This is a genomic window from Sphingomonas segetis (assembly GCF_009720245.1).
Classification (GTDB): Bacteria; Pseudomonadota; Alphaproteobacteria; order Sphingomonadales; family Sphingomonadaceae; genus Sphingomicrobium; species Sphingomicrobium segetis.
In genome coordinates this window covers 1-47,210 of sequence record NZ_WJSQ01000003.1, presented here as the reverse complement: position 1 = coordinate 47,210, position 47,210 = coordinate 1, and the positions used below count along the sequence as shown (strand labels likewise).

The window sequence follows — 47,210 nt, the reverse complement described above, 5'->3', positions numbered from 1 at the left end:
CGACGAAGGCGGGGGAGGCCGCGGCAGGTGCCGCCGCCGGAGCCAACACCGGGGCGGAGGGCGGCAGGGGCTGGCCGACGCTGGCGATGTCCTCGGGATGGACGATCGGCGGGCATTCCGCGGCGACCGCCGGGTCCATGTTCCAGCGCCGGAACTTGGTGCTGTCGACGTGGAACCGGAGGTAGGCGTAGAAGCCCAGCCCGGCGCTGTAGGCGGCGCCGTGTTCGGTATGGACGCCGCACAGCCTGCGCATCAGTGTTACGCGGTCGATCGGGCGCAGCGGCACCATGTCGATCGCGGAATCGAGCTTGTGCGCGCTTTCGGGGGCGCCGCCGGCGCATTTGTTGAGCACCGGGTTGCGGTATACCGACACCGCCTCGACCGGTCCGATCGCGGGAACCACATAATCGCGCACGTAGCGCAGCGTCTGCACCATGTGCGGCCATTCCGCGGCCGGGGGCACCTCGAACGGTTGCTGGCCGCAATCCGACCACGATGTCGCGGTGCGCAGCAGCTGCCACGTGGGAAGCACGCCCCCGACCTGATTAGCTTCGAGATAATCGTTGAACGCCTTGACCTGCCCCGCGCGCCACGGCGCCGCGAGATACCAGGAACGATAACCCGGCTCGTCCTGCCCGGCGGTGATATAGGGTGCCGCGGGGTTCCAGACGGCAGGTACCGCAGGCGCTTGCGCGACCGGCGCAGTGACTTGCGTGGGCTGCGCCGCAATCCCGGCAGCCATGAACAGGGCGATCAGCTTCATCGGCAAAATCATACTCGCATGCCGCGGCTTGAAAAGCGCTGAACGCCGCGCGACATCGCATCGATGACTCAGCCCATCGAAGTCGACCTGCCCCACAAGCTCGGCAAGGACGAGGCGCGGCGCCGCATCGCGAACAACATCCACAAGCTCCAGGAGCATATTCCCGGCGGCGCTCAGGTGCAGACCGGCTGGACCGGCGATCAGCTCAACCTCGACGTCGCGGCGATGGGTCAGTCGGTGACCGCGACGATCGACGTGATGGACGACAAGGTCCGCCTGAAAGTGCTGCTCCCGCCGATGCTCGGCATGTTCGCCGGCCTGATCCAGGGCGCGCTTCAGAAGCGGGGCGGCGTGCTTCTGGAGGATCACAGCAAGTAACTCGTCATTGCGAGGAGTGCAGCGACGAAGCAATCCAGTTCCCGCCACTGGATTGCTTCGCTACGCTCGCAATGACGGCACAGCGGGAGAGATCATGCGCCATTTCGCCATAGTCGGTTCGGGTCCGGCGGGCTTCTACACCGCCGAGGCGCTGGAGAAGGCCTTTGGCGGGGCCGCGCGCATCGACCTCCTCGACCGCTATCCCGTCCCCTACGGCCTGATCCGCTTCGGCGTCGCCCCCGACCACCAGTCGCTCAAGGCCGTCAGCAAGCGCTACGACAAGGTGGCCGAAAGCGATGGAGTCGACTTCATCGGCAATGTGACCGTCGGCCGCGACCTGTCGATCGCCGAGCTCCTCGATCTCTATGATGCCGTGATCCTCGCCACTGGCGCGCCGCACGACCGCAAGCTCGGCGTTCCGGGCGAAGACCTTCCCGGCGTGGTCGGCTCGGCCGAGTTCGTCGGCTGGTACAATGGCCATCCCGAGTTCGCCGACCTCGACCCGCCGTTCGGCGGCAGCCACGCGGTCGTCGTCGGCAACGGTAATGTCGCGCTCGACTGCGCGCGCATCCTCTCCAAGACGCGCCACGAGTTCGAAGGATCGGACATCGTCGGCCACGCGCTCGATGCGCTCGACACATCGGCAATCCGCACCATCACCATCCTCGGTCGCCGCGGCCCGCACCAGATCGCCATGACTCCCAAGGAGCTCGGCGAGCTTGGCCACCTCGAGGAGGCGGTGCCGGTCGTCGATGCCGCCGACTTCCCGCCCGTCGAAGCGGACGACGCCCTCGACCCGGGGCTGCGCAAGTCCGTGACCCTGCTGCGCGGCTTCGCCGACCTGCGGCAGGACAAGGCCAAGCACATGGTCTTCGACTTCTTCGCCAAGCCGCTTCGGGTCGAAGGTGACGGAAGGGTCGAGCGCGTAATCGTCGAACGCACCGAACTCGACGACAAGGGCGGCGCGCGCGGCACCGGCGAGACCTATCAGGTGCCGGCTTCGCTGGTGATCACCGCGATCGGCTATTCGACCTCTCCGATCCCCGACGTGCCGTTCGAAAGCGGCAAGTTCGTCAACCAGCGAGGCCGTATCTCGGATCGGCTCTACGCCGTCGGCTGGGCTCGCCGCGGCCCCAGCGGCACCATCGGTACCAACCGCCCCGATGGGTATGAAGTCGCCGACCTGATCGCGGCGGCAATGCCGGCCGGAAGCGGTGGCGAGCGGGAAGGCGCTACAGGCCTCAAGCGCCTCCTCGAGACGCGCGGCATGATGCCAACCGATTACGACGACTGGCGCAAGATCGAAGAGACGGAAATCGCCCGCGCGCGCCCCGGCAGCCCGCGCGAGAAGTTCGTGCGGCACGAGGACTGGCTGCGAACGCTCGGGCGCTAGGCGGCAACAATGGTCGGGGAGAGAGGATTCGAACCTCCGGCCCCTGCCTCCCGAAGGCGTTTCCCCTCGCTGTCGCGTGATAGCGAACGGCGGTTTCCCTTCGGAGGTTGCTGCGGTCAGATGGTGAACACTTGCACTGATTTTCGGGAACAAGGTTCAAGGTGAACCTCGACCCCTGTCTATTTGGAGGGTTGGTAGCTCAGTTGGTAGAGCAACTGACTTTTAATCAGAGGGCCGCAGGTTCGAACCCTGCCCGACCCACCAATGGCTAGCAAGTTTCGCACTCGCAAGCAGCGCCACCGCGCGAAGGCTGTTTTGAAGCACGGCAAGACAGCCGTTCGGAAGCACATGCGGAAAAGCGGTCGAACTGGCGGCATTTGGAAGAAGCGGACCCACGGTAAGCACGCCGCGCAAGGGATCGAAGCCCGTAGGGCCACGACCGCGCAGCAGGGCGTGGTTCACGAGAGCCCGGTTCCGAAGGAATGCGCCCAGAACCAGTCAAAGGAGCCCACCCCATGACGATGAAGGAACTTGCCGAGCGGGTGCTGTTGCCATGCCCATTCTGCGGAAGCGATGGAGAACTTTTCGTGCGGGGGTTCACAGACGACAGGGCCGATGCCGGAAATGCCTACATCGGCTGCGATACATGCGGAGTCGAGCAGCCATATAAGCGCTCGCCAACCGAAGCCGTCGCCGCGTGGAATACCCGCGCATCCCAGGAGACCACACGATGAGCGCCGATAGTGACATGGTGGCACCGTGTCCATTTTGCGGGTCGGAGGACGTGGGGTTTACCGACCCGCCCGCGCCGTGGTTCGTGCAGTGCCGTTCATGCCTAACCGAAGGTCCGTCAGCCCACGGCGACGATAGCAAGCGCGGTGCCGCTCGGGCATGGAACACCCGCGCCGCCCTTGATGCCTCAGGGATCGGGGAGCTGGTAGTTCAGGCGGAAACCTACCGCCAAATGCATGAGGACGCCGTAGAGCTTGGCTATTCGTCGATCCTCGAAGCTCTCGAAGATTTGGAGCGGATGAAGAACGACGCAGCCCTCTCCCGCGCTCGCGCTACTCAGGAGACTAATAGTGAGTGAACGACAGGATATGGGCGCGTCCGCTGTCGCGGAAACCGGCTCTCACGCTTCGCGCCACGCCGCCTCTGGCGTCGATGGCCCTTTGGGTTTCGATCCGGCGCGCATTGAGGCTTTACTACGATCGCTCCTGCGCGGTCTGTTTTCATCACTCACGATCAGCTTCAACGATGACCACGCTTGCAACTATATGACCGCCCAGCAATGGGCGCACGACGGCGACTACCCCGCCGAAGATTGGGTTTCTGAGGCTGAGCGCGATAAGGCGCTGGCGACCAACAGCGTGTGGAGTATCCAATGGTATCCCGACACGCCGGTCGGCTTCTGCCGCCTGCACGCTTCATCGCTCGATGCGCTGGTTGGCGCGATAGCGATGGAAGCCCGACAGGGGCGGGACGCCGAAGAGCGGCCCGATCCGAAGGACGACAGCGCGGGCCGGAACGGCATCGCCCAACCTCCATCGGGAGACTCCTAACATGACTGAACGATCCGAAGATGCGCTGAAGCCTTGCGACAGCGGGATGAGCGGCGAGACAGTAGCGCGTGCCGAAATGGTCTGGACGAACTTGCCGACGCGGGTGCCATGGACTTCGCTCGCCACGCACGAAAAAGCGCTCGTTTGCCACACGGTCGCCGCTCTCGAAGCGGGATGCGCTGGACTGGTGGCGGAGAATGCGCGGCAAGCCTCGCTTCTGAAACAGGCGCTCGAAGCGATCGACAGCCGGCGGTCCGAACCGTTGTTCATCATGCGCGACGCAATTCGGAACCACCTAGAGGACCGCACCGCCCTTCGAGGCGACCGAGAGCAGGGAGAGGAATGATGAAAAGGCGTTCACTCGCGGGTCACAGCGAAGATTGCGAATGCCCGCTATGTAGTATGTCGGAAGATGATGCGCGGCGTCGCTGCCGTATTTGCGGCAACGAATATCAGGCGCACGATATTCTCGGTCACTGCCCCCGTCCGCGTTTCATGGAGGCATAACCATGCCTGACAAAGAGCAATCCCCGAGCGTGACGGAGCTGAAGGAGAAGCGATGATGAGTATTCCCCAGGCGCGGCTCGCGGGACTTGTGCCTGACAGAGAGCGGCCCCCGAGCGTGACAGAGCTGCCGACACTGGAAGAGGTTCACGCTTTCCTGCTCGGCACCGGATCAATCGACGGCAAATGGTTCGGCGAAGGAGATTCTGGCCGGCCCTATTGGTGGCGCAAGTTTCTTCGCGAGGCGATTGCATCTCGGGAAAGATGAGGAGCTGGTGGAGCGGATCAAGCGCAAAGTTGTCAATGCGCGCGGCGTTGAGGTGAATGAGGACACTCCCGAGGAGGAACGAGATCGTCTGTATGTTGTTCGGCGTTCCCGCCAGCGGCGGTGACGGCCCCTCCGGGCTAAACGCAATGCAGTTTGAACGACGCAAATAGCCCGCGCAGCCCTCAGTGGGAAGGACAGTCCTGATGCCCCATGACAAATTATCGCGAGAGAGGGTGCTGGACGAAAGCACCGCGCTTGGCCGTCTCACGATCTTCGCCAATGAGACGAACAGCTACATGATCCGAGCGGAGCAGCTACGGCCAGATGTGCGCGAATTGCTCGCCGCCCTCCGCAATCCCGAAGCTGACGATGATCGCGCTAACCCCTCTTGGCCCTCCGCCCCATCTGCCACAGTATAAGCCCTATCTCTTCCGCTTGTTCAGGAGATAGCCGGCTTCTTCGTGAGCCGCTTGTGGACATACATAGAGGATGTGATTCCCGCCGCCCCGCTTAGCCCATAGGTGAGCGCCGCGCTCCAGCTCAAATCGCGGAACAGCGCGCCCCAAAGCGTCGTCTGCATCATGGCTATCAGGAAGCTCCCGCCGGCAGCCAGCGCGAAGTTCCCGTGGTTCACACAACGGCTCTGAAAGCCGAGCAGAAACACGCTGGCATAACCGGCTCCGAAGATCAGAGCTAGGTGCATCACGCGGCTAGGCGATTGACGATCAGCGCGGCGTAACCGGCGATGTCCCGCCAGCTATCGTCATATTCGGGATCGCCCTTCAGGATGCGCGAAACCTTGGTCGCGATCATCTCCAGCGCACTTTTGCTGTCGTCGGGCAGCGCTTCCCAATTCGGACTATCCTGCATTGCCCTCTTGATGTTCTGCTCGATCCGCCCCTGGTCGGCGAAGCTGCCGTAGCGAGAGCCGCGCTCGTTCAAGGTGGCCTGAATGTCGCTCACAGGTTTCTCCAGCGGCGTGAAGGTCAGCATTTCGATTGGATCGCCCGAAAGCGGGTGCGGGTTAGGCCACCACGCCGCTTGACCGACACCCGCAAACATGGCACTGCGTAGCATGATTTCAGGCCGCTTGCAACATGTCCGGTGAGGCGTTCGTCCGCCAGACTTCGCCGAAAGCCTTATGATAGGTCACGGCTGTTGCTGACCGGAGGGAATGCCACCCCCCGCGCGCCGCGTAAGCGTCACGGGCTGCCAATGTCGGATGCTGGAGAACGATCATCCCGGAGTGCTCTTTCTCCTCCAGGTGGTGACGGTGGCCGGTGTGGCAGTAACGCTTCGTCGTTCGACCCCATTGCGGAGCGAACTGAGCCGCGAACAGCAACGGCAGTTGATCGTTCTTTTTCAGGTGGCCGTGGTGAAAGCAGAGCAGCGTCTTGCCCCACTCCACAGCGTAATATGGAAGCGGCGACTGATCGACCGTAACCCGAGGCTCTTTCTCATAGAGGGCTGCGAACATCTGACGCAGCCACACCGATGAAGCGAGATCGTGGTTGCCTTCCGCGAGAATCACATGAACGCGGGAGTGCTTTGCGAGCGCCATATCGACCACTCGCCGCAAAATGCGGATCGCGACCTGAACAACCTTGTCGAACCGGCTGTCTGCGTCGAGCAAATGACCCGATGTTGGGGTGACTGCGCTCAAGCCATCGAAGTGCAGGAAGTCGCCGAGCTGGTTGACAACGGCTAGCTCAGAGGCCGGCGAGGTCTGAATCATATGAAGGAAGCAGCCGAGCAGCGTTTCTTCGGCGATCGTCAAATCCCAATCGTCGCCGCCTTCCTGTTTCCAGGCGAGTGCGCCGACATGGCAGTCCGTCAGGGTGTAGACGGTCGCCAAGAGCGCCTCAGATGCGCGGGGCGCTTGCGAGGGGGGAACTCGGGGAAGCTCGGCGGCGAGCGCTTCAAAGGCGGCGCGGCGGGCTTCCTCTTCCCGCTCCCGGTCTAGGCTTTCGCGCTCCCACTGAAGAACCTGCTCGCCGGTCTGTAGATTGGTGAGGGTGGTTCGCCCGGTGACGATGAACGGGCTTCGGATTTCCCGGTATGATGGCCAGCCCTTTAGCGTGCTGGCGGCGATGCCGAGTTCGTCGGCGGTGCGCTGGGCGTTGCGCCCGTTGCGCTCATATACCGGCTTGAGCTGTTCGGCTGAAAGCACATGAAGTCCCCCGCTCGCGCCCTATTGAGGCGCAGCTTCCGTATTCGCACATTCAGGGCATGGACTGACCCGATAGGTGTGCGGGTCTTGTTCGCCCCATCCCTTGCAGCGCTTGCAGTGGCCTGTGAGCAACGCGCACAGTTCCGGCCATGAGACGTGCGGGAACAGGCCGCGCAGCTTCATCTCGGCCAACGCCTTGAGCTCATCGGCATGGGGCAGTTGAAGCTCGGCGAAGATGTTCACTTCGGACTGCTCTCGACGCAGCCGGCGAGAATGGTCAAAAGGCCGTCGCTATAGGCGCGAACTCTAATCAGACTTCCCGCGAGGATTTGCGTGTCGCGGTCGGCTTGGCCGGTGAGTGACCCGTGAACCTTGGGCGGCTGTTGCGCCTTGAGCTGCTCGTATTGAGCGCGGGTCAGGCAGTAAGTTTGCACGAACCGCGTGTGAGCGCAGCCGGTTAGGGCGAGAGCGGCCGCGAGAACAATTCCTGCAGGCTTCAAATTGGCGCAAATCCGCGCTTTTTTCAGGTTTTCCCCCGGCCGCGGAAGCGTGTTTTCTGCAGGCATCCTCATAGCGCAATCCGCTTGTTATTGGCAGCTTTTTGTGGTAGCGCAGTAGTTGGTTGCGGCGGTTCTGAGGAACGCGCTTCGAGTGAGCCGAATACGTGTCCCGCTGGCGGCGAAGCTTCACGAGCGGCGGGCGTCTCAAAGTCGGTGCCGCAACCACTCACAGGTCCGCGCCCCTTACCCCGCTCGGCGTAACCCCGTGGCACTGTTCCGGTAGAGGCTGTGTCTCTACCTCTTTCGCTTTCCCGTCCGCGTCATGGATGGTGCGCGTGACCACCTTGATCCGCTCTTGCGTCTCGACCTTCTGTTCGTTCCGCTTTGACGAGATCGCCTCAAGCTGCGCGTGCACCGTGTCATATTGCCGGTGCCATGCATCGCGGTCGTGGCGTGCGTCGGCGAGCTGAAAGCGCTGCAATACAAGTATGGCGCAGAGCCCGATACAGACGAGCTGCCAGAAGCTCCGGTGCGATAACCAGGTGAGCGCGGCTGAACCTGCTCGCCCCGCCAGAAGCCAGAGCGCGCTAAGCAATGTCCGCCCCGCAAGCGCTTGTGTCCTTTAATTCCCTCGAAAGGCTGATCGGCGTCCCCGGCACATAGGCATTGACCGTGCCGACAACCTCGCCGGCCTCGTTCATCACAGGCCCGCCGCTCATTCCCGGAATGAAATCGTTGGGGCCGATCAGGACGCGCTTGCCATCAGGGGCCTTGGCATAGGTCGCATAAACCGCGAGCGCGGTCTGCCACGGTGCGCCCCCCGCATGGCCGACCGCCCAATACCATTGCCCCGGAACGAAGCCGTGACAGTTGATCCTGAACCCGTTGGGAGCGCCGGTTGCCGTGTCGAGGCGGGAGAAGTCGTTCACCCCGTCCTGCTCGGTCACGGTGATCGGTGCGCCGTCGATCCTGCAATTGTGCATCGCGGTTACATGTGCGACACTGATCCAGTGGTTTGCCCCGGCCCGGAACGCTGTGCCCCGCCCTTCCGCGCAATCGACCCGGTGCACCATCGGATACTGGACGAACGAGATAGGTGAATAGACAGGTTGCGGCGCGGCCAATGCCAGCGCGAGGATTCCACTACGCAGCATTGCCGTCCCCTTCTGCCGAAAGCTCGGCTCCGTCTTTTCCCGCTCGAACTGAGAACCGCCCCACCGGCCCGCCGACAGCCATCGCAATCGTGACCGCTATTGAGCCGAGCACGGCCCCGCCCATCGCGCTCCACAAAGCGATGAGACGCAGCTTGGCGAGTTCAGGAGGCCAGTTGCCCCACACGATCAGGGAGCCGGCGGCGATTGCGGCGATGCCGTAACAAACCCCGGCCCCGATCATCCACCGCCCGAAATAGCGGCGCTCGCTCTCCGCGAAGGTGGAGGGCGGGATCAATGCACCAGCTCCAGCCGGTTTGCCGCCCAGCCATAAAGAAACTGCTCTTGGTTATGGTCGCGCTCGCAAATCTCCAGGTAGCGCACCGCCTGCTGGCCGTTGACGAGCTTGAGAAGAACCTGCTCCCCGGCGTCCCCGCGCTGCTGCTTGTATGCGTCCAAAGCCGACAGCGTGAGATGCCCGATCTGGCCGTCCTCGATCATGTCGGGATAGCCCGAGGCCCCACGGTTAAGGCCGTTCAATGCCCTTTGCAGGAACCGCGTTGCGACCTTCGGCCCCATGTTGACGCCGCAGTCGAACAGCTTTTCGGCGAGCCTCTGGTAGCGAAGGCTCACATCGTAGAACTTGGGATCGATCCAGTATTGCTGGCGATAGATTTCCAGCGCCTTGTCGCGGGTGAGCAGGCGCATATCCCCGGTGTAGCCAAAGGCTTTCGCGGTCTGCTGCGTAATGCCGAAATTGGTGGGGCCGCCCTTGTCGTAGGGAGAATTAACATAGCCCCCCTCGCGCTTCAGGAGTGCGTCGAGCATGTCGTCAACGGCGCTCACAGCGCCCCCCGGCCTTGGCGTGTAGGCGCGTGGAGCCAGAAGCGCGCCGATCCACCCCATTCACGCGAGCCTCCGCAGCACGCTTGCAATCTTTTCGGGGATCGGCTCGGCAATCGCCTCGTTCCACACGCGCTCGGCATTGCGGAGCGCTTCGACTGCGAGCGGGAACTGCGGTGAGTAACGCTCCTGAAACCGGAGCACGGCATCGCGGATTGCCTCTTCGCGGCTCATCGCGAAGGCCCGTATCTGAGGCGGTCGTGGATGCGGATTGCGCCGAGCGTAATCGAGATCAGGCCGGCAAGGATTGTCACCGCCAAGGCGATGCCCTGCCAGAAACTGATCCCGGCGATTACGGCAAAAGCCGCCGCCCCCGTATCAAGGATGCGATGGTCATGCACGCAACTTCCCCCCGCTCATGGTTATGGTTCCACTTCGCGGATCGGAGTGGTATGAAGGGCGCGATGACTTCCCTTGAGATATTCCTGAGCACCGCTTTGGCAGCGGCTATCCAGGGCGGTTACAAGCTCGTCACCGGCAAAGACCTGATCCCCGCTAACCCCAATGGACCGCTCTACAAGTGGTTCGGGAAATCTAGTCATGGGGCTTCGCCAAAGCCGCCTGAGCGCCTACCGCGCCCGTAACCCTGCCAGCCTTGCCGAGCGCCTTGCCGACCGCCTGAGCTGCCGGCCCGCGCCCCGTGATGCTTCCGACAAGCGCCCGTTGGCCCGCCTTGGTATAGGCAAGCGCGATCAGCCCGCCGAGCGTCAGGCCAGTGCCGGTATATCCGCTTCCCGCGCCCGCTCCGGTTCCGGCTCCGATGGCGAGCGCCGGGAGCACAAGCCGCCCCGCCGTGCCGCTGTCGGGAACCTTGCTCGGCAAGACTTCCTGCATGTTGCGCTGGAAATCGTGGAACTCGCTCTTGCCGGCCGCAGCCGCGTGCCGCCCGCCATATTTGATCGTGTTCGCCTTGTCGGCGGTGCCGAGCTGCGCGGACGTGAACAGCGCGTTGCCGTCCTGTGACGTGTTCTTGGCGGCAAGGACCGCATTCTCCAGCGTCGAGACGCGCTTGAACGCCTTTTTGGCCGCGTCATAATCGGCGATGGTTCCGGGGTGCTGGCGCTGGAAAATGCCCTCGACCGCATCGATCATCTTATCGACGGCATCGCCGATGCGCTTCTGAGCCGGGTGCTTCTGTGAATAGTAGGAGGACTTGATGCCCTCCAGCTCTTGAAGAAGCGGCTGAACGTCCTCGCCGCGAACGCTGAGCGTGGCGGGATCGACATAATCGTTGATCGCGGAGTCCACGAGGTTCTGAACGTCAGGTGCGACGCTCGGTGGGAGCTTCTGGATCGCCCGCTGCGCCTGCGTCGCTTCCGCGATGAACGGATGATCGACCGACGCGACCTTGCCGCCCAACGCTTTCTGGAACGCCTGCCCGACTTGCGCCTGTGCGTCCGCGACAGCCTCTTCGCCGAACTTGCCGCCGGCATTGCCCTTGATCGGCTCAAGCGCGCGGTCGAACGCGCGGCTGTTCATCTTCTGCAATCCCTCGATTCGGCGAGCGTTGATCGCATCGCCGACGATGGGGATTCCGCTCAGACGGTCCTCGGCGCTCTTCAGGGCCTTGCCCGCCGTTCCCGACTGACTAAGCGCCTGCCCGATGGTGAGCGGCACTTCTTCCTTTGCGACCGCGTTGATCGTCGGCGAAGTCACCCCCCTGGCGAGTGCGCCGGGAACCTTCAGCAAGGCTTGGCCGGCGAGACTTCCGCCAGCCCCGACGAGTGCTCCGTTGAGGATATTCGCTGCCGTGCTTTGGTCGCCCGTCGCGCCACCGGCGGCTCCACCGTAAGCGCTGTCGGCAAGAGCGCCTCTCAGAAGCCCCGGTGCCATGCCGAGCTTGCCAAGGACGCTTTCGAGGCCAAGGGCAGCGGTCGCGCCGCCGGCAAGCGTTCCCGCAAGAGAGGCGTTGGGGTGCTGCTGTTCCGCAACGCCAAGTGCGCGGTTGATCTCGTCCGTCTTGCCGGTAAGCGGCCCGACCAATCCAGCGGTCGCCGCGTTGCCGGCTTCCATGATCGCCGCGCCGGGAGCGCTCTGGGCGATGTCGTTCGCAACCTGCTCGCCAGCGGAAAGCGGAACGTCTGTCGTGTAGAATGTCGGATCGACACCGAACTTCGCGCCGGGGTGCTTTTGCCGATACGCCAAAGCCTGATCGACCCAAGCGCGGAACTTCGGATCGGTGCGGAGCTTGGGAGACGCGCGAACCGCAAAGCCAAGGATCGTGTTGCGATCCGCTCCCTTGCTCATCAGGGAGGCAATCTTGTTGCCAAGCTCCTGCTGTTTGGGATCGATGACAGCGCGGGTTTGACCGGCAGACGGGGTGAGCGTCGGTCCCTGCTCGCCGTCGCCACCGCGTGCGATCGGGTTCGGATCGATGGCCGGTTTTGCATCGGGAAGCGGGGCAATCCCGTATTCCTTTTGCACTTCCGGATCGGTCGGGTTCTTGCCCTCGCCAATCGCCTTCAGCGCCTTCGCGTGGCGCTCGACAATATCGAGGCTCGTCTTGAGTTCGTCGGCGCTCATGTCGGGGCTGAGAGACGCGATGGAGTTGGCGAGCCGCTCGCCTTCCTGCTCGGTCAGCGACCCCATTCCAGATGCGCCGGTCTTGCTTTGCTCGCGCAGCGCCTGGAGCTTTTCGAGAATGGACGCGCCCTTGATGCCCTCAAGCGCGCCGAGGAAGTCCTTGCGCGGCGTGCCGGGGAAATGACCGGCGAGCGAGCCGAGAACGCCCGTCGCAAAGCCCGTGTCGATCTGCTTGCGGGCGCGAGTGACGTTGGTAAGCCATTCGTCGAGGCCGAGGCCCTTGATCGACTGCGCCAGCGCCGGATCGGTTTCGGGTGTCTTTGCGAGGTCACGCCGCAGCTTCTCGACTTCAAGCTCGTCCTTGGCCGCCTGTGCCGGGGTTTGCGGCGTCGGCTGCCTGGGCTTTTCGGGCAACGGCTCGATTGTCATTCCCGTAGGGGGAGTGAGGTCGATCCGGTCGCTGTCGGGGACGGTGAACGGGCCGGCCATTACTGGAGCCTCGCAAGGACTTCGTTGGCGTAGGCGCGGGTCAGCGGCCCCCACTGCGAGCGGTCAGGCCCGCCGTGGTAGTAATGCAGCGCGTCAGTGATGTTGCCGGTCCTTTCCAGCCCTTCGCGGAGATAGGCTGAGGCCAACGCCCGCTGGTATTTCAGAGCGCCGGGATCGTTCGAGCGCAGCATGTCGGGCCGAAACGGCAAGCCCAGCTTGGTCGCCATTTCCTTCGCGGTTCCCGGCATGAGCTGCGTCGAGCCCAATGCGCCTTTCGGGCTCACGGCGGTTCCGTTGCCGTGGCTTTCCTGCTGGATCACAGCGTCCATCAGACTATCAAAAGCCATGCGACGGGGTTGAAGCCGTCGCACCTCCCTTGATGCCGATGTTGCCCTGCGAATCCCGGTAGCGCGTGCCGGCGGGAAGCGCGTTATACTCTTCCTCGGTGTTGACCACGGGAACCGACTGAGCCGGGGTTGCGCCGACCGAAGGCGGTTTCAGCAGATAGCCCGCCGGGGAATTGCGGCCGTAGTAAAGCTCCAATGCCTGCGGAGAGTGTGGATCGATACCGAGCGCCTGCAATTCACGAACGAAGTTGGGCTCTGCGGCCCCGTCCTTGGTGAGATGCCCGCGAATGATCGCCTTGCCCTCGTCGGAAGCGGGATCAATGCCAGCCGCCGTCATCTCACGGATGATGTCGGGAGCCTGCGCGGCTTCCGGGTGCTTCATCTTGTAGAGCGCGAGACCGGCTTGCGGGTCTTGCTGGAAAATGGATGCGAGGATCGCGTCGGTGTTGCCGAGATAGTTGGCGACGGCCCCGCCCATCTCGCGAGCCTTGAGCTTGTTGGCGTAAGCCGGCTCGCCGCCGTTCGCGACAAGCAGCGCATCGCCAATGCGGCCGAGAATGTTGCCGAGCCCGCCGCGCCGCTGTGGAGATTGCTGCTGCGCTATCTGGACAGGCGCGGCCTGCTGCATCGCCTCGCCGATGACGCTGCGAATTTGCCCGAGCTGTGCGTTGCGCGCGAGTGCGTCCGCAATCCCGCTTCCATCGGGAACGTTCGGCGCTTCGGGTTGAAACGCAGAGAATGCGTCCGAAAGCGAGAACATCTAGCGGATGCTCTGAAGCATGGCCTGAATGAACTCGCCGAAGGTTCGCGGGCGCTGCTGAATGCCGTAATTGGGATCGAACTGCTGTGCCTGGGGAGGCGGGGGAGCCTGGTTCATCGCCTGCTGGAGAGCAGAGCCGACATTGCCCATCGTGCTGCCGTCAGAAGGCGTCGGTGCGCCGCCCGCCTGCATTGCGGTTCCGAGGCTGCTGAAGATATCGCCCATTACATGAACCTCGCGACTTGAGCTGGATCGGGCTCGACGTTGAGAAGCGCGGGGATGATCGTCTGATACCCCTCGATTTCGGGGCCGAGCGCCCAAGGCTGGTATTCGGCGACTTCATCCGCCATCGGGCCAGCGTGACGGCCTTCGGGAAGTCCGTGCCCTTCAACATAACCGAAGGCGTAAATCGGGAGCCCATCGGGAAGCGTCGCCACCCGTTCCACGTTCGTCTTGAGGCGGCGGTCGCACGCCATCAGCGCGCCGAGGAACTTGCCGAAGTTGCCGGTCTCGCTGTCGCTCTTGCCCGAACCCTTCGAGTATTGGCCGGCGTCGGAAATGAGGCCGCCCGCGCCGAGGTCGAGCTTGGCGAGGTCAGACAGATGCCCGAGATAATCGTTGAGGTAAGTGGACGCGAGCCCCTCGCGAAACTTCTCCATCCCCTTCATCGCCGCGCCGGAACGCGACAATCCTAGAGAAGCGTAGCGGTTGGTGAGCCCGTCGAGCCCCTGGTTCAGAAGGAAGTCGCCGCCGCCCTTGTCGTAAAAGGACTGGAGCGGATCGTCGGTGCCGAGACCGAGGATATTGCCGAGGCTTCCGGTAACGTCGCCGAACTGTCCCGACGAACTGCCGAAATCCTGTGTGATCTGCGGATAAGCGAGGTTGCCGCTTTCGCTCTTTTGCTTCGAGCTGGAACCGCCGAAAATCTTGTGGAAGATGTCGCCCAAGGGTCGCTCCGAATGCCAACGGTGGAGCGCTCAGAAGCCTCGGGCGAGGCGAGCGAATATCTGCTTATGCCACAGACTTGAGGGCAGGAAGGTTAGTGAAACGCAGCTCGCTCAGCGTCACTTTCCCGATGGGTCGGATTGCCTCTCCGGTGACGGTGAATCCCAACAGCTTCGCGAACATCAGCGCGGCGGGTTTCGTTTCCGGTGTTTCCCCTCGGATCAGCTCGGCCCCGTAATCATGGAACATCGCGTCAAGCATTGCCCGCCCGTGCGCCAGTGCCGTTCTTCCTCGCGTCGCAAACCAGCTATGACCCATGTAGATATTCGGCCCGAGATGGTCGAACATGCTCAGGTCGGGACCGATGCGTAATGCGATGTTGCGCGGATCGCTAAGCCAGTGTGTCGCTGAGAAAGGCTTGTCACGCCATTCCTTCGGGACATTTGCCGCTAGGAGCGATGCAAGCTCTATCGGCTCAGTGACCCTAAGCGGCGTCACCCTGTAGCGCTTCCAGCCGTGCGATTTCCGCTTTGACCGCTTCGACATTGGCCTTGAAGCCCGCCTTGGGCGTGCCGTCGCGGTTGGTGCGCGTGGCGAGCTTCGTCCGAATGTCTGCAAGACGGGCAGCGGTCTCTTCCGGTGTTTGCGGGTCGAAATGGCTCATTCCGGCACGGTAGCACGGCGATGAAGTGATTTAGGTTCGCGCTTATGCCTTTGCAGCAGCATTAAATTGTCGTTAGGCTCGCTCGGCGTTCTGGAGTTGGGGGCAGAGTGAAGCACGAACCGATCGTCAGCGCACCGCCGGTTCGTGCGTTCTGGCTGCCGTGGGTTGTGTTGGCACTCGGCGCTCCGGCACTCTTCCTGCTTCCCATCACCCACGATGCTATCTGGCAGATATGGCTAGGGCGACAGATGCTTGGCGGTGCCGAGCTTTACCTCGATATCATCGAGGTCAATCCGCCGCTGTGGTTCTGGATAGCCGAGCCGCTCGCCGCGCTTGGGGCAGACCCGCGCCTGACCGTCATCGGCTTCTTCATTGCGACGATGGCTGTCTCTCTGTTCCTGACCCCGCCACGGTTCAGGCTGCCAGCCGCCGCCGTTATACTTCTGGTCCCGCTCCATGACTTCGGCCAGCGCGAGCACTTCACCCTTCTTGCCACCATCCCGTATGTTTTCGCTGTCGCCACGCGCGCCCGCCGCGAAACTCCGCGCTTCCCGGTCCTGGTTGGACTGCTCGCCGCACTCGGCATCTGCCTCAAGCCGCACTTCCTGCTCGTGCCGCTCGCGCTGGAGCTGCTCGTCCACCGTGGCGGCCACGTCCGCGCTGAGACCGTGACGCTGGCCCTTGGCGGGCTGGCCTATGCCGCCGCCATCCCAATCTTCGCACCCGCCTACTTCATGGTCGCGCTACCGATCGTCATGCGCTTCTACGGCGCATTCGGGCAGGCCCATCCGAACTATATCATGCTCGCCGCCGCCTTCGTCCTTGCCGCTGCCGGCGCGTGGGGCGGACGGCGAAAGGGATCAATCGAGACGCGGGCGCTCGTGCTCGCCTCGCTCGCGTTCGTCCCTGCCGTGCTGATCCAGGACAAGGGCTTTGCCTATCATTCCTTGCCGGCGCGCGGGTTGCTTGCCTTGGCCGCCATCGTCGAACTCGTGCGCCTTCGGGACTCTCCCTGGGCGGACGGGCTGCTCGTCGGCACGGTGGTCCTCTGCTGCTGGCCGTTCGGCTTCTATGTGAACCCGTGGCGCGCGGAAGCCGAGTTCCACTTCGCCGGCATCCCTCGCGGTTCGTCGGTGATCGTCCTCGCTTCCAACCCATCGGCGGCATGGCCGATGGTCGAGGAGCATGGCTTTCGATGGGGCTTGCACCAGTTCTCCACCTGGCAGGTCAATGCCGTCATCAGGAACCCCGCGCTTCTTCCTGATGCCCGCCGGATCGTCGCACCCGATCTGGCGAAGCGGCCTGACCTGCTGATCGTCGATCATCGCCCCGTCCTCGGCTCCACGGCCGCCGCTCTTATGCCGCCGGGGTATCTCCGTTGCTACGGCTTGTGGCGTCAGAGCACCCGTCTCCGCTCCTACAGGAGAGTCTGCTGACCATGCCCAAGTCCTTTGTCCCCCGTCAGGAGCATGTCGGCTCACGCTTCTTCAAGGGCTACGTCCTCGGCGTGATCCTGAGCATCCCCCTATGGGCGGTGATTATCTGGATTGCCTTTCATTAGCCGCTGCATTTCTTGCAGTCTCGATATCAAATGAACGGGTTATCAATTACATACGTCCGTAAAGGCTGACATCGCATTCGTGGACGGCGTCCACCGTTCCGAATGGGTGTTCAAGCAACTCTCGACATTGCTCCCGACGATGAAACCGGGCGGATATATCCTGTTCGACGACATCAATTTCTCGGATGACATGGAGCGATGCTGGCAAGCGATCGCAGAGCGCTTTCCTCGGCGCGCCGTCATCGAGCGCCGCGTCGGACTCATCCGGACGACCGCTACCTTCTGACCAGGCAATAAATCTTCCCTCCGGCACCGCCGATCGTGCCGTCGCCGGAGGAGTAAACCCGCACCGCGTTGATGGGTGAGGTTGACCCGACGAAGATGCGATGGTTGGCGCAAGACGTGATGTTAAGCCCCGCCTTCAGGCTGCCGTTCACATTGGCCGCCTGGATCATGGCCGCGCCCGTCCTGGCCGCCGTCGCCCCTGGTGTGAAGAATTCGAGCATCGCCGAGCTGTTGGATTCGACACCGGCAGTGGTCGGGATCACATAGTTGCCGGAAGTGCTGAAGAACGACGCCCCGTCGTCCACGCTGACGCGGGCAGCCACCTGCCCTGACACCGATTGAGTCACGTTGCGGACGATCAGCAGGATGTCTTGGGCGCCCCCGAGCCCCGTGAAGTCGATATTCGTCTTGTTGCCGTCGATCGACTGGTCCCACGAGCCGGCGAGCTCCCAACCGCTCCCCCCTCCCGCCGTATCCCATGCCGGGTCAGCCCCGGCGCCTAGCGTCTTGAGGAACTGTCCGCTGGTCCCCGCCGCAAGCCTCTGCCACCCCGCTGCTCCGCGAAACAGAAGATCACCCCGAGCGGCCGAGCCGATCAGGTCGAGCGCCTGTGAAAGCGTCAGCTCCTCGATTGCGCCGGCCGTCGATTCCTTGTTACCGAGCAGCCGTTGTGCCGCCGCTGTGAGGCCGCTTGTCGTCACCGTTCCAGGCTGTATCGCGCCATCGGCAAGATCGTCCGTCACCCCTTTTTCATTCAGGAGCTGCTGGATCATCTGCTGGAAAAACGGCGTCGGGTTGCCGGTCTCGGGATCGACAATCGGGACGTTGTGATGAAGCGGCGAAAGTTGCGTGCTAGCCATCGCCAAGCTCGCAATCGAATCCGTCAATGCGACGGCAATATCCAGTTGAAATTATCTCGAATATCCGCCCCGGCGCGGTCATCAGCCCAAGCCCATACCAGCGGAACAGCGTTGATGTGCCGGTCGCTTCCGCCGTGACCGAACCGTGGTTCACATAGCTCGCGCCGCCGTCATCGCTCGTCCTCAAGCTGATCGTCGTTCCCGCAGCCGAGGGCTCGGCTTCACTCACCGCAAGCTCGGCCATGTAGCAGGGGCGAGCCTGTCGCATCCTTACCGTCACCTGCCCCGTCACCTGCGAAGTGATTGGCGTATCGCCATTGTCGAGCCGCCCCGTGGGGTCGAACTTCCACACGATCCCGCTTTCGGTATCGCAGCCGAGGTTGTAGCCCTCCCAATCCACGGCATCGTTGACGCGGAGATATGCCTGGTCAGGCGACTTCCACCGCGTCCATTGCCCGGTGAGGCGGTCAACGACGATGGTGCCGGCGCTCCCGAGCTGGAGGCCGTAGAACACATGATCGTCTTGCAGCAAAGGCCATGCTCTCAGGTCCATGCGGTCACGATTGCTCCTGACCAGGGCATAGGCGACGACCTGATGCACATAGACCGGAAGTCCGGTCGAGGTTTCGCCAGCCGAGACGGCGAGCACGGGCGCTTGCGATAGGCGCGCTTCCGCCGCCGGCTGGGCGGCCAGCGCATAAACGACCGCCTGGGTCAGTCGGGCGTCGGTCACGGCACAACCTCACACACTCCGCGTCATACGCAGCCACGCCGCGTTTAGACTGTCGCGCGTCCATCGCGCCGATGAATTGGGGTCAACGTCAACAGTGTCGCGCCAGTAGGTCGGCGCTACCGTGATGGGCCGCTCGTCGGCATCAGTCGTGGCGGCAACGGACTTCATGCCCGCCTTGGTGAACGCCGCGCCGGAATCCGACTTGCTCAGCCTTTGGTGGATGCCGAGCCCGCGAATGTATGTGATCTCTTCCGGCAAGTCCTCAAGGTCGAACTCGGAAAGGTCGGCGGCGGCCGAAGAGGAGATGTAATCGGCATCGTCTGGCGAAGGTTCGTCGATCAGCGCGTAGCCGCTTGTCCCGGTCGATTTTGCCCAATCGGCTTCCGCTGTGTCGCCATTGGGAAACAGCGGCCACACTTGAAGTTCGCCGATATAGTTGGTGGGCTTCGACCCATCCATTTGCGGGCAGAAATCGGTATCGACCGCGCTGTCCCCGGTGAAATCGTAAAGAATATAATCGTCGAAGTAGAACGTCCCCGAGGTCGCGCTCGAAGAACTGTAGATGAACGTCGAATCGCTTAGCACAGGGTCGGCGTTGTAAAGCGTGTCCAATCCCGTCTGCTCGACCCTGTGAACTCCATTGACGGCAATGCGGATGAAGCCTGCGGTGTCGCTGTAGCCGATCTGGATTTCGATGTGGTTCCATGCGCCCGCGACGAGGAGCGGATCGCTAGTGTAGAGCAGGGTTCCGGGGCTAGAACTCGACCCGCCGAGGAACATTCCGCGATAGACCTTGAATGCTCCGTTGGTATCGATGCCGACCGCAATGTGGTAGCGATTGGTCGCCGCCGTCGGGGTCGCCATGATGACGGGAAAACATACCGTGCTCGTCGGCAAGGCGGGCATGTAAACCCGGCATGTTTTGCCGAGGCCCGTTACCGAATTGGTCAGCACCTTGCGAAGCGTGCCCGCGCCAAAATCATTGAACGCCGTGCCGCCGAAGAAGAATGAGTGCGTCCCCGTTGCCGCTTGGGCTGTCGAGGGGAGGATCGATATGGCGCTACCGCTCGCAGCATACGAGCCGTCGAGCAGATTGTCGGGGTCCGTCCCGTAATGATCGAACCCGTCCTCCCAAAGTCTCATGTTACGCCCCCGCCTCGATTGCCGCGAAAATCGCGTCGCGCACGGACTCGGCGACCGAGGGATCGCTGATCGGCACGGGCTGTCCCGCGATATTGTAAACCGTGCCCTGATCCGAAACCGCGATGACGCTGCTATCGGGAAGGCGAACGGCGGTCCCGTCGAAGATGCCGAAGTCGAACCGGCGTCCCTCGATCCGCTGGAACGGCGCGTCAGGGTCTCCCGTAGCCCGCCACGGCTCGATGCTTTTTTCACCCAACAGCCAAAACTCATCGCCGACCGCGCGGACCTGCAACACAGCATCCGGTAGTCTCTCGGCGGTGGCGAAGTTCAGAGGGTCGATCGTCAGCTCGCCGGGATTGATCCAGTAGAAGCGATCCGAGTTGTTCTGGACGCACATCACATAAGTGTCGAACACGTCGAGGCTGACCATTGGAATGTCGTCAGGCGTGTCGATTGCAACCAGGTCGGACGAACCATCGGTGTATTGCAGCGTCACCCCATCCGTGATGAACAGGTAATCATAGGTCGCGGCCATGTCGGGTGTTCCGTCGCCGTCGATCAGGCCGACGATCTGCGTCGAAGTGACCGTGCGGTTCACTTCCATGTGATGATTGTAAAGTTCGGTCCCCGAGACGTGGAACAGGTCGCCATTGGAAAAGCCCGGTTGGCGATAGAGCCGCCGCCCCGGTCCATCCCCGGCTTCGAGGAAGTTGACCAATGCTGGCCGTTCGATCAGCGCGCTATGCTCCGAGCCGTTGCCGGGGTTGGTTTCGAAGAACAGGTTGGTGAGCACCCAAGCGGGCTCGTCGCCGCGATTGCGGACCCATGAGCGGATGCCGAGCGGGATGCTGGTCAGGGCCACTTACGGCCTCCCGAAGTTGAAGGCCGTGCTGGTCTCGGAATAATAACCCCGCCTCTGATGGAACAGGCCAAGCATCGGCTCGTTCCGGCGCATCGGCTTGCGGTAGCGCGCCTGGATTTGCGCCCGCGTGCGGCTGAGAACGGCCTGCGATTCCGCCGTCATCCCGAGCCCATATGAAGGGTTCAGCTCCATCGCGAGCATCGCCACGAAATAGGGATCGAACTCACTCGGCAGCGGCATCTCGTCCGACTCAGCGAGCGTGTTGATCTTCACCCAATTCGCGGTGTCGGCGCGGTAAAGCCATTGCCGCGTGTCGCCATCGGTCGAAAGGGTTAGGGTTGCCGAGCCTTCGATGGTGCGTCCGTTGCCGTCTAGCGTCAGGTTATAGGTAGCGAGATTGTTTCCGGCGTCGGCAAAGGCGAGCCGCTGACCCTCATATGGTTGAGGATCGAGGTTGAGCGTTTCCGCCGACGACAGATTGAGGATCAGCCGGCTATTCTCCGGAACCCACGTCGCGACGGATTGCGACTGATCGTAGTCGCCGCCGATGTTGAGGTCGCGCAGCTCCTGCCCCGCCTCATAGCCGATCGTCGAGAGGATGATCGGGTTGAGCATGTCGAGCGCTTCGGTCTGCTGCGCCGTTGATGGAGTGGCGACCAAAGGGATGATGTTCGTCCGCCGATATGCGCGGGTGATGATCGCGCTGGCAAGCGTCACAGGCTTAGACCTGGAACGTGCCGGCGGCGGAAGTCAGGACCGCGTAAGCCCCGCCCGAACAATAATAGCCGAGGCGGTAGTATGTCCCCGCCGTAACCGACATTTCCGCAACGATGTCGATCGTGCCGTCCGATGCGATGCCGGCGATGATCTGGAGCGTGCCAGAGGTAGAGCTGGTGCAGAGGAAGCCGCCGACCGCGCCTCCCGTTTCCCCGATGAGAACGCCGCTGGCGTCCATCGCCTTCGGGGACCAGACTTCGCGTGTGTGCATTCCCGCTGTTCCTTATGTTGATGGGGAAGCGACGGGGCGACCGAAGCCGCCCCGCCTTGTCGTTACGAGCCGTTGAAGCGGCAGACGCGCATACGGTCGCGGACGTTGGCCGTGAGCGCGCAGTCGAAGCGGATGCTGTGAGCGCCCGTCGCAAAGTCGCTGTGCTGCCACATGCGAACCGAGAGCGGCACCTTCTGGAGCTTGCGCCGCATTGCCGTCCCGGTCGCCGGGAGGATCAGCGGGGCAGTATCCACGACGACCGCCTGCTTCTGGATGATGGCGCGCGGCGTGTAAGCCGTGGACGCCGTTCCGAGGAAGGTGATCGCCGCATTGTCGGCAGGAGCCGCCGAGACAGTCGCGTGAGCGGTGTTCACGTTCACGTCGCCGCCCGATCCCGAACCAGCAACGATGATCGCCGGGAAGATGCGGAGAGCGGCAACCGCGTTGGTCGCGGCAGTCGCGTCCGAAACCACCGTGAACTGCTGAAGGTAGTCCAGAGCAGCCTGCTTGCGGTTGTCGTAGGCATAGACGCCCGCGATGGTGAACACTTCGCCGGCCTTGATCGTGTCGGTGGCCCCGGTGAGGCCGTCGATCGCGATGGTCTGGGTCATATACTGGCCCGGAGCCGCCGAAGTCGCCACGTCCTTGTAGTTGACGTTCTGCGACGCGCCGTTGACGAGGATGGTGCCGGCGCGGCTGCCCATCGTGAGCGACGGGAGCTGCTGCGTAAACAGCGTCGGAACCCCGCCGACATTGCCCGAGAAGCCGGTGCGGAGCGCCTTGCCCGCCTCTTCGCCCGGACCCGCAAGGTTCAACACCTGATCGCCAAGGCCCTGACGGTCCTTGAAGTTCATCACGGCGCGAAGATCGCTGTCGGGAACGCCCTGCTCGCGGAGGCGAGTGTAGGCGGTCACAACCTCGTCAGTGTCGTCGATGTTGTTGCCGAGCGTGCCGACCCAGGAGTTCGAGCATTTGACCGCGACGCCGAGAACGTAGGCGTCGATCGCGTTCGCCATGTCGGCCGCAGCACCCATCAGCGCCTCGCTCTCACGAGCCTCGCCAACGTCGCGAATCTTGACGAAATCGCCCCAGCCCATGTTCGCGTTGAAGGTCTCGGTGATCTTGAAGATTTCCGAGCCGAACACGCTGTCATCGACGCCCGAGGACAAGTCCTTCACGCCGTTCGAGGTCTGGGTGATCTTGTATTTCGGGCCGACCTGCTCGATGACCTGCATTCCGTTGCGGTCATCCATCTCCGCGTCGTGCTCTTTCCAAGTCACGACATCGGCGGCGACCAGCTCGTTCTGGAGCTTCGCCATGAAGGTGTTGAGGACAAGCGCCGACTGCTTGACGGTTACGGTTGCCATTGAAGAAAATCCCCACGTCAGGGCTCAGAGGCCCGATTGTTGAGCGAAAGCGCCTCGAAGGGCGGTTCTCACCGGGGCGCGGGTGCGGGGTGCGCTGCCCTGGTTCTCAAGCGCGGTTCGCGGGTTGCCTTCCCGTAAGGCTCGCCGCCGCGTGGGCGTGGTTATAGCAGGGGACGGGGCTCTGGAAGGTTAGTGAAATGCGGCGGGGCTAATCCTCGCCCAATATCTTCCGCACGATGTGCTGTTTCGCCGCCTCAAGCACGCCAATCGCGGTAATCAGGTCCATCCCGTGGCCCCAATAATGGGTTGCGAGCTGCGTGCCCGCCGTAATCACGATTGCCGAATCCACACGGCCTAGCTGTCCGTCATCCACTTCGTCGGCAAATGCTCGCGCCTCGCTCCCAACATCGGCGAGCGGGCCGACTGTAAGCGCCGGTTGCCCGTTTTCGGTCACAAGGCGGATATGGTCAGTCACTCGACCCACTCGAACATGTCTTTAAACCGAGCACTCGCCTCTTCGCGCGTGACGACATAGCGGCGCGCAAGTTCGGCCATGTATGACGGCATCAGCGTTCGCGCCATTGGGCAGTCGTCGGTGTAGCGCCAGTTGAAGAGAACGCGCCCGTCAGGCGCAAAGCCGATAAGCATGAATGCGGCGAGCGAGCCGTCCTCGACATACTCGCGAGCTGTCCTGCAAAGCGTGGCCTCAACACTCTCATCGCCGTCCGGTGGCGGTGTGAAGCCTTCAACGATATGCACGTCCGCACCGCCGCCCTTCATGCGAACGCGGCGAATGCGGGCGCGGAACTCGTTCACCCGAGCAGCTTCCCGAGCTTGCTCAAGTCCGCGTTCTCGTCCGACCAATCCGGCTCGAACTGTCCCGACGCCCCGCGAACGCGCTGCGACGGCGGTTCTGGCGCGTCCGTGGCGAGCTTGCCCTTGGGCTTGGCCTCCTTGGACTTGAACGCCTTGAGACGGCCCGCATACAATGCGAGATCAAGCGGATTGCCGTTGGTCGGACGAACGGGAGCCGCGTCGAGTGATGCGCCCTCGATCTCGCCGAACGCCTTTGCGGCCCCGATAACATCACCGGCCGCAATCTGTGCCTGGATCAGCTCAGCCTCGTGCGGGTTGCTGGCGAGATAGTAAGCCGCCTCGTCGCCAACGGGTGAGGCTTGAATTGCGAACGCAAGGATCGGCTCGGCAACCTTGAGCGACCCTACCTTGTCGGTGAAGTCCTCATATTTCTCCGCGCCTCGTGCCTGCATCGTTTGCCAGTCGGCATCGAGCTTGTCGCCGACTTCCTTGGCACGGGCTTTCTTCGCTGCCTCGGTTTCCTTTTCGGTCGCCGCAGCCCGCTCGTCGGCAATTTCCTTTTTCAGCTCGTAACGAATCAGGTCGCGATCATATTTCGGATCATCCTCGCCGAACTCATAGTCGTTCGGGTTCGGCGGTTGTAATGCGGCGGGCTGCTGCACGTCGGGCTTGTGGCCGCTTTCCAGTGCGGCGATCCTGCGTTCGAGTTCGGCGCGCTGTGCCCGCTCCGTCTCAAGCTCACGCTCGGCACTACGCGCCTTGGCCGTCAGCTCGCCGATGCGTTCCTTGGCCGACTTGTGGCGCTTCTTGGCCTCTTCCGGCTCGCCCTCATCCGGTGCCGCAACCTCGTCCTCTTCAGTGAGTTCGAGCGTGTCGTCATCTTCCGGCTTCGGATCGGGCTTCGGCTCGTCGGTCATTCCGACATATTCGATGCCTTCAAGCGACTCTTCGGGAATCGGCTGCTGTGCGTCGGTCATGCTGCAATTTCCCCTTCGGGTTCATCTGGTTGGTTCGCGGCGTCGATTGCGCCCTGCACATTCGCATCGGCCTGTGCGCGGTCCACAACGCCATCGCGCAGCGCGGCCTTCGAGATGTGATCCGCGACATGCGCCGGGAGAACATCGGGCGACGACAGCGCGTTGATGACGGCCTGGGTGACGATCGGCGCGAGGATTGCCGTCGCTTCGGGCGGAAGCGGGAAGTCCTTGGCCGTCACCGCCTTGATGCGATTGGTCTCAGCGTTGTAGCCGTCGATCTCCAGCTTGCGGATCGCAACGGGATCGGGGCCAGTGTCGCCGCCCATCATTGCCTGACGGGCCTGCGCTGCGGAAAGCATGGCTCTCGCCTTCGCCTCTTCCGTCTGCGCTTCCTTCAGTTCCGTCTCAGCCGTCGCGGCGCGCATCGCCAGCGCGGCCTGCATCTGCTGCATCTGTTGCGCCTGCTGCGCCGCCTGCTGCTTCTGCGCCTTTTCCTCGTCGGTCAGGTTGTCGTTCGCGTCGTCCCCCAGGATGGATGGGTCCATGCCGCGCTTCACCCGCTCCGCGATCTTGTCCCCGTTCGGAATGTCCAGCGTATCCACGATCAGGTCGCCGGCCACTTCGAGGAGCTGCGGCGCGCGTGACGAAAGCTCCATCAACTGAGCCCCGGCCTCCTGCCGCCGCGTCGCATAGGTCGGGCCGGTCGAAACCGTTACGTCATACCGCCCAACCGAAAGGTCGATATGCTCGTCAGCATTGGGATCGTTGACACGGACCAGCTTCACCGCGTCGTCGGAACCGACCGTGCGAACCGTGCGCGCTGTATCGTAAACGATCGGGATGAGCGCGTTGAGAACCTCGCCGGCTTCCTGCATCGCCGCGTTCATGTTGTCGTGATAGATGATCGTCGCGAGGTCGCCCTGCTGCTGGCGTTGACGAATTGCCACTCCGCTCGTCTCGTTCGACCTCATGCCCAGCTCGGCCTCGTGAATGCCGGTGGTTTCCTTCATGTCGTTCGAGCACATCTGCGCTTCGTTGATGTAAGCGGCGAGATTGCTGTTCGTGACGGCGGACGGCGGCGGAAGCGGCGCGCCGCTGGCATCGAAGGGATTATATTCGAGAACGTCAGTCCAATCGCCCTGACGCCCTGCAATAGCTCCTGCTGGCGCGATGAAGTTCGCCCTCGGAGCCTTCAGGAGCATCTCGGCAACGACCGAGCGCCAAAAGTTCTTGAGCTGCTGCGGATCGCGGGCAAAGCGCACCAGGCCGAAGCGCACGCGCTTGTCGCCGATCCACACCTCACGTCCCGAGCAGCGAATGATCGGAATGCGGTGAAGCTTCAGCTCGAACGGGTCCGACAACTCCTCGAACCCGTTGGTCAGCACCATTGAAGCATATTTGCACTTGGTCTCGCGGATGCGCGGATTGCCGGATTGGTCGAGGAACATCCGCCCCTTGTATTCGCGCTCCTTCATCTTCGAGATGTCGAGCGTCTTGCCGTCGTTCATCAGGGCGATGGTCACGGGCTTTTCTGTCATCGTCCAGTATTCGGAGACGCGCACGCCGTTTTCGTTGATCCAGCCAGACTCCTTCATGTCGGCGCTGTCGAGCGATGATTCCTTGGCGTCCTTGAAGCGCCGCTTGAACTCGTCCTTTGGGATCATGTCCGACACGAAACACCATTCCGCGTCGCGCGCAGTTGGGTCGCCAGCAAATGGATCCCACTGGACAGCCAACGGGTTCGGGATTGCGCGAATGAACAAGTCGCGCTCGAATGCGTCGTCGTAAGCGTAATCCAGGTCGATGCGGAAGTTGCTGAGCCCGCAAGTGACCATCGCCTCGAAGGTGTTTGCGTAAACCCGGTCAGCGCGTGACTGAAGCTCTATCGAACGGATCAGTTCGGAGCGCACGTCCGCGATCTTCACATCGCCATCTTCGCGGGGAAGAACCTTGATCGAAGTCTGGTTTGCGCGGCGGTCGCCAACGATCTGCCCGACGAACTGCGGAATGGTGTTGATGGTGAGGCACGGGAGCGGGAATGGACCCGCACTTGGGCCGTCGCCAGTCCCTTCGCGATAGGCGCGGACCCGCTCGTCCCACTGTTCGCCCGCCGCGAACTTGAGGTCGGTCACGGCTTCCTCTCGGTTGTCGTGATCGGCGCGCTCCGCAGCTTCCCAGCGCTCGCGAACGTCCTTGGCGAAGTCAGTTGCCACGGCGCTTCATCCTTCTTGCAACGCCCTCGACGACGCTCACCGTCGCCAGAAGCATGTCATGTTTGGAAAAACCCGCGCAGCGTTCGAGCAGCATTTCGGATGCCGCGTCGAAAGCGTCGGGATCGGATGCGTTGAATGTGACGTGATGCTCCCCGGCGCTCAGGCGAACGCGCGGGGACTCACCGGCATGGATATATTCGGCGGTGACGTTCATCGAACGCTGAACCCAACCGCGAACAGCGCGCCGTAAAGGCACATGCCGATGACCTTGCGCGATGCCGATGACAGCAGATGCGCGCGGGCGGGATTGCGGAGCGCGATCATGCTAGCAGCTTGCCCTTGATCTCAGCGATCGTGCGGTCAGGCTGAAGCGCGCCGCCCGCGCCATGATGAACACGGCGCTCGCGCTCCTCAATTATAGCTATCGCCGCCGAGACGCCTTGCCTGAAACCGTCTGACCAAGTGTGATCGCTCAAGCTTCCGCACATATCGGGCTTGAGTATTTTGACAGGCTCCCGCGTCACCGCATCGCGCAGCGTCTCGCCGTCGAAATATGTGAGCTGCGTCATCGCCCAGCCATCCATCCACCAGGGCGACCGGCGAACTGCGGCGTAGCCGGTCGCGCCGTTTCGATAGGTCGCTCACGCACGGGCTCGGCGAACGTCAGCGCAATCGCGTCCCATTCGTCAGGCGAACGAACCTTGCGGACCTTCGCCATGTGCTCCTTGCTTTCCAGCACGAGCTTCTGACTGACCGGGTGATAGTGATACTCCGGGGCGCAGGCGTCTGTCTGAAGGCTATCCAGGTCGGGAATGTCCGCGCCGCCTTCCTGCTTGAGCCAGTCGCGCGATAGCCCCCACATCTCTGCGCGGCGGTTCAGGTAGCCCGCCATTTCCTTGCCGTCCTTGTCGCGTGGCGGCGGGTTGAACGGAGCTGAGCCGAAGTTCACCAGTCGAACGATCTTGCGGTAGCGCTCATCCCATCCGGCCAGAACATCGTGGATGCCAGCACCGTTGCCGCCAACGTCAATGAACACGCGCTCCGGATTGTCGCGGTCGATGATGTCTTTGAGCTTCGATGCGGCGGCGAGCGTCTCGATCGGCGAGGAGTCGCTCTCGACCTTCGACACCTGACGCCCGCGCCGCCATGCAATCGAGAAGCGATCCGATCCCTCGCGCTTCGGATCGACGCCGATGATGAGCGGCCCAATGCCATCAATGCTGTTCTTGCGGGCGCGAACCACGTCCTCGGGCCGAATAAACCCGTCGTGGCCCGTCATCTGGAACGCCTCGGACGCCGATGACGGATATTCCTGCTTGAACAGCGTCTCGTCACCAAGTTCGGCGATCTTGTTTCGCCGCCATGCGAGCTGTTCGTTCGTCAGGCCATAGATCTGCGCCAGTTCGCTTTCTGCCTCCTCGGGGACAAAGCCCATCGCATCCCGCGAATATCCGCTGTCCCAATACCAAGGCACGAATATCGCCTGATAGTCGCCAATCCCCGCTTCCGCCTGCTGCCAGCGCGCATGAAACTCGCCGCCAACGCCGTTTGCGGTGGACTCAAGTATGATCTCGGTTTCAGGCTCATCGGCGACCGCTTGGACAACTCCCGCAAAGTGCGCCGACGCATTCGGCCAGAACGCAACCTCAGAACCGTGGAACATCTGCAACGTGCTTGATCGGCCAACTGCCTTCGATCCCGCCGTCCCGACATGATAGCCGCTATCGAGGATCGGGAAGTTCAATTCCTTGGCGTTCGATGCGCCCGTTTGCGGCCGGACCAGTGCCGGACAATGCTCGTGGTAGCGTTCGACCATCTCGAACAGATTGTCGGTTGCCTTCTGCTCATGCGTGAGGATGAAGGTCTTGTTGCCCTTGCTGTGCGTAGTGCGCCAGTAGAAGCGCCCGCCGATGTAGGTCGAAGCGCCCATCTGCCGGCCCTTTAGGACGAGCGCTCGAACCTTCCCCGTGGCGCGCCGCTGTTCCTCAAGCTTCTCGTGGATATGGAGCTGCGCCTTGTTCAGCGTGAGCGGTTCGACCTTTCCTGCCTTTGTCCGAATATGCAGGCAGCGCGAGGCATAGTGCTCGAAGTCATCCTTGAGCTTCTGCCGAACGGCGATCTCTTCGGGGTCGATCATCTCAGCGCAGAGCATCAAGCGCCTGCTCGTGGGAGCTGATGTTCAGGTCGCCATTGATCTGGAGTGGAAGCAGCTTGGCCGCGAGCTTGTAGAACTCGGTCGCATTGTCGATGGCCCATTGCAGGAAGTGCGCGTTAGGATTGTCCTCGCCGCTTTCCTCCTGCTGTTTCGCCTGAAGGTCGGCATAGACCGCCGAGATAGCCTCCTTCATCAGCGCGGTCGTTTTGTTGACAGCGCCTTTCGGGCGGCCCTTGCCTGCGTTGCCCCTATTCTCGCCTATTTTACGCCCATCGCTCACAGCTTCGTCACCGTGGCTTCAAGCATCATCTTCGGGTGAACGCGAACCACTGCGATCCTGCGGACAACCGGCAATGTTGATGCTGCTGCGGCAACGCGATCGGCCGCGTCCCTCGTTCCGCAAGCGTCGCCCATGAATTGCTCGCCTCTGCTTGTCTGGTAGAGGTTGTGCAGGGTCATCGTCCGCTCGCCGGATCGATGATGCGCGCCGGCAGAACCGTGACCACGTTCAGACCTTCGAGGACCAGGCGGTGCTTGCTCGCCAGCTTGACCGTGCGCGCTCCGAACTCGGCTGCAACACGAATGATCTTGCTGTGTGAGAGGATTGCCGCCGTGGCTTCGGCTGGCGAGCACGCGACGACACGCTCGGCGAATCTCTCGACCGCATGTTGCGTGACGTGAACCCCCCGGTCCATTGTCACGCTTGTAGCGAGTTGAAGAGCGAAGGAAGGTTAGTGATTTAACGGCTCACCAACCGAATGACGCGAACACCCTTGCGGCCCCAGCGGTTCACGTCGCGGCTCACCAGCTTTCTCGCCTCAAGGCTCACCATGATCCGGTGAACGTCGCCCTTCGAGCACAATCCCAGCTCCTCCATGATCTCGGCATAGCTTGGGCTGATCCCGTGCAATTCGATCTGCTGCCGAATGAACGCCAGCACTTGGCTGGCCCGATAGCCCAGCACCCGATCCTTGATGGGTGGGCGGTCGCTGGTCTTCGCCGCCTTGCGAATCTCGAACTCGTCTCCGCTGCCGATGAACATTTCCCCCACCCTTCCTAGTCAATGGAACCGGACGAAACTTGACGCGTTGAGCGTCCCGCAACGGTTATGAGACGGTGCCTGTGGCCGCGTGGATTTTACGAGAAGCGCGGAAGCTCGGTTATGGCCTCGGCGAAGTAACGGACCCGTGAGGAGCCATCCCCCCGCTCCCGTGCCGTCCCCGAAAAGCCGAGGCCGCTTCTTTGCCATCTCTCCCCCCGCCCTTTCCCGGTTATGCTGCCTCGACGAACCGCGAGATGCGGAAGTCGTAATTGACCTTCACGTTGCCCCGACGCCCCGGATAGCCCTTGCGAACCTTCGTCACGCACAGGTCCGCGTCATGCTCGCCGCGGTGATAGCTGAGCCCGAAATCAGCCTTGTTCGCCCAATTCGCGGAGCCGGAAATATCCAGCAGGCGGGGCATCCTCACCTTGCCCTCGAATGGCTTTGTTGGATGCGCGACGATCCAGAACGCCACGTCGTGGACCTTGGCAAACCGCTTGATCGCCCGAAGCGCGCGGCCGATGTAGACCGTCTCCGGCTCGCCGTGGCGCATCTTGTGCTCAAGCTCGTTCCACGGATCGAGGATGATGACGCGGGTGCCGTCGCGCTGGACCGACACGCGGCACAGGTCGAGGAAATAATCGAGGTCCATCTCCTGGTCCTCGTCAACCGATTGCGTGATGATCCGAAGCCGCTCGCGAATGAGCGCGTCGCACGCCGAGAGGTCCGCGTTCCGCAATTCGTGAGAACCGCAGCCGAGCATCGCCGCCCTGATTCCATCGCGCAGGATCGGCTTCACGTCCGTCTCGAATGATGCGACGAGGGTAGGAACCCCGACCTTGAGCAGGTGCGCGACAACGCTGTCCATCACCGTCGTCTTGCCCATGTTGGCGTGGCCGGTGAAAACGGTAAGTGTCCCCGGCACGATGTAGAGCGCGGGCCGCGACGTGTCCCCGGTATCGTTCAGCGGCTCGATCCCCGTCTGCCATGCGGTCAGCTCGGGCCGCTCGGGGAAATCGTCGATCGTGTAGAGCCCCTTGACCGGCATCGGCTTGGCATTGTCGAGAACGAGCCGCGCATAGTCCGCGCCGTATCCGAGCAGCGTTTCATTGAGGTCTTTGCACTCCGGCCCGTAATCGACGAACTTGCAGCGATCCGCCCCAAGGTGAGCGACGAGGTTGGCTCTAAGCTTCAACCCCGCTTCGTCATTGTCGGTCGCGAGGATGAACGTCTGGACGCGGTTCAGGAGGTCGCGCGCTTCCCAGAGGTATTCGAGCTTGCCTTCACCGCCCGACGCCCCGTTCGGAACGGAGACTGCCCTGTAGCCCAACTGAAGGGCGGTCAGCGCATCCCATTCGCCCTCGCAAATCACCACCGGCTTGTCCGAATCCTGAAGCAGGCAGTCGTGGTTCCACAGGGTCAGCTTGCCGCCCTGGTCCATCTGGTGCCGCTTTTCGGAGGTCAGCCGATACTTGTGGTTCACCGTCAGGCCGCGCTCGACGTAGGGAACCGCCAACCACGCCTTGCCGTCCCGGCGCACCGTTTCCAGCCCGAACTTCTGAGCGAGGTCGGCGGAAATCCCGCGCGCTTCGATCCACGCGCGGTGCCGGTCGTGCAACGCCGTCGCTTTCAAATCCTTGATTGGTGCATCCGGCATTGTGGCATTTCCATGCATATCCGCCCTCCACTCGACTGACGCTCAAACTCCTGTCCCGCTTGTGCTTCCGCGTTGGCGTGCAGACGGGACAGACGAACTTCCCCGGCTTCAGCACAACATGCTCCTGCCCTCGTCGATTCCGCTCGGCTTGCGACGCGAGTTGGTCACCCAATTCTGCCAGGTCTTGAGCCAATCGAGCTTGCAGGCTTCACGCCCAGGCTTGGCTTGCCAAAACCGGACGAAGCACTCGCCTTCCTCCCGGGCATCGGCTCGCGACCAGCCACGCTTTCCTGCCGCCCAGACGATCCACTCATCCGGCATCTCGAAGTTGTCGGGGAGTCGGGTGCCGCGTCTCTGGGAAGCGGGGGGATTATAGGGGGGTGATGGGTTGGGGTTATTTTGAAGAGGGGTCTGGGGGGAAACTTTATCCGGGGAAGGGTTGGGCGTGACTGTCCCGTGACTGTCCTCGGAATGTCCCGTGACACTGGCTGATTTCCGCCGCTCCCGTTGTGCGCGCTTTCTGTCCCGATCCGCATTGCGGCGGGAATCTAGGGCGAGCTGAAGCGCCTCGATTTCCTCGACAGCGAGCGCGATGGCTTCTGGTGGGGCCCCTGCGTCCGTCATGCGTCGGATGAGAGTTGCAATGCTCACTCCCAACCTTCCACAATCTTCGCAGCAAGCTCCGACACCTGGAGAGCGCAGCCCATCGGGTTTGCGTAAATCTCGGAGCCGGTGAACCGCAGAATGCGAAAGCCTGCGGTCGTCAGAAATCGGTCGCGCGCCTTGTCGCGAGCGGCCTGCTCTTTTGTACGTTCGTGGAAGTCGTGCCCGTCACACTCGACGGCAATCCACGACACATTCGTTCCGTTTTCTACCTTGACGGCGAAATCAAGGCGGTATCCCGCGACCCTGTGCTGCGGGTAGATAACCGCCTCCCAATCGGTGAGGATCGGCCCCGACCGCAGCCCATCCACGCGGAACCGACGATCGGCCAGACGCATGGCGATAAAGCAACGCAAAAGGCCGTCCTCAATCGGACTCTCGCACTGTCCGCCGACTTCGCGCGCGGCCCATTCAATATAATCGCGCAACCAATCCAGCGCCTTTTCCGTGTAGCCGTTCACGAGCAAGTCCAATCGCTGTAAAGGCGCTCGAACCGTGCGCGGGCCGTAGCTATTGCGAGCTGGTGGGATGGATCATGTTCGAGCGATGCGTCATCGCTCTCCGCAAGCGTAAGTGCGCGCAAGGTCGCCCAAGCAACCTCAACATCGGTGCGCGATACTTCGCTTTTGAAGAGAGCAAGTGCCATCGAAGATTCTATGCTCCCGCCGATGGCGTGTTAACAATAGAATTTCCCCCGCTTTCCACAGCCTTTTCTTCGGAAACAATGGAATCGAGGAGCGTTTTAACCTCGTGACCGAAATCGGCATTATCGGCGATAAGCTGCGCGACGGTGCGAACGGCGTGAATGACTGTGGTATGGTCGCGATTGCCGAAGCTGCGCCCGATCTCTGGCAACGATTTAGGCGTGAGCTTCTTGGCGAGATACATGGCGACTTGTCGCGGGCGCGCCACCTTCCGGGCTCTGCGCGCGGACACCATCTCGATCGCCGGAATGCGATAATGCTCTGCCGTTTTGCGCTTGATGCGCGCGATCGGCGGCTCGTAATGATCGGGGACCGGCAACGCGGCGTTGAGGACGGCTGCGGCCCCGATGCCCCGCTCGCTCAGGCTGTAATATGGCGCTAGGCGTCCGCTCGGCTCCAGGTCCATCTTGAGGAAACCAAGCTTCCAAAGGCGCTTCATTACGGAACCGTTGACTCCCATCTCGGTTGCCGAGGCAGAGCCCGTCCCAATGTTCGCCAGCACGCTCGTCATGCTTGGCGAGAGGTCGCTAATCATTTCCCCTCCACCGGATTGCTGTTGACGCACTTCGTCAGTTGTTCTTTCTCGAACCGCTCAAGCTGTTCGTTCCACATCTGCTGAAAGCGCTTGATGCTGACTCGACCGTCCAGACCGCGCGATGCGATGACCGCCAACGGGTTGAGATCGCCGAAGCTGTTGCCGGAACAGATCATCAGATAGGCACAGTTGCGTAGGCTGATGAGACGGTTTTCGAGGGGCCAGGGGTCGGTCATTGCAGCAGCCCCAGCAGCGTATCGAGCGGAATGACGGCCAGCGCCTCTCCCCGGTCGCCGCGCATAATCATCGCGTCGTGATCCCCGAGGGCTTTGACGATCCACTCGGGGAGGTTCTTGCGGCGCTTCAGCTCGCAGCGGTAAACCTTGCCGAATGAGCTGGTGATGCAGAGATCGCCCTTTTCCTCGCCGGCCCCGGAAAGCGGAACACGGCGGGCGGACAAGCCCATGTTGAGCGCGGCATGGCGGCACTCGTTCTCGAACGACCATCCGCGCCGCTTGCAGTAGATGCCGTTGCGGGGCTTCTTCGGCTCATTCATGCCAGTGGCTCCCGTTGCAGACGGCTTGCATCGCGCCGTGAGAAACGCCGTATTCGCGAGCCAATGCCGCAACCTCACCCCGATCCCCGACGAAGCGCCGGCGGATGCTCCGCACGTCATCCCACGTCAGACGAGCGCGCGGGTTGCGCTCACCGTTTGGATGTGTCCCATGTCGCCGACGATCCGCCAGGTTGTCCTTGCATGTCGCCCAGCGAAGATTGGTGTAGTGGTTGTTCAGCGGGTTGCCGTCGCCGTGCGCGACATGGAAGGCGTCCGGGCTAGGTTGCGGACCGTGGAACGCCTCACAGACGAGGCGGTGAATCGCCAATTGCCGCTTGCCGGTCGGCGTGGACAGCTTGGCCTTTAAATAGCCTTGCCCGTTGACGCATCCCTTGACGACGTAGCCCGCTGGCCTAGTCGCCTTTTTCGTTGTGTGGCGGATGTCGCCATCTTCCGAGATTTCATATCCCGGCAGCCAATCGAGCGTGCGCCATTCCTTGCGCCGCGTCGCCTGTCCGATCGCAGCGCCAGCCCGGTCCCGCAAGGGATGCGCCATATCTTCCCCCGCCATATTCTCTATTGCTCCTGGTGGCGGAAGTTCATCGGCAAACCCCCGCATGATAAACCGCAGTCAGGATGATAAAGGCGTTCACAGACGCGAGGATTGCGCCGAGGGTGAACCACAAGACGCTATTCAGATATGCGCGCCACAGCGCCTTGCCGACGCGGGCGATCATGCTGCCCTCCCGATGAATTGAGCCGGCGCATCATCCGCCTGATCGAACAGATACCAGCAGCAGTTGTCCTTGCCGGTCATCTTGCTGTCGGGAATCCATTTGACCCGCCCGACGCTCACGATCTTGCGTAGGTAGGGCATGAAGGGAGTCGATTGCCGCGTGTGCATCCAGTCGGCGTCGAACAGCAGCCATGTTGGCAAATGAGCGCTGAGATTGGAGATTATCGCGTGAAGGGCCGCTCGCTCCCACGGCGGATTTGTTATGTAGCAATCGGCAACCGATCCCGGCCCAATCTTCGTTGCATCGCCGGTCGCAATCCACGGCACCCGTGGCTCTATATCGCAACATTTGAGAAGGACGTGGCCGTGCTTGCGAAGATGGCCGATCAGCGCTCCATCGCCAGCGCAAGGCTCGTCGAATAGCGTGACCGGAGCTAAATGCGGCAACAGCGGAACGACGGCCTCATACGGCGTCGGGTAGAAGTCGCGCGGGATGCGCTCGAAGTTTGAGCGCTTACCCATCACCATCCTCCAATGCAGCTAGCTCACGGATCAGACGGCGGCGCTTCTCGGTTGCGGTTTCGGGCTCGCGGACGGCGCAGAGGTAGAGCGCGCGGACGGGCGCAATCGCGTCCTCGCCGAACGTCCAGGCAATGTTGAGAAGGGTCACAACGTCGAGGTTCGCAACCTCTTCCTGCGCGTTCTCAATCGTGTCTTTGTGAACTCCGATGCGCTCGGCCAAGTCCCAATCGGAGAGGCCGTAACGCGCCTTGACGTTGAGGATTATTTCTTTGATTGCAGCGCGATAACTGCGCCGCGACGGCCCGCCGAACAGCGAGCGCGGAAATGTTTCTTCGCCGGAAGGGAATACGTTCGCGCGAGTAGCCATTAGAAGCCGCTCCCGTCATGGTGCGAATGACAGCCTACCGGGCCGCTGCTCGACGCAGCCTCTCCCCCCAGGACTTTCCGGGTGGCGGCCCGCATTTCCTCACAGACGAACGGCCAATCCCCGTAGATCGGTATCCCGTAGCGAGAAGCCGGTGGCCGGAGGCTTTCGATGAAGGTGAGGACGCGCATCTAGCGGCGCTCCAAGATGGCAGAGCGGATCAGGTGGAACCCGACCAGCACCCACTCCATCGCGATATAGATTGCCTGTTCAACACCCGTAGTCGAGCGCGACATCAGGAAGAACAGCACAATGCCGACAAAGATGAGACAACCCCCCATGGCGGCTATTCTTCCGCGCGTGGGTTCGGATGGGTGCCGGCGAGGCTTACGGCCGTGCTCGCCGGCGGCGCGAAAGCGAATAGGGGAACGCCCCCGCGCGAAACTTTGAACATCGGAACTAGACGCGCACCGAGAAAGCGGTGTCCGATGTAACGCGCCGTCATGCCGCCAGACCGAAAAAGTCGTTGGCTGTAACTTTCCCCTCAGTCGCCTCGATGATCTTCTCCATCACCGAGGGTTCAGGGACACGGCCTTCGTTGACGTAACGCGTCACACTGATGTGCTTCACGCCGATCCGGCGCGCGAACTCTGCCCGAGTCATGCCGGTTTCAGCGAGATAGTCTTGAAGGCGCATATGCACCTCATAGGTGTATATCGAAACGCTTTCAAGAGGATTTTTCACGTATGGCGTGCATAGCCCAAATCGCGCTTCTCACGCACTGCGCTCCCATGCTGGCGGAACGCATCGGAGCGAACATCACGGCGGCCCGCGAATCCCGGATGCCAAGGATGAGCCTGGAGAAGCTTGCGGCGAAGATTAATCCGCCGACGAGCTATCAGCACCTCAGTCGATTGGAGAAGGGTAAGGCCCCGCTCACAATCGAGTGGATTGAGAAAATCGCGAAGGCGCTAAAGGTCGATCCGATGGAGCTGATCGCCGGCCCGCTGGAAGCGCCTAGCGCGTCGGTTCCTCGCTTGAGTGAACAAGTCGCAACCGAGGCCGCGCGGACACTGGCGGCGGTGGCTCTGAAAGACCCCGATCCCGATGAGGACACTGTGCAACTTGTGTCTCTAGCGCTGCAAGAGCTGCTTCAGACGTTTTCAAGGCGCCCTGAAGCAGCAAGCGACGCTGCGCTGGCGCGGATTGCAACAGATGTCGTAGGCAGTCGATACGTCCCCGCAGCGAACTAGCCAGCGACGATCTGAACTCCCGAACCTTGCATGCGCCGCTGCAACACGGCCACGCAGATACCCTCGCCTGCATTCCCCCACCTTCGCTTGGTTCGAACTCCCCCAAGCTCAGGAATCGAACGCGAACCATCGAGTCTATGTCAGTCGAGATTGGATGCAAGCGCATAATATCTTTAGTAAAGTTCGTTAACGCGAAATGACCGCGTTCGCTTTCCGTTCCACCTAAAATCCTACAGCGCAAGCGGGGCGGCGAAAATATTTTCACCGCCTGAGTGCATTTCGTGCTTGCATATGCACCGGACAGGTGTATATCTAGCTCCATCACCTGAACGGGATTGGAGCGAAGATGCCCTGGACAATCGAAAGCGCGGAAGCGGCCCTTCTGAACGGCGAGCGCCTGGTCAACATCGGCCAGTTCAGTCGTGAACTGGTGGCCCGCCTCAACCGCGCCGCCAAGGCTGGCCGGATCGTCAAGTATCGCGGCCATTGGGACACGCATCATCCGAGCATCGGGATCGGCGCGCTCAAGAGCATCTATTGCCTCGCGGAGCAGGTGCCGGCGTGACCCGCGAGGATGAAGTTCAGCATCACCTGAAGAGGGGATTGGAGTAATGGCTACCTTGGAACAGTCGATCATCGAAGCTGCGCCGAATGGCGTTTCGGTGGTCCGCGATCTTCCCGGCGGCTGGCTGGCGATCATCGCCAAGCACCCGAACAAGGTGCCGCTGGTCGATTACACGAAGCACCCGGATGAGCGGCTGATGGCCTTCAAGATGGCCGTTGCCGAGCGGTGGGCGGCATGAACCCCTGGGACATTCCTGCGCCCAACGCCGACGACCCCTCGCCGCGCTCGGTTGTACCGATGTTTCCGCATCGCATGGTGCAAGCAACACGCGATGACGCCGCGCTACAGGCAATCCGCGACCGGCTGAACCGCGAGGCTCGGCACATCACGATCCGCCCGGTGCATCCTGTCGCGGACTGGCTTGAGCGCACCTTCGCCGACCGGCTCGGCTGGTTTATTGCAACGCTTTTTCCTCTGTGCGTGGCTGCGTTCTGCTTGGGTTACTTCGGACTGCGCGAGCTGCTGGCGGGGTTCGGGCTGTGAGCGGGCTCCGCATGTTCACGCGCGCCAGCAACGGCGACCTCGTTATTGCGTCCTACACGGGCCGCAAGAGCTACTGCTGGATTTGGTCGCTTGCCCTTTCTCATCGGAAGCAGCCGCTTAGCATCGTGCCGCGCCGCTCCCGCCGCAACCAATGGCATCACATGTTTCCTCTGCCGTTCGGGCGGACGCTCATCGTCAGCCGACAAGACTATCACCGCGACCCGCGTCACCGGAGGTCGGCATGAGCGAGCTAGCGGACCTCGCGGCCAAGCTCGGCGCAGCGCAACGGCGCGTCATCCTCGCGCTCGGTGAAGATTGGGGGCCGTCCCCTGACCATCAGGCGGCGAAACGCATGTGGTACGGCATCAGTGGGCGCGGCATCAAGCGGACGCGCGGGCTAGTCTATGTCATCGAGCATAAGCACCGCACCGATAATTGCTGGCGGCTAAACGAGCGCGGGCTTGAGTTGCAAGCGGCGCTCCGGGCCGAGGGACGCGCCCAATGACCCGCCTCCACATGACCGCCGAAACCGGCATCATCATCGCCGACGCATCCCGCGTCACTGGTGCAGACTTCCTCCGCGCCCTGCAAGGCAAGCCCCCGCTTACACAAGCCGAGAAGGCCGAGCGCGAAGCCGACAAGCGCCGCCGCATGGCCGAGCTGGAGCAGCAGCACAGGATCGAGATGATGGAGCTGCGCCGTCGCATCCTCGCGCAGTTCAAGACCGAGGAAGGGCGCGCGGCAATGCTCTCCGCGTGGGCTGCGGAAGGGGTCGATTGTCCCGCACTGACCGAGGTTCACAGCGATCCGATGAAAAGGAGGGTGGCATGACTGACACTGACGCACGGCTGATTGAGCTTGCAGAGCGGTGCGAAGCTGCGACGGGGCCGGATCGCGAGTTGGACATTGCGATTCTGACACACCCAGCGTTCGGATACCGGGACGTTTTCGAGGACGGACGACTCTTCGATCGTGGCAACGATGGCTACTGGTCGCTTGAGGGTGACGAGAAGAACGGGCCGTTGCCGTCGCCCACCGCATCCCTCGACGCCGCGATGACGCTGGTGCCGGAAGGGTGGGAGCCCTTCCTCGAAACTGACATCTGCCGCGACACGCCGGGGCTTTTCTGGAAGTGGGGACTCGGCCACCCGACCTATGACGCCGTTCATGGCGAAAGCTCCCATGCCGCCCTCGCTCTTTGCGCCGCCGCTCTCCGCGCCCGCGCCGCTCTCGGGGACAGCAAATGATGCACCGTGTCGATGAAATCCCGGCGCAGCTTTCAAAGGGCGCGACCGACTGGGCGATCTCTCTCTCGCCGTATGTTGGTCCCGCGTCGCCGGAAGATGCGATTGCGCGCCGCGCCGTTGCCGAGATCGAGCGTGAGGACGGCTTTGACCGCTGCGCGCAGCTCCGCCTGCACGGCTCCTATGACGGCGATACCGAACATCGCATCGCCATGAAGGCAATCGAGCTTTTCAGGGAACAACACAGGGACGGGAGCGCGTCCAATAAACCGCTCCCGCGCAATTCGTGACGGCACAATCGAAGATCGAGGCCGCAACGCCGCATGTCTATCAGGCAATCGCGGCGGTCCAGGGCGAGCTGGCAACAGTCGGCATCGCCAAGACGCGCCGCAACACTCAAGGCAGCGGCTATAACTTCCGTGGCATCGACGACGTTTACGCTGCGCTTTCGCCATTGCTCGCCAAGCACAAGCTGGTGGTGGTGCCGCGCGTTCTGACCCGCGAAGTGATCGAGCGCCAGAGCAAGAATGGTGGCGCGCTGTTCTACGTTACGGTCCACGCCGAGTTCGACTTTGTGTCGGCAATCGACGGAACGACGCACACGGCGGCGACCTTTGGCGAGGCAATGGACAGCGGCGACAAGGCCACGAACAAGGCCATGAGTGCGGCCTACAAATATGCGGCGTTCATGACCTTCGCGATCCCGACAGAGGGCGACAATGACGCCGACGCCGTGACACACGAGGTCGCCTCCGCGCCGCGTCGGACGGCCATGATTACCGACGAACAACGCTCGCTAATGACCGCGCTGATCCCGGCAGCAGGCAAGACGGTTCAGGATATCGTCGAGGCTTACGGCGTGTCGTCAATCGCCGAGCTGTCCGAAGCCAAGGCGGCTGCCGCGATCGCGCGGCTGAAATCTCTCGCAAAGGAGCCCGCATGATGGAACAGCGGAGCGAAGCGTGGTTCGCCGCGCGGGCCGGAAAGGTCACTGCCTCGCGCATTTCAGACGTGCTGGCGCGGACCAAATCAGGATGGGGCGCGGGGCGCAAGAACTACGCCGCGCAGCTCGTCGCCGAACGCCTCACGGGAACGGTCGAGCCGTCTTACTGCAATGCGGCGATGCAATGGGGGACGGATACCGAGCCCCACGCCCGCGAAGCCTATTGCCAGCACATGCTATGCGCCGTCGAGGAAATCGCGTTCGTCGATCATCCGACAATCGCGATGGCCGGCGCATCGCCTGACGGGCTGATCGGAGACGATGGCCTGGTCGAGATAAAATGTCCCGGCACGGCAACGCACATCGAGACACTGTTGGGCGGCTCCATTCCCGACAAATACCGGCTGCAAATGCTGTTTCAGATGGCCTGCACCGGGCGGCAGTATTGCGACTTTGTGTCGTTCGATCCGCGATTGCCGGAAACCATGCGGCTGTTCGTTCAGCGGCTCCCTCGCGACGACGCGGAGATTGCCGAGGTCGAGCGCGAAGTGGCCGCGTTCCTCGCCGAAATTGATGAAACCGTGGCGCAGCTCCGCGCCAGATATGAACAGGAATTGGAGGCGGCTTAGATGCAGTTCATTTCAATCACGGGCCGCGTCGGCGGCGATGCCGAAACCCGTCAGGCCGGAAGCGGCACAGTCACCAACTTCAACTGCGCCGTCGATCAGGGCTGGGGCGACAGCAAGCAGACCAACTGGTTTCGTGTCGCCATATGGGGCGAGCGCGGATCGAAGCTCGCTCAATACATCAAGAAGGGTGAGAAGGTCGCTGTTACCGGCGAGCTGGTTATCGGCGAATACAACGGCAAACCCCAGTATGAAATCCGGGCGGCCGAGATCGACCCGTTCATGTCGGGCAAGCAATCGGGCGGCGGAACGGCCCCGCGCACAGCACAGCCGGCAGCGGCATTTGACCACGATTTGGCGGACGACGTTCCGTTCGTCTCTTGCGATCCCGCGTGGGAGGCGCGCGTCCGGTGAACCTGCCTGCCCGCATCCCGAAGAAAGCCAAGCGAGCCTCGCGCTGGCGGTCACAGGCGCACGCTGCGTTTGTCCGCTCCCATGCCTGCACGAACTGCGGAAGCATGGCGGGAATCGAGTTCGCCCATGTGCGTCTGGGATCGTGCGCGGGAATGGGGCAGCGCCCGGATGATTGGAACGCCGTTAGCCTCTGCAAATCCTGCCATGCCGAACAGCATACGGTTGGAGAGCGGTCGTTCTGGAAGGGCCGGGACGTTGGCGCGATCATCGAGCTGTTCATTCAGGGATCGCCCAAGCGATTCGAGATCGAGAAGGTCAGGAAGGAGCGCGAAGGTGGCTGATTGGACGATCACAAAAGAGCAAAACCCGGCGCGCGGCACTTATTGGGTCGTCAGGCGCGACGGCGCGCGAGTTGGATCGGCTCCGACCAAAGCAACCGCCAGCAGACTAATGCGCGAATGCCAAGCGGAGGCAGAACGCCGTGGCTGACGAAGCGCCCCTGATCTTCGAGCGCCGGCTTGGCGGGCTGTTCCCTGCGAACCCCGCCGCCGAGAAAGCTCTGGCGGCCGTCCATGGCCGTGTCAGGGTAAAGATCACCCGCACCCAGGGGAATAACAAGCGGATCGCCCTTTATTGGGTTGTGCTCGGCATCGCGGCGCCGATGCTCGACGAGCAAGCTCCGGGGCTTACCGACCAGCTCTTGCACAACGTCCTCAAGGACAGGGCGGGACTGGTCAAGGTCGTCACCCTGCCGAGCGGCGAGCAGATCAAGGACTATGACTCGATCAGCTTCCACAAGATGACGGAGCCGGAACGCGCGGCATACATCGACTTTGCGTTCACGACGCTGAGCAAATGGCTTGGGTGCTCCGTCGATGAACTGACGAACGAAGCGAGGGCCGCATGACCATCAACGAATACGGCGCTCGGCACAATGTATGGAAGGATGCTGCCTAATGTTGGGCGATGCCTTTCAGGCCCGCGCTTTCGTGCTTCGCACGGCACCCTGTTTCACGGTTGCCGCCCTTCGGGCTTCAATCGCTATCGCGGGAGACATGTAAATGCGCTGCGATCAGTGCCGCCATTGGGCGCGCAACGAACCGGATTCGTTTGTGATCTACGAGCGTTGGTCCGGGCTGGGGCGATGCTTGGCGGTCAAGGAGCGATGGCGCGTTCTCGACAACGCCACGCGGGACCGCGAGCTTGGCTGGGCAGACGATACCGACTGGGATGAGTTCGGCGATCAGCCGCCGCCGGAGAACACTTGGGAGGGTGTTCGGCTGGCCGCGCTAAAGAAGGAGATGGCGGTCGTGCAGGATGGCAGCGACTACCATGCCGAGCTGCTGACTCGGCCAGATTTCTATTGCGCCCTATATTCCGAAAGGACTGGGGCATGACTCGCGCAATCCCCGACAAGGCAATCAAATATGATTTGGCGTCTGAAATGGGCGTGGAGGCGAAGCTTGATGAGTGCGCCGAGTGGATGGAGGCGGGCGAAAGCCTGACGCCGCGCAAACGTGCGGAGCGGTGTATATACCAGTTCATTCAGCTTCTTGGTGAGCAGCTTCTCGAGCAAGAATACGGGTGTCGCTTTCTCGGCATGGGCGACGGCATGTTCATGCCTGAGCCCGCTGCGAAACGGCTGAGCGACATGGCGAGCGCATACGAGCGCGCGTCAGGGATGAGCGCCGGAACGGCTGAGACGCAAAGCGGCTCAGGGCGCAAGCCCGCCAGCCCGGCCCCGAAGGGGGACGCCCAATGAGGCTCTTCACCAAATCCCCCGCCGATCCGAGAAAGCTATCCATGCTTCCGCACAGGATTGCACATCAAAAACCATCCCGGAGAGAGCATATACACGGGAGATTACACGAGGCATCGTGCAAATGCCGCGCGTGTCGGAAGGTGGCGGCGTGAGCCGAGCCTACACAGTTGCGACCCTCGCGGATGCGTGGGAATGTTCGGAGGGCGTGATCCGCAAGCTGATCGCCACGGGGGAGCTTGGCTGCTTCCGGCTCGGCACGCTGATCCGCATACCGGCTGAAGAGGTCCAGAGGTTCGAATGCCAGAGTTTACCGTCCAGCGCCTCGGAAGAGGATACGCAATCGTCGTTCCAACCGGCGAGCGCGACGCCAAGGGTAAGCCCAAGCGCACTCGCATCCGTCTCTCGGCGAAGGACCGATCCAGCGCAGAGGCTGAAGCACGCAATGTCTTCTCGGGGCTGAGGGACGATCCGTGGACAGTGGGGCGCATCGTGACTGACTACATCGCCGCCCGCGAACAAGCGGAGATCGCGTCCACGGCTCGCCAAAAAGACGCGTGGAAGGCGATGAAGAGCTTTTGGGAGAATGTGGACCCCGAGCGGATAGACGAGGCCATGTGCCGCAAATATGCCGAAGGGCGCAAGGTCGGTCCCGCGACGCTCCGCTATGAGCTGTCGATGCTCTCCGTGGCACTACGCCACGCAAACAAGCCAAAGAAGGTTTGGAGGCCGGAAGCGCCAGAGCGGAAAATCCGCCACCTGACGCACGCGCAATTCGAGCGCTGGTATGCGGGGGTCAAGGCTCCCCACGCGAGGCTCTATGCCTTGCTCGGGCTCTACACGATGGCCCGCCCGACTGCGATCCTGGAACTGACTTGGGATCGCGTTGATTTCGAGCGGCGTCAGATCGACCTTAACCCGAAGGGGCGGCGACAGACGAAGAAGCGCCGGCCCGTGGTCGCGCTGAACGACGAAGCGATGGAAGCGCTGGAACAGGCCTATAAGGGCCGCCAGAGCGAATATGTGGTCGAGCGCGGCGCAAAGCCCATCGGCAACATCAAGAAGGCGTTTCAGGCCGCCTCAGCGCGCTCAGGGATCAAGGTCACGCCCTACACGCTTCGCCATACGGGAGCCGTCTGGGCAGCAGAGGCCGGGGCGTCGATGGACGAGCTGGCGCAATTCATGGGCCATGACGATTCCGCGACCACTTCGACGCACTATGCCCGCTACTCGCCGGGGCATCTGCGCGGCGTCGCGACGAAGGTTCAAAGGGTCAAAGAACAGGCCGAAGGGTTCGTTTCGTGACTTCGGCCCCTGTCTATTTCACTTGCATTCCTAGGCCGATTTGTCTAGTAAAAACGTGGTCGGGGAGAGAGGATTCGAACCTCCGGCCCCTGCCTCCCGAAGACAGTGCTCTACCAGGCTGAGCTACTCCCCGACCGGAACCCGCTTGTGCGACTGGAGGGTCGCGACGGGAGCCAAGGCCGCGGCTAGATAGAGGGGGGATGCAGCCAGCGCAAGCCACCGCATCCTCATCATAATCTTAACCTCGTTCGGTTACCCCGGCGCCCATGGCTTGCGCCGTTCGACGCCTGCTTCACCGCTGCGCGCTTCCCTGTGGCTGCGCGCTCGCTGCACTATGGGCGAGTCCCGCTGCGGCATCGGATCTGCGGCTGTTCACGGCGGACACGCTCGAACTAAGCGGCGACCTGCGCCTTGTCGCGGTCGACGGCGAGAGGAGCTGGCTCGAGCATGGTTTCGGCAAGCTTCGCTCGGGCAGCGACGGCGACTTCCGGATCAGGCCGCAGCTCGGCAATGCGAGCCTCGTCTGGCAACCTCAACTCACCTGGGCATTGTCGGGCACATTTGTCGGGTCGCTCCAGGGCGGCGAGCGCACCCAGGCCGGCCTCAGCCAGGCATATCTGAACTTCCGCCCGCTGCGCAGCGCCAGCGGCACGGCATTCTCGGCGCGCGCCGGGCTGATGTGGCCGCCCGTCAGCCTCGAGCATTCCGGGGCCGACTGGCACGTCGCGGATACGATCACGCCGTCGGCGATCAACAGCTGGATCGGCGAGGAAGTGCGTCCCGTCGCCCTCGAAGGCACCGTCAGCATTTCGGCGGGCGATCACAAGCTGCGTACAACGGCCGCAATCTTCGCCGCGAACGACACATCGGGGACGCTGCTCACCTTTCGCGGCTGGGCGCTTCACGATCGCACCACGCTGGCCTTTAACCGCTGGCCGCTACCGCCGATCGATGGTGAGATGGGCACGATGCAGGCGCCGTTCACCCATCCGCTGATCGACCTCCACAAGGGCTTCGCGCACCGCCCCGGCTATTATGCGAAGCTCGCCTGGCAGCCGCCGCTGCCGGTCCGTGTCGAGCTCTTCCGCTACGACAACCGCGCCGGCCCGACCGACGTGAATGACGACATGGAATGGGGTTGGCGCACGACGTTCGAGAACCTCGGCCTTGCCGCCAATCTGGGGGGCGGCGCTGAGCTCAAGGCGCAGGCGCTGCAGGGGCGCACCCGAATGGGCTATGCGATGGACGGCCGGCGCTGGGTCGACAACCGCTTCCGCTCGGCGTTCGTGCTCGCGAGCAAGCCGCTCGGCCCATTTGGCATTGCCGCCCGCGCCGAGGCGTTCGACACGCGCAACCGCGGCAGCCTCATCGCCGAGGATTACGATGAGACTGGCTGGTCGGCGATGGTCGTCGCCAGGCGCGAGTGGGAGCATTTCACCGGCCTCGTCGAGCTGCTCCACGTGTCGAGCCGTCGCGAGGATCGCGAAGACCCCGGCCTCGCGCCGCGGCAGCGCCAGACCGAGCTCCAGGCCGAGGTGCGAATGGACTGGTAACCATGTCGGGCGGGGCGACGTTTACCGTTCCTGCCTTAACCTCACCACATGGTGCGTGGACTCTCGTTTTTCGCGGCAGGGCTGGCCCTGACCGCGCCTGTCGCTGCGGCGCCGTTGACGGTCCGGGTCGTCGATTCCGCCGGGCGGCCGGTAAGCAACGCCGTCGTGACGCTGCATCCGGCAGGAGGCGCCGCGCGCGTGCCGAAATCCGGCGGTCGCTATGTCGTCTCCCAGCATAACCTCCAGTTCCATCCCTTCCTGTCGATCGTGCCCGTCGGCGCCGACATTTCCTTTCCCAACTTCGACAACACCAAGCACCACGTCTATTCCTTCTCGGCGCCCAAGCGCTTCGAGCTCAAGCTGTTCGCCAGGGACCAGTCGCGCACGGTCCACTTCGACAAGCCGGGCGTGGTCGCGCTCGGCTGCAACATCCACGACCAGATGAGCGCCTTCATCGTCATCACAGACAGCGCCTGGACGGCACGCACCAACGGCCAGGGGCTCGTTTCATTCAGTGACGCACCCAATGCCCCGGGAACGCTGACGGTCTGGCACCCCTATCTGCGCGCGCCTGGCGGGACGGTGCAGCAGGGGGTGTCTGCCGGCCAGCGGAGTGCCAGTTTCTCGGTCCGGCTGCGCCCGCCGCCCCCGGTAATGCCGATGGACTATTGAGCCGGTGCGGCCGTTCCGCTCGCTGAGCACGCGCCTGACGGTGCAGTTCGCCTTGCTCTTCGCGGCGGCGATGCTGGCGGTGTCTGCCGCGCTCTCGACGTTCATTGCCGGCGCGGCTTCGCGCGAAGTGGAGGGGCAGCTGCAGTCCTCGGGAGCCGTCTACGATCGGCTGTGGCACGCGCGCGCCGTCGAGCTTCAGAACGCCGCGCAGCTGCTGGCGCGCGACTTCGGCTTTCGCGCCGCGGTCGCGACGGGCGACCAGCCGACGATGCAG

The 47,210-nt window shown here is 62.7% G+C and carries 75 protein-coding genes, 2 tRNA genes and 2 pseudogenes; 30 read left to right on the top strand and 49 right to left on the bottom strand.

Translation table 11 applies throughout. The features are described 5' to 3' along the window. Positions 1 to 763, bottom strand: a 763-nt coding sequence (locus GH737_RS00870) for a D-Ala-D-Ala carboxypeptidase family metallohydrolase (protein ID WP_196232904.1), incomplete at its 3' end; no start/stop codon positions are given. A 63-nt stretch (positions 764 to 826) separates the two neighbouring features. Here GH737_RS00870 and GH737_RS00865 point away from each other — a divergent pair. From GH737_RS00865 to GH737_RS00835, 7 genes are all read left to right on the top strand, one after another. After that, a complete protein-coding gene (locus GH737_RS00865) occupies positions 827 to 1,141 on the top strand; it encodes a polyhydroxyalkanoic acid system family protein (RefSeq protein WP_155262973.1) in 315 nt (104 codons plus the stop codon). 94 nt (positions 1,142 to 1,235) lie between these two features. Further along, positions 1,236 to 2,534: an FAD-dependent oxidoreductase gene (locus tag GH737_RS00860; protein ID WP_155262972.1), complete on the top strand. Its 1,299-nt coding sequence runs from the start codon at positions 1,236 to 1,238 to the stop codon at positions 2,532 to 2,534. A gap of 188 nt (positions 2,535 to 2,722) precedes the next feature. Further along, positions 2,723 to 2,798, top strand: a tRNA-Lys gene (locus GH737_RS00855). A 251-nt stretch (positions 2,799 to 3,049) separates the two neighbouring features. Next, a complete protein-coding gene (locus GH737_RS00850; protein WP_196232903.1) occupies positions 3,050 to 3,268 on the top strand; it encodes a Lar family restriction alleviation protein in 219 nt (72 codons plus the stop codon). Beyond that, a complete protein-coding gene (locus GH737_RS16050; protein WP_155262970.1) occupies positions 3,265 to 3,624 on the top strand; it encodes a Lar family restriction alleviation protein in 360 nt (119 codons plus the stop codon). Before GH737_RS00850 ends, GH737_RS16050 begins: the two co-directional genes overlap by 4 nt. Continuing rightward, complete coding sequence (locus tag GH737_RS00840) at positions 3,617 to 4,096, top strand: hypothetical protein (RefSeq protein ID WP_155262969.1); 480 nt, start codon at positions 3,617 to 3,619, stop codon at positions 4,094 to 4,096. The genes GH737_RS16050 and GH737_RS00840 overlap by 8 nt, the downstream gene beginning before the upstream one ends. A gap of 1 nt (position 4,097) precedes the next feature. After that, complete coding sequence (locus GH737_RS00835; RefSeq protein WP_155262968.1) at positions 4,098 to 4,442, top strand: hypothetical protein; 345 nt, start codon at positions 4,098 to 4,100, stop codon at positions 4,440 to 4,442. A gap of 865 nt (positions 4,443 to 5,307) precedes the next feature. Here GH737_RS00835 and GH737_RS00830 read toward each other — a convergent pair. The 18 genes from GH737_RS00830 to GH737_RS00745 form a co-directional block, all read right to left on the bottom strand. Beyond that, on the bottom strand, positions 5,308 to 5,574 hold the full coding sequence (locus GH737_RS00830; protein WP_196232902.1) for a hypothetical protein: 267 nt from the start codon (positions 5,572 to 5,574) through the stop codon (positions 5,308 to 5,310). Then, positions 5,571 to 5,861 carry a DUF6378 domain-containing protein gene (locus GH737_RS00825; RefSeq protein WP_155262966.1) on the bottom strand — a complete coding sequence of 97 codons (291 nt, stop codon included), beginning with the start codon at positions 5,859 to 5,861 and terminating at the stop codon, positions 5,571 to 5,573. Before GH737_RS00825 ends, GH737_RS00830 begins: the two co-directional genes overlap by 4 nt. An 88-nt stretch (positions 5,862 to 5,949) precedes the next feature. Continuing rightward, the gene (locus GH737_RS00820) at positions 5,950 to 7,038 is read right to left on the bottom strand and encodes a winged helix-turn-helix domain-containing protein (RefSeq protein ID WP_155262965.1); all 1,089 of its coding nucleotides are present in this window, start codon (positions 7,036 to 7,038) and stop codon (positions 5,950 to 5,952) included. Positions 7,039 to 7,059: 21 nt separating this feature from the next. After that, positions 7,060 to 7,281, bottom strand: a complete 222-nt coding sequence (locus GH737_RS00815) for a hypothetical protein (RefSeq protein WP_155262964.1) — start codon at positions 7,279 to 7,281, stop codon at positions 7,060 to 7,062. After that, complete coding sequence (locus tag GH737_RS00810) at positions 7,278 to 7,472, bottom strand: hypothetical protein (protein WP_155262963.1); 195 nt, start codon at positions 7,470 to 7,472, stop codon at positions 7,278 to 7,280. Before GH737_RS00810 ends, GH737_RS00815 begins: the two co-directional genes overlap by 4 nt. A 292-nt stretch (positions 7,473 to 7,764) precedes the next feature. Beyond that, complete coding sequence (locus GH737_RS00805; RefSeq protein WP_155262962.1) at positions 7,765 to 8,019, bottom strand: hypothetical protein; 255 nt, start codon at positions 8,017 to 8,019, stop codon at positions 7,765 to 7,767. Positions 8,020 to 8,125: 106 nt separating this feature from the next. Next, positions 8,126 to 8,692: a S1 family peptidase gene (locus GH737_RS00800; RefSeq protein WP_155262961.1), complete on the bottom strand. Its 567-nt coding sequence runs from the start codon at positions 8,690 to 8,692 to the stop codon at positions 8,126 to 8,128. After that, positions 8,682 to 8,987 (bottom strand): hypothetical protein, encoded by a 306-nt coding sequence (locus tag GH737_RS00795; RefSeq protein WP_155262960.1) that lies wholly within the window; start codon positions 8,985 to 8,987, stop codon positions 8,682 to 8,684. Before GH737_RS00795 ends, GH737_RS00800 begins: the two co-directional genes overlap by 11 nt. Further along, complete coding sequence (locus GH737_RS00790; protein WP_155262959.1) at positions 8,984 to 9,595, bottom strand: glycoside hydrolase family 108 protein; 612 nt, start codon at positions 9,593 to 9,595, stop codon at positions 8,984 to 8,986. The genes GH737_RS00795 and GH737_RS00790 overlap by 4 nt, the downstream gene beginning before the upstream one ends. After that, on the bottom strand, positions 9,596 to 9,766 hold the full coding sequence (locus GH737_RS00785) for a hypothetical protein (protein ID WP_155262958.1): 171 nt from the start codon (positions 9,764 to 9,766) through the stop codon (positions 9,596 to 9,598). Further along, positions 9,763 to 9,933 (bottom strand): hypothetical protein, encoded by a 171-nt coding sequence (locus GH737_RS00780; RefSeq protein ID WP_155262957.1) that lies wholly within the window; start codon positions 9,931 to 9,933, stop codon positions 9,763 to 9,765. Before GH737_RS00780 ends, GH737_RS00785 begins: the two co-directional genes overlap by 4 nt. Before the next feature lie 193 nt (positions 9,934 to 10,126). After that, complete coding sequence (locus GH737_RS00775; protein ID WP_155262956.1) at positions 10,127 to 12,604, bottom strand: hypothetical protein; 2,478 nt, start codon at positions 12,602 to 12,604, stop codon at positions 10,127 to 10,129. Then, positions 12,604 to 12,933: a lytic transglycosylase domain-containing protein gene (locus GH737_RS00770; RefSeq protein ID WP_196232901.1), complete on the bottom strand. Its 330-nt coding sequence runs from the start codon at positions 12,931 to 12,933 to the stop codon at positions 12,604 to 12,606. Before GH737_RS00770 ends, GH737_RS00775 begins: the two co-directional genes overlap by 1 nt. A 7-nt stretch (positions 12,934 to 12,940) precedes the next feature. Further along, complete coding sequence (locus tag GH737_RS00765; protein WP_155262954.1) at positions 12,941 to 13,711, bottom strand: hypothetical protein; 771 nt, start codon at positions 13,709 to 13,711, stop codon at positions 12,941 to 12,943. Then, complete coding sequence (locus tag GH737_RS00760) at positions 13,712 to 13,936, bottom strand: hypothetical protein (RefSeq protein ID WP_155262953.1); 225 nt, start codon at positions 13,934 to 13,936, stop codon at positions 13,712 to 13,714. Further along, entirely contained in the window at positions 13,936 to 14,658 is a 723-nt protein-coding gene (locus tag GH737_RS00755; protein WP_155262952.1) for a tail fiber domain-containing protein, read from the bottom strand. Before GH737_RS00755 ends, GH737_RS00760 begins: the two co-directional genes overlap by 1 nt. A 64-nt stretch (positions 14,659 to 14,722) precedes the next feature. Next, positions 14,723 to 15,004: a hypothetical protein gene (locus GH737_RS00750; protein WP_196232900.1), complete on the bottom strand. Its 282-nt coding sequence runs from the start codon at positions 15,002 to 15,004 to the stop codon at positions 14,723 to 14,725. A gap of 136 nt (positions 15,005 to 15,140) precedes the next feature. Continuing rightward, the gene (locus GH737_RS00745) at positions 15,141 to 15,320 is read right to left on the bottom strand and encodes a hypothetical protein (protein WP_155262950.1); all 180 of its coding nucleotides are present in this window, start codon (positions 15,318 to 15,320) and stop codon (positions 15,141 to 15,143) included. Positions 15,321 to 15,427: 107 nt separating this feature from the next. Here GH737_RS00745 and GH737_RS00740 point away from each other — a divergent pair, with 107 nt between their 5' ends. From GH737_RS00740 to GH737_RS00735, 3 genes are all read left to right on the top strand, one after another. Further along, a complete protein-coding gene (locus GH737_RS00740; RefSeq protein WP_155262949.1) occupies positions 15,428 to 16,756 on the top strand; it encodes a hypothetical protein in 1,329 nt (442 codons plus the stop codon). Positions 16,757 to 16,758: 2 nt separating this feature from the next. Then, positions 16,759 to 16,881, top strand: coding sequence for a hypothetical protein (locus tag GH737_RS15960; RefSeq protein WP_275401937.1), 123 nt, complete (start codon positions 16,759 to 16,761; stop codon positions 16,879 to 16,881). 70 nt (positions 16,882 to 16,951) lie between these two features. Beyond that, a complete protein-coding gene (locus GH737_RS00735) occupies positions 16,952 to 17,167 on the top strand; it encodes a class I SAM-dependent methyltransferase (protein ID WP_155262948.1) in 216 nt (71 codons plus the stop codon). On the opposite strand, the gene GH737_RS00730 is transcribed toward GH737_RS00735, so the two are convergent. The 29 genes and pseudogenes from GH737_RS00730 to GH737_RS00590 form a co-directional block, all read right to left on the bottom strand. Further along, positions 17,157 to 17,939: a hypothetical protein gene (locus GH737_RS00730; protein ID WP_155262947.1), complete on the bottom strand. Its 783-nt coding sequence runs from the start codon at positions 17,937 to 17,939 to the stop codon at positions 17,157 to 17,159. The genes GH737_RS00735 and GH737_RS00730 overlap by 11 nt on opposite strands. A 79-nt stretch (positions 17,940 to 18,018) precedes the next feature. Then, entirely contained in the window at positions 18,019 to 18,759 is a 741-nt protein-coding gene (locus tag GH737_RS00725) for a hypothetical protein (RefSeq protein ID WP_155262946.1), read from the bottom strand. A gap of 9 nt (positions 18,760 to 18,768) precedes the next feature. Then, positions 18,769 to 19,902 carry a hypothetical protein gene (locus GH737_RS00720; RefSeq protein ID WP_155262945.1) on the bottom strand — a complete coding sequence of 378 codons (1,134 nt, stop codon included), beginning with the start codon at positions 19,900 to 19,902 and terminating at the stop codon, positions 18,769 to 18,771. A gap of 1 nt (position 19,903) precedes the next feature. Beyond that, positions 19,904 to 20,764, bottom strand: a complete 861-nt coding sequence (locus GH737_RS00715; protein WP_155262944.1) for a hypothetical protein — start codon at positions 20,762 to 20,764, stop codon at positions 19,904 to 19,906. Further along, positions 20,765 to 21,481 (bottom strand): hypothetical protein, encoded by a 717-nt coding sequence (locus tag GH737_RS00710; RefSeq protein WP_155262943.1) that lies wholly within the window; start codon positions 21,479 to 21,481, stop codon positions 20,765 to 20,767. Positions 21,482 to 21,485: 4 nt separating this feature from the next. Further along, the gene (locus GH737_RS00705; RefSeq protein WP_155262942.1) at positions 21,486 to 21,752 is read right to left on the bottom strand and encodes a hypothetical protein; all 267 of its coding nucleotides are present in this window, start codon (positions 21,750 to 21,752) and stop codon (positions 21,486 to 21,488) included. A 62-nt stretch (positions 21,753 to 21,814) separates the two neighbouring features. After that, positions 21,815 to 23,119, bottom strand: coding sequence for a P22 phage major capsid protein family protein (locus GH737_RS00700; protein WP_155262941.1), 1,305 nt, complete (start codon positions 23,117 to 23,119; stop codon positions 21,815 to 21,817). 208 nt (positions 23,120 to 23,327) lie between these two features. Next, positions 23,328 to 23,594, bottom strand: a complete 267-nt coding sequence (locus tag GH737_RS00695) for a hypothetical protein (protein ID WP_155262940.1) — start codon at positions 23,592 to 23,594, stop codon at positions 23,328 to 23,330. Then, positions 23,591 to 23,935 (bottom strand): hypothetical protein, encoded by a 345-nt coding sequence (locus GH737_RS00690; protein ID WP_155262939.1) that lies wholly within the window; start codon positions 23,933 to 23,935, stop codon positions 23,591 to 23,593. The genes GH737_RS00695 and GH737_RS00690 overlap by 4 nt, the downstream gene beginning before the upstream one ends. Continuing rightward, positions 23,932 to 24,912: a ribonuclease P Rpr2/Rpp21/SNM1 subunit family protein gene (locus GH737_RS00685; RefSeq protein WP_155262938.1), complete on the bottom strand. Its 981-nt coding sequence runs from the start codon at positions 24,910 to 24,912 to the stop codon at positions 23,932 to 23,934. The genes GH737_RS00690 and GH737_RS00685 overlap by 4 nt, the downstream gene beginning before the upstream one ends. Beyond that, positions 24,909 to 27,125: a portal protein gene (locus tag GH737_RS00680; protein ID WP_155262937.1), complete on the bottom strand. Its 2,217-nt coding sequence runs from the start codon at positions 27,123 to 27,125 to the stop codon at positions 24,909 to 24,911. Before GH737_RS00680 ends, GH737_RS00685 begins: the two co-directional genes overlap by 4 nt. Continuing rightward, positions 27,115 to 27,339, bottom strand: coding sequence for a hypothetical protein (locus GH737_RS00675; RefSeq protein WP_155262936.1), 225 nt, complete (start codon positions 27,337 to 27,339; stop codon positions 27,115 to 27,117). Before GH737_RS00675 ends, GH737_RS00680 begins: the two co-directional genes overlap by 11 nt. A 106-nt stretch (positions 27,340 to 27,445) precedes the next feature. Beyond that, positions 27,446 to 27,694: a hypothetical protein gene (locus GH737_RS00670; RefSeq protein ID WP_155262935.1), complete on the bottom strand. Its 249-nt coding sequence runs from the start codon at positions 27,692 to 27,694 to the stop codon at positions 27,446 to 27,448. After that, entirely contained in the window at positions 27,691 to 28,869 is a 1,179-nt protein-coding gene (locus GH737_RS00665) for a terminase large subunit (RefSeq protein WP_230558545.1), read from the bottom strand. Before GH737_RS00665 ends, GH737_RS00670 begins: the two co-directional genes overlap by 4 nt. Before the next feature lie 394 nt (positions 28,870 to 29,263). Further along, positions 29,264 to 29,473 (bottom strand): hypothetical protein, encoded by a 210-nt coding sequence (locus tag GH737_RS00660; protein ID WP_155262934.1) that lies wholly within the window; start codon positions 29,471 to 29,473, stop codon positions 29,264 to 29,266. Between the two features lie 83 nt (positions 29,474 to 29,556). Further along, entirely contained in the window at positions 29,557 to 29,739 is a 183-nt protein-coding gene (locus GH737_RS00655) for a hypothetical protein (protein WP_155262933.1), read from the bottom strand. Next, positions 29,736 to 29,975, bottom strand: coding sequence for a hypothetical protein (locus GH737_RS00650; RefSeq protein WP_155262932.1), 240 nt, complete (start codon positions 29,973 to 29,975; stop codon positions 29,736 to 29,738). Before GH737_RS00650 ends, GH737_RS00655 begins: the two co-directional genes overlap by 4 nt. A gap of 44 nt (positions 29,976 to 30,019) precedes the next feature. Continuing rightward, positions 30,020 to 30,322: a LexA family protein gene (locus tag GH737_RS00645; protein WP_155262931.1), complete on the bottom strand. Its 303-nt coding sequence runs from the start codon at positions 30,320 to 30,322 to the stop codon at positions 30,020 to 30,022. Positions 30,323 to 30,551: 229 nt separating this feature from the next. Beyond that, positions 30,552 to 31,979 carry a bifunctional DNA primase/helicase gene (locus tag GH737_RS00640; RefSeq protein ID WP_196232898.1) on the bottom strand — a complete coding sequence of 476 codons (1,428 nt, stop codon included), beginning with the start codon at positions 31,977 to 31,979 and terminating at the stop codon, positions 30,552 to 30,554. Positions 31,980 to 32,626: 647 nt separating this feature from the next. Next, positions 32,627 to 33,103, bottom strand: a complete 477-nt coding sequence (locus GH737_RS00635; RefSeq protein ID WP_155262929.1) for an endonuclease domain-containing protein — start codon at positions 33,101 to 33,103, stop codon at positions 32,627 to 32,629. A 321-nt stretch (positions 33,104 to 33,424) separates the two neighbouring features. Beyond that, positions 33,425 to 33,581: pseudogene (locus GH737_RS15680) on the bottom strand (helix-turn-helix domain-containing protein); the annotation flags it as partial. A gap of 296 nt (positions 33,582 to 33,877) precedes the next feature. After that, positions 33,878 to 34,117 (bottom strand): hypothetical protein, encoded by a 240-nt coding sequence (locus GH737_RS00625; protein WP_155262927.1) that lies wholly within the window; start codon positions 34,115 to 34,117, stop codon positions 33,878 to 33,880. Beyond that, a complete protein-coding gene (locus GH737_RS00620) occupies positions 34,114 to 34,437 on the bottom strand; it encodes a hypothetical protein (protein WP_155262926.1) in 324 nt (107 codons plus the stop codon). The genes GH737_RS00625 and GH737_RS00620 overlap by 4 nt, the downstream gene beginning before the upstream one ends. Next, positions 34,430 to 35,008, bottom strand: a complete 579-nt coding sequence (locus tag GH737_RS00615; protein ID WP_196232897.1) for an NUMOD4 motif-containing HNH endonuclease — start codon at positions 35,006 to 35,008, stop codon at positions 34,430 to 34,432. Before GH737_RS00615 ends, GH737_RS00620 begins: the two co-directional genes overlap by 8 nt. Positions 35,009 to 35,036: 28 nt before the next feature. Further along, the gene (locus GH737_RS00610) at positions 35,037 to 35,174 is read right to left on the bottom strand and encodes a hypothetical protein (RefSeq protein WP_155262924.1); all 138 of its coding nucleotides are present in this window, start codon (positions 35,172 to 35,174) and stop codon (positions 35,037 to 35,039) included. Then, complete coding sequence (locus tag GH737_RS00605; RefSeq protein ID WP_155262923.1) at positions 35,171 to 35,695, bottom strand: class I SAM-dependent methyltransferase; 525 nt, start codon at positions 35,693 to 35,695, stop codon at positions 35,171 to 35,173. Before GH737_RS00605 ends, GH737_RS00610 begins: the two co-directional genes overlap by 4 nt. Next, complete coding sequence (locus GH737_RS00600) at positions 35,688 to 36,062, bottom strand: hypothetical protein (protein ID WP_155262922.1); 375 nt, start codon at positions 36,060 to 36,062, stop codon at positions 35,688 to 35,690. Before GH737_RS00600 ends, GH737_RS00605 begins: the two co-directional genes overlap by 8 nt. Positions 36,063 to 36,250: 188 nt before the next feature. Then, complete coding sequence (locus GH737_RS00595; RefSeq protein WP_155262921.1) at positions 36,251 to 36,400, bottom strand: hypothetical protein; 150 nt, start codon at positions 36,398 to 36,400, stop codon at positions 36,251 to 36,253. A 160-nt stretch (positions 36,401 to 36,560) separates the two neighbouring features. Next, positions 36,561 to 36,803: a helix-turn-helix domain-containing protein gene (locus tag GH737_RS00590; RefSeq protein WP_155262920.1), complete on the bottom strand. Its 243-nt coding sequence runs from the start codon at positions 36,801 to 36,803 to the stop codon at positions 36,561 to 36,563. A gap of 47 nt (positions 36,804 to 36,850) precedes the next feature. On the opposite strand from GH737_RS00590, the gene GH737_RS00585 reads away from it, so the two are divergent. The 17 genes from GH737_RS00585 (at position 36,851) to GH737_RS00505 (ending at position 44,711) form a co-directional block, all read left to right on the top strand. Further along, on the top strand, positions 36,851 to 37,312 hold the full coding sequence (locus GH737_RS00585) for a helix-turn-helix domain-containing protein (RefSeq protein WP_196232896.1): 462 nt from the start codon (positions 36,851 to 36,853) through the stop codon (positions 37,310 to 37,312). A gap of 346 nt (positions 37,313 to 37,658) precedes the next feature. After that, the gene (locus GH737_RS00580) at positions 37,659 to 37,877 is read left to right on the top strand and encodes a hypothetical protein (protein ID WP_155262918.1); all 219 of its coding nucleotides are present in this window, start codon (positions 37,659 to 37,661) and stop codon (positions 37,875 to 37,877) included. A 46-nt stretch (positions 37,878 to 37,923) separates the two neighbouring features. Continuing rightward, entirely contained in the window at positions 37,924 to 38,115 is a 192-nt protein-coding gene (locus GH737_RS00575) for a hypothetical protein (protein ID WP_155262917.1), read from the top strand. Continuing rightward, the gene (locus tag GH737_RS00570) at positions 38,112 to 38,420 is read left to right on the top strand and encodes a hypothetical protein (protein WP_155262916.1); all 309 of its coding nucleotides are present in this window, start codon (positions 38,112 to 38,114) and stop codon (positions 38,418 to 38,420) included. The genes GH737_RS00575 and GH737_RS00570 overlap by 4 nt, the downstream gene beginning before the upstream one ends. A gap of 241 nt (positions 38,421 to 38,661) precedes the next feature. Next, complete coding sequence (locus GH737_RS00565; protein ID WP_155262915.1) at positions 38,662 to 38,925, top strand: hypothetical protein; 264 nt, start codon at positions 38,662 to 38,664, stop codon at positions 38,923 to 38,925. An 11-nt stretch (positions 38,926 to 38,936) separates the two neighbouring features. After that, complete coding sequence (locus GH737_RS00560) at positions 38,937 to 39,251, top strand: hypothetical protein (protein WP_155262914.1); 315 nt, start codon at positions 38,937 to 38,939, stop codon at positions 39,249 to 39,251. Further along, complete coding sequence (locus GH737_RS00555; protein ID WP_155262913.1) at positions 39,248 to 39,667, top strand: hypothetical protein; 420 nt, start codon at positions 39,248 to 39,250, stop codon at positions 39,665 to 39,667. The genes GH737_RS00560 and GH737_RS00555 overlap by 4 nt, the downstream gene beginning before the upstream one ends. Further along, positions 39,664 to 39,954 carry a hypothetical protein gene (locus tag GH737_RS00550; protein ID WP_155262912.1) on the top strand — a complete coding sequence of 97 codons (291 nt, stop codon included), beginning with the start codon at positions 39,664 to 39,666 and terminating at the stop codon, positions 39,952 to 39,954. The genes GH737_RS00555 and GH737_RS00550 overlap by 4 nt, the downstream gene beginning before the upstream one ends. After that, entirely contained in the window at positions 39,951 to 40,607 is a 657-nt protein-coding gene (locus GH737_RS00545; RefSeq protein WP_230558544.1) for an ERF family protein, read from the top strand. The genes GH737_RS00550 and GH737_RS00545 overlap by 4 nt, the downstream gene beginning before the upstream one ends. Further along, complete coding sequence (locus GH737_RS00540) at positions 40,604 to 41,236, top strand: lambda exonuclease family protein (RefSeq protein WP_155262911.1); 633 nt, start codon at positions 40,604 to 40,606, stop codon at positions 41,234 to 41,236. Before GH737_RS00545 ends, GH737_RS00540 begins: the two co-directional genes overlap by 4 nt. Next, on the top strand, positions 41,237 to 41,647 hold the full coding sequence (locus tag GH737_RS00535) for a single-stranded DNA-binding protein (RefSeq protein WP_155262910.1): 411 nt from the start codon (positions 41,237 to 41,239) through the stop codon (positions 41,645 to 41,647). Further along, positions 41,644 to 41,988 (top strand): DUF968 domain-containing protein, encoded by a 345-nt coding sequence (locus tag GH737_RS00530; RefSeq protein ID WP_155262909.1) that lies wholly within the window; start codon positions 41,644 to 41,646, stop codon positions 41,986 to 41,988. Before GH737_RS00535 ends, GH737_RS00530 begins: the two co-directional genes overlap by 4 nt. A 140-nt stretch (positions 41,989 to 42,128) precedes the next feature. Continuing rightward, entirely contained in the window at positions 42,129 to 42,554 is a 426-nt protein-coding gene (locus GH737_RS00525; RefSeq protein WP_155262908.1) for a hypothetical protein, read from the top strand. 154 nt (positions 42,555 to 42,708) lie between these two features. Beyond that, positions 42,709 to 43,044 carry a hypothetical protein gene (locus GH737_RS00520; protein ID WP_196232895.1) on the top strand — a complete coding sequence of 112 codons (336 nt, stop codon included), beginning with the start codon at positions 42,709 to 42,711 and terminating at the stop codon, positions 43,042 to 43,044. Between the two features lie 47 nt (positions 43,045 to 43,091). Continuing rightward, entirely contained in the window at positions 43,092 to 43,409 is a 318-nt protein-coding gene (locus tag GH737_RS00515) for a hypothetical protein (RefSeq protein ID WP_155262906.1), read from the top strand. Between the two features lie 121 nt (positions 43,410 to 43,530). Next, positions 43,531 to 43,869, top strand: a complete 339-nt coding sequence (locus GH737_RS16045) for a helix-turn-helix domain-containing protein (RefSeq protein WP_155262905.1) — start codon at positions 43,531 to 43,533, stop codon at positions 43,867 to 43,869. A gap of 17 nt (positions 43,870 to 43,886) precedes the next feature. Further along, positions 43,887 to 44,711: a tyrosine-type recombinase/integrase gene (locus GH737_RS00505; protein WP_196232894.1), complete on the top strand. Its 825-nt coding sequence runs from the start codon at positions 43,887 to 43,889 to the stop codon at positions 44,709 to 44,711. 56 nt (positions 44,712 to 44,767) lie between these two features. On the opposite strand, the gene GH737_RS00500 is transcribed toward GH737_RS00505, so the two are convergent. Continuing rightward, a tRNA-Pro gene (locus GH737_RS00500) sits at positions 44,768 to 44,844 on the bottom strand. Positions 44,845 to 44,977: 133 nt separating this feature from the next. Here GH737_RS00500 and GH737_RS00495 point away from each other — a divergent pair. The 3 genes and pseudogenes from GH737_RS00495 to GH737_RS00485 form a co-directional block, all read left to right on the top strand. Further along, entirely contained in the window at positions 44,978 to 46,264 is a 1,287-nt protein-coding gene (locus tag GH737_RS00495; RefSeq protein WP_155262903.1) for a hypothetical protein, read from the top strand. Between the two features lie 48 nt (positions 46,265 to 46,312). Beyond that, the gene (locus tag GH737_RS00490) at positions 46,313 to 46,936 is read left to right on the top strand and encodes a hypothetical protein (protein ID WP_155262902.1); all 624 of its coding nucleotides are present in this window, start codon (positions 46,313 to 46,315) and stop codon (positions 46,934 to 46,936) included. 4 nt (positions 46,937 to 46,940) lie between these two features. After that, positions 46,941 to 47,210: pseudogene (locus tag GH737_RS00485) on the top strand (putative bifunctional diguanylate cyclase/phosphodiesterase); the annotation flags it as partial.

Coding starts and splice junctions, on each gene's coding strand:
- GH737_RS00865 (WP_155262973.1), top strand. CDS start 827: ATGACTCAGCCCATCGAAGTCGACCTGCCCCACAAGCTCGGCAAGGAC.
- GH737_RS00860 (WP_155262972.1), top strand. CDS start 1,236: ATGCGCCATTTCGCCATAGTCGGTTCGGGTCCGGCGGGCTTCTACACC.
- GH737_RS00850 (WP_196232903.1), top strand. CDS start 3,050: ATGACGATGAAGGAACTTGCCGAGCGGGTGCTGTTGCCATGCCCATTC.
- GH737_RS16050 (WP_155262970.1), top strand. CDS start 3,265: ATGAGCGCCGATAGTGACATGGTGGCACCGTGTCCATTTTGCGGGTCG.
- GH737_RS00835 (WP_155262968.1), top strand. CDS start 4,098: ATGACTGAACGATCCGAAGATGCGCTGAAGCCTTGCGACAGCGGGATG.
- GH737_RS00825 (WP_155262966.1), bottom strand. CDS start 5,861: ATGCTGACCTTCACGCCGCTGGAGAAACCTGTGAGCGACATTCAGGCC.
- GH737_RS00800 (WP_155262961.1), bottom strand. CDS start 8,692: ATGCTGCGTAGTGGAATCCTCGCGCTGGCATTGGCCGCGCCGCAACCT.
- GH737_RS00790 (WP_155262959.1), bottom strand. CDS start 9,595: ATGGGGTGGATCGGCGCGCTTCTGGCTCCACGCGCCTACACGCCAAGG.
- GH737_RS00785 (WP_155262958.1), bottom strand. CDS start 9,766: ATGAGCCGCGAAGAGGCAATCCGCGATGCCGTGCTCCGGTTTCAGGAG.
- GH737_RS00775 (WP_155262956.1), bottom strand. CDS start 12,604: ATGGCCGGCCCGTTCACCGTCCCCGACAGCGACCGGATCGACCTCACT.
- GH737_RS00770 (WP_196232901.1), bottom strand. CDS start 12,933: ATGGACGCTGTGATCCAGCAGGAAAGCCACGGCAACGGAACCGCCGTG.
- GH737_RS00765 (WP_155262954.1), bottom strand. CDS start 13,711: ATGTTCTCGCTTTCGGACGCATTCTCTGCGTTTCAACCCGAAGCGCCG.
- GH737_RS00760 (WP_155262953.1), bottom strand. CDS start 13,936: ATGGGCGATATCTTCAGCAGCCTCGGAACCGCAATGCAGGCGGGCGGC.
- GH737_RS00750 (WP_196232900.1), bottom strand. CDS start 15,004: ATGTTCGACCATCTCGGGCCGAATATCTACATGGGTCATAGCTGGTTT.
- GH737_RS00745 (WP_155262950.1), bottom strand. CDS start 15,320: ATGAGCCATTTCGACCCGCAAACACCGGAAGAGACCGCTGCCCGTCTT.
- GH737_RS15960 (WP_275401937.1), top strand. CDS start 16,759: ATGCCCAAGTCCTTTGTCCCCCGTCAGGAGCATGTCGGCTCACGCTTC.
- GH737_RS00730 (WP_155262947.1), bottom strand. CDS start 17,939: ATGATCCAGCAGCTCCTGAATGAAAAAGGGGTGACGGACGATCTTGCC.
- GH737_RS00720 (WP_155262945.1), bottom strand. CDS start 19,902: ATGAGACTTTGGGAGGACGGGTTCGATCATTACGGGACGGACCCCGAC.
- GH737_RS00705 (WP_155262942.1), bottom strand. CDS start 21,752: ATGCACACACGCGAAGTCTGGTCCCCGAAGGCGATGGACGCCAGCGGC.
- GH737_RS00700 (WP_155262941.1), bottom strand. CDS start 23,119: ATGGCAACCGTAACCGTCAAGCAGTCGGCGCTTGTCCTCAACACCTTC.
- GH737_RS00685 (WP_155262938.1), bottom strand. CDS start 24,912: ATGACCGACGCACAGCAGCCGATTCCCGAAGAGTCGCTTGAAGGCATC.
- GH737_RS00675 (WP_155262936.1), bottom strand. CDS start 27,339: ATGAACGTCACCGCCGAATATATCCATGCCGGTGAGTCCCCGCGCGTT.
- GH737_RS00670 (WP_155262935.1), bottom strand. CDS start 27,694: ATGACGCAGCTCACATATTTCGACGGCGAGACGCTGCGCGATGCGGTG.
- GH737_RS00660 (WP_155262934.1), bottom strand. CDS start 29,473: ATGAAGGAGGCTATCTCGGCGGTCTATGCCGACCTTCAGGCGAAACAG.
- GH737_RS00655 (WP_155262933.1), bottom strand. CDS start 29,739: ATGACCCTGCACAACCTCTACCAGACAAGCAGAGGCGAGCAATTCATG.
- GH737_RS00650 (WP_155262932.1), bottom strand. CDS start 29,975: ATGGACCGGGGGGTTCACGTCACGCAACATGCGGTCGAGAGATTCGCC.
- GH737_RS00645 (WP_155262931.1), bottom strand. CDS start 30,322: ATGTTCATCGGCAGCGGAGACGAGTTCGAGATTCGCAAGGCGGCGAAG.
- GH737_RS00640 (WP_196232898.1), bottom strand. CDS start 31,979: ATGCCGGATGCACCAATCAAGGATTTGAAAGCGACGGCGTTGCACGAC.
- GH737_RS00625 (WP_155262927.1), bottom strand. CDS start 34,117: ATGACCGACCCCTGGCCCCTCGAAAACCGTCTCATCAGCCTACGCAAC.
- GH737_RS00620 (WP_155262926.1), bottom strand. CDS start 34,437: ATGAATGAGCCGAAGAAGCCCCGCAACGGCATCTACTGCAAGCGGCGC.
- GH737_RS00615 (WP_196232897.1), bottom strand. CDS start 35,008: ATGGCGGGGGAAGATATGGCGCATCCCTTGCGGGACCGGGCTGGCGCT.
- GH737_RS00610 (WP_155262924.1), bottom strand. CDS start 35,174: ATGATCGCCCGCGTCGGCAAGGCGCTGTGGCGCGCATATCTGAATAGC.
- GH737_RS00605 (WP_155262923.1), bottom strand. CDS start 35,695: ATGGGTAAGCGCTCAAACTTCGAGCGCATCCCGCGCGACTTCTACCCG.
- GH737_RS00600 (WP_155262922.1), bottom strand. CDS start 36,062: ATGGCTACTCGCGCGAACGTATTCCCTTCCGGCGAAGAAACATTTCCG.
- GH737_RS00595 (WP_155262921.1), bottom strand. CDS start 36,400: ATGGGGGGTTGTCTCATCTTTGTCGGCATTGTGCTGTTCTTCCTGATG.
- GH737_RS00585 (WP_196232896.1), top strand. CDS start 36,851: ATGCTGGCGGAACGCATCGGAGCGAACATCACGGCGGCCCGCGAATCC.
- GH737_RS00580 (WP_155262918.1), top strand. CDS start 37,659: ATGCCCTGGACAATCGAAAGCGCGGAAGCGGCCCTTCTGAACGGCGAG.
- GH737_RS00575 (WP_155262917.1), top strand. CDS start 37,924: ATGGCTACCTTGGAACAGTCGATCATCGAAGCTGCGCCGAATGGCGTT.
- GH737_RS00570 (WP_155262916.1), top strand. CDS start 38,112: ATGAACCCCTGGGACATTCCTGCGCCCAACGCCGACGACCCCTCGCCG.
- GH737_RS00565 (WP_155262915.1), top strand. CDS start 38,662: ATGAGCGAGCTAGCGGACCTCGCGGCCAAGCTCGGCGCAGCGCAACGG.
- GH737_RS00560 (WP_155262914.1), top strand. CDS start 38,937: ATGACCGCCGAAACCGGCATCATCATCGCCGACGCATCCCGCGTCACT.
- GH737_RS00555 (WP_155262913.1), top strand. CDS start 39,248: ATGACTGACACTGACGCACGGCTGATTGAGCTTGCAGAGCGGTGCGAA.
- GH737_RS00550 (WP_155262912.1), top strand. CDS start 39,664: ATGATGCACCGTGTCGATGAAATCCCGGCGCAGCTTTCAAAGGGCGCG.
- GH737_RS00540 (WP_155262911.1), top strand. CDS start 40,604: ATGATGGAACAGCGGAGCGAAGCGTGGTTCGCCGCGCGGGCCGGAAAG.
- GH737_RS00535 (WP_155262910.1), top strand. CDS start 41,237: ATGCAGTTCATTTCAATCACGGGCCGCGTCGGCGGCGATGCCGAAACC.
- GH737_RS00520 (WP_196232895.1), top strand. CDS start 42,709: ATGCGCTGCGATCAGTGCCGCCATTGGGCGCGCAACGAACCGGATTCG.
- GH737_RS00515 (WP_155262906.1), top strand. CDS start 43,092: ATGGGCGTGGAGGCGAAGCTTGATGAGTGCGCCGAGTGGATGGAGGCG.
- GH737_RS16045 (WP_155262905.1), top strand. CDS start 43,531: ATGCCGCGCGTGTCGGAAGGTGGCGGCGTGAGCCGAGCCTACACAGTT.
- GH737_RS00495 (WP_155262903.1), top strand. CDS start 44,978: ATGGCTTGCGCCGTTCGACGCCTGCTTCACCGCTGCGCGCTTCCCTGT.
- GH737_RS00490 (WP_155262902.1), top strand. CDS start 46,313: ATGGTGCGTGGACTCTCGTTTTTCGCGGCAGGGCTGGCCCTGACCGCG.